General features: G+C 65.2%; 51 protein-coding genes and 3 tRNA genes (2 of these 54 only partly in view). 25 read left to right on the forward strand and 29 right to left on the reverse strand.

Features of this window, described 5'->3' with window-relative positions; genetic code table 11:
- The 6 genes from ACYJSS_RS14935 to ACYJSS_RS14960 all read right to left on the reverse strand — a co-directional run.
- A protein-coding gene (locus tag ACYJSS_RS14935) for an AMP-binding protein (protein ID WP_236204758.1) crosses the window boundary here: on the reverse strand, positions 1-10 show its 5' end (the start). Its footprint begins 2,432 nt before the window's first position; only the first 10 of its 2,442 coding nucleotides appear in the window; its start codon is at positions 8-10; its stop codon lies beyond the left edge, outside the window.
- A 55-nt stretch (positions 11-65) separates the two neighbouring features.
- The gene (locus ACYJSS_RS14940) at positions 66-863 is read right to left on the reverse strand and encodes a class I fructose-bisphosphate aldolase (RefSeq protein WP_236204759.1); all 798 of its coding nucleotides are present in this window, start codon (positions 861-863) and stop codon (positions 66-68) included.
- A gap of 9 nt (positions 864-872) precedes the next feature.
- Positions 873-2,198, reverse strand: a complete 1,326-nt coding sequence (locus tag ACYJSS_RS14945; RefSeq protein ID WP_111259765.1) for a 3-dehydroquinate synthase II — start codon at positions 2,196-2,198, stop codon at positions 873-875.
- A 584-nt stretch (positions 2,199-2,782) separates the two neighbouring features.
- Positions 2,783-2,858, reverse strand: a tRNA-Lys gene (locus ACYJSS_RS14950).
- 12 nt (positions 2,859-2,870) lie between these two features.
- A tRNA-Pro gene (locus ACYJSS_RS14955) sits at positions 2,871-2,947 on the reverse strand.
- Between the two features lie 9 nt (positions 2,948-2,956).
- Positions 2,957-3,032 (reverse strand) — tRNA-Asn (locus ACYJSS_RS14960).
- A gap of 201 nt (positions 3,033-3,233) precedes the next feature.
- Between ACYJSS_RS14960 and ACYJSS_RS14965 the strand changes: the two genes are divergently transcribed.
- Together ACYJSS_RS14965 and ACYJSS_RS14970 are read left to right on the forward strand one after the other, a co-directional pair.
- Positions 3,234-5,537, forward strand: a complete 2,304-nt coding sequence (locus tag ACYJSS_RS14965) for a DUF1631 domain-containing protein (RefSeq protein WP_236204760.1) — start codon at positions 3,234-3,236, stop codon at positions 5,535-5,537.
- Between the two features lie 9 nt (positions 5,538-5,546).
- Positions 5,547-5,879: a PilZ domain-containing protein gene (locus tag ACYJSS_RS14970; RefSeq protein WP_111259763.1), complete on the forward strand. Its 333-nt coding sequence runs from the start codon at positions 5,547-5,549 to the stop codon at positions 5,877-5,879.
- Between the two features lie 57 nt (positions 5,880-5,936).
- On the opposite strand, the gene clpB is transcribed toward ACYJSS_RS14970, so the two are convergent.
- From clpB to rluD, 3 genes are all read right to left on the reverse strand, one after another.
- Positions 5,937-8,501, reverse strand: a complete 2,565-nt coding sequence (clpB, locus tag ACYJSS_RS14975; protein ID WP_111259762.1) for an ATP-dependent chaperone ClpB — start codon at positions 8,499-8,501, stop codon at positions 5,937-5,939.
- Between the two features lie 168 nt (positions 8,502-8,669).
- The gene (gene pgeF, locus ACYJSS_RS14980) at positions 8,670-9,395 is read right to left on the reverse strand and encodes a peptidoglycan editing factor PgeF (RefSeq protein WP_111259761.1); all 726 of its coding nucleotides are present in this window, start codon (positions 9,393-9,395) and stop codon (positions 8,670-8,672) included.
- On the reverse strand, positions 9,395-10,366 hold the full coding sequence (gene rluD / locus ACYJSS_RS14985) for a 23S rRNA pseudouridine(1911/1915/1917) synthase RluD (protein ID WP_373874029.1): 972 nt from the start codon (positions 10,364-10,366) through the stop codon (positions 9,395-9,397). Before rluD ends, pgeF begins: the two co-directional genes overlap by 1 nt.
- 148 nt (positions 10,367-10,514) lie before the next feature.
- Between rluD and ACYJSS_RS14990 the strand changes: the two genes are divergently transcribed.
- The 4 genes from ACYJSS_RS14990 to ACYJSS_RS15005 all read left to right on the forward strand — a co-directional run bounded on the left by ACYJSS_RS14990 (position 10,515) and on the right by ACYJSS_RS15005 (position 14,867).
- Positions 10,515-11,534, forward strand: a complete 1,020-nt coding sequence (locus ACYJSS_RS14990; protein ID WP_111259759.1) for an outer membrane protein assembly factor BamD — start codon at positions 10,515-10,517, stop codon at positions 11,532-11,534.
- Positions 11,535-11,714: 180 nt separating this feature from the next.
- The gene (locus ACYJSS_RS14995; protein ID WP_111259758.1) at positions 11,715-11,951 is read left to right on the forward strand and encodes a PP0621 family protein; all 237 of its coding nucleotides are present in this window, start codon (positions 11,715-11,717) and stop codon (positions 11,949-11,951) included.
- Positions 11,941-13,533, forward strand: a complete 1,593-nt coding sequence (locus ACYJSS_RS15000) for a sensor histidine kinase (protein WP_236204761.1) — start codon at positions 11,941-11,943, stop codon at positions 13,531-13,533. The genes ACYJSS_RS14995 and ACYJSS_RS15000 overlap by 11 nt, the downstream gene beginning before the upstream one ends.
- 2 nt (positions 13,534-13,535) lie before the next feature.
- On the forward strand, positions 13,536-14,867 hold the full coding sequence (locus ACYJSS_RS15005; RefSeq protein WP_111259756.1) for a sigma-54-dependent transcriptional regulator: 1,332 nt from the start codon (positions 13,536-13,538) through the stop codon (positions 14,865-14,867).
- A gap of 12 nt (positions 14,868-14,879) precedes the next feature.
- Here ACYJSS_RS15005 and thiO read toward each other — a convergent pair whose 3' ends face one another.
- Positions 14,880-15,977, reverse strand: coding sequence for a glycine oxidase ThiO (gene thiO, locus ACYJSS_RS15010; protein WP_236204762.1), 1,098 nt, complete (start codon positions 15,975-15,977; stop codon positions 14,880-14,882).
- Positions 15,978-16,021: 44 nt separating this feature from the next.
- Between thiO and ACYJSS_RS15015 the strand changes: the two genes are divergently transcribed.
- The 8 genes from ACYJSS_RS15015 (at position 16,022) to ACYJSS_RS15050 (ending at position 24,201) form a co-directional block, all read left to right on the forward strand.
- Entirely contained in the window at positions 16,022-16,531 is a 510-nt protein-coding gene (locus ACYJSS_RS15015) for a GspH/FimT family pseudopilin (RefSeq protein WP_158545565.1), read from the forward strand.
- A 114-nt stretch (positions 16,532-16,645) separates the two neighbouring features.
- Positions 16,646-17,164, forward strand: coding sequence for a GspH/FimT family pseudopilin (locus ACYJSS_RS15020; protein WP_111259754.1), 519 nt, complete (start codon positions 16,646-16,648; stop codon positions 17,162-17,164).
- On the forward strand, positions 17,151-17,726 hold the full coding sequence (gene pilV / locus ACYJSS_RS15025; RefSeq protein ID WP_111259753.1) for a type IV pilus modification protein PilV: 576 nt from the start codon (positions 17,151-17,153) through the stop codon (positions 17,724-17,726). Before ACYJSS_RS15020 ends, pilV begins: the two co-directional genes overlap by 14 nt.
- Positions 17,723-18,532, forward strand: coding sequence for a PilW family protein (locus ACYJSS_RS15030; RefSeq protein WP_111259752.1), 810 nt, complete (start codon positions 17,723-17,725; stop codon positions 18,530-18,532). Before pilV ends, ACYJSS_RS15030 begins: the two co-directional genes overlap by 4 nt.
- A gap of 9 nt (positions 18,533-18,541) precedes the next feature.
- Positions 18,542-19,084, forward strand: coding sequence for a pilus assembly PilX family protein (locus tag ACYJSS_RS15035; RefSeq protein WP_111259751.1), 543 nt, complete (start codon positions 18,542-18,544; stop codon positions 19,082-19,084).
- Positions 19,085-19,099: 15 nt separating this feature from the next.
- Positions 19,100-19,444 carry a hypothetical protein gene (locus ACYJSS_RS15040; protein WP_111259750.1) on the forward strand — a complete coding sequence of 115 codons (345 nt, stop codon included), beginning with the start codon at positions 19,100-19,102 and terminating at the stop codon, positions 19,442-19,444.
- A gap of 15 nt (positions 19,445-19,459) precedes the next feature.
- Entirely contained in the window at positions 19,460-23,764 is a 4,305-nt protein-coding gene (locus ACYJSS_RS15045) for a pilus assembly protein PilY (RefSeq protein WP_146602980.1), read from the forward strand.
- A complete protein-coding gene (locus ACYJSS_RS15050; protein ID WP_111259748.1) occupies positions 23,764-24,201 on the forward strand; it encodes a type IV pilin protein in 438 nt (145 codons plus the stop codon). The genes ACYJSS_RS15045 and ACYJSS_RS15050 overlap by 1 nt, the downstream gene beginning before the upstream one ends.
- Before the next feature lie 56 nt (positions 24,202-24,257).
- Here the strand turns inward: ACYJSS_RS15050 and ispH are convergent, their stop codons facing one another.
- From ispH to murJ, 6 genes are all read right to left on the reverse strand, one after another.
- Positions 24,258-25,205 (reverse strand): 4-hydroxy-3-methylbut-2-enyl diphosphate reductase, encoded by a 948-nt coding sequence (gene ispH / locus ACYJSS_RS15055; RefSeq protein WP_236204763.1) that lies wholly within the window; start codon positions 25,203-25,205, stop codon positions 24,258-24,260.
- Positions 25,206-25,254: 49 nt separating this feature from the next.
- A complete protein-coding gene (locus tag ACYJSS_RS15060) occupies positions 25,255-25,707 on the reverse strand; it encodes an FKBP-type peptidyl-prolyl cis-trans isomerase (RefSeq protein ID WP_111259746.1) in 453 nt (150 codons plus the stop codon).
- Positions 25,700-26,206, reverse strand: a complete 507-nt coding sequence (gene lspA, locus ACYJSS_RS15065) for a signal peptidase II (protein WP_111259745.1) — start codon at positions 26,204-26,206, stop codon at positions 25,700-25,702. Before lspA ends, ACYJSS_RS15060 begins: the two co-directional genes overlap by 8 nt.
- On the reverse strand, positions 26,199-29,033 hold the full coding sequence (gene ileS / locus ACYJSS_RS15070; RefSeq protein ID WP_236204764.1) for an isoleucine--tRNA ligase: 2,835 nt from the start codon (positions 29,031-29,033) through the stop codon (positions 26,199-26,201). Before ileS ends, lspA begins: the two co-directional genes overlap by 8 nt.
- A gap of 15 nt (positions 29,034-29,048) precedes the next feature.
- Positions 29,049-29,987: a bifunctional riboflavin kinase/FAD synthetase gene (gene ribF, locus ACYJSS_RS15075; protein ID WP_111259743.1), complete on the reverse strand. Its 939-nt coding sequence runs from the start codon at positions 29,985-29,987 to the stop codon at positions 29,049-29,051.
- Between the two features lie 117 nt (positions 29,988-30,104).
- Positions 30,105-31,640 carry a murein biosynthesis integral membrane protein MurJ gene (gene murJ / locus ACYJSS_RS15080; protein WP_111259742.1) on the reverse strand — a complete coding sequence of 512 codons (1,536 nt, stop codon included), beginning with the start codon at positions 31,638-31,640 and terminating at the stop codon, positions 30,105-30,107.
- 251 nt (positions 31,641-31,891) lie between these two features.
- Here murJ and rpsT point away from each other — a divergent pair, with 251 nt between their 5' ends.
- Complete coding sequence (gene rpsT / locus ACYJSS_RS15085; RefSeq protein WP_111259741.1) at positions 31,892-32,167, forward strand: 30S ribosomal protein S20; 276 nt, start codon at positions 31,892-31,894, stop codon at positions 32,165-32,167.
- A 118-nt stretch (positions 32,168-32,285) separates the two neighbouring features.
- On the opposite strand, the gene ACYJSS_RS15090 is transcribed toward rpsT, so the two are convergent.
- The 5 genes from ACYJSS_RS15090 to rplU all read right to left on the reverse strand — a co-directional run bounded on the left by ACYJSS_RS15090 (position 32,286) and on the right by rplU (position 35,912).
- Positions 32,286-32,744 (reverse strand): CreA family protein, encoded by a 459-nt coding sequence (locus ACYJSS_RS15090; RefSeq protein WP_236204765.1) that lies wholly within the window; start codon positions 32,742-32,744, stop codon positions 32,286-32,288.
- Between the two features lie 12 nt (positions 32,745-32,756).
- A complete protein-coding gene (proB, locus tag ACYJSS_RS15095; protein ID WP_111259739.1) occupies positions 32,757-33,875 on the reverse strand; it encodes a glutamate 5-kinase in 1,119 nt (372 codons plus the stop codon).
- An 80-nt stretch (positions 33,876-33,955) separates the two neighbouring features.
- The gene (gene cgtA / locus ACYJSS_RS15100; RefSeq protein ID WP_111259738.1) at positions 33,956-35,176 is read right to left on the reverse strand and encodes an Obg family GTPase CgtA; all 1,221 of its coding nucleotides are present in this window, start codon (positions 35,174-35,176) and stop codon (positions 33,956-33,958) included.
- Positions 35,177-35,317: 141 nt separating this feature from the next.
- A complete protein-coding gene (rpmA, locus tag ACYJSS_RS15105; protein ID WP_111259737.1) occupies positions 35,318-35,575 on the reverse strand; it encodes a 50S ribosomal protein L27 in 258 nt (85 codons plus the stop codon).
- A 25-nt stretch (positions 35,576-35,600) separates the two neighbouring features.
- A complete protein-coding gene (gene rplU, locus ACYJSS_RS15110; RefSeq protein ID WP_021219380.1) occupies positions 35,601-35,912 on the reverse strand; it encodes a 50S ribosomal protein L21 in 312 nt (103 codons plus the stop codon).
- Between the two features lie 244 nt (positions 35,913-36,156).
- On the opposite strand from rplU, the gene ACYJSS_RS15115 reads away from it, so the two are divergent.
- The gene (locus ACYJSS_RS15115) at positions 36,157-37,125 is read left to right on the forward strand and encodes a polyprenyl synthetase family protein (RefSeq protein ID WP_111259736.1); all 969 of its coding nucleotides are present in this window, start codon (positions 36,157-36,159) and stop codon (positions 37,123-37,125) included.
- 207 nt (positions 37,126-37,332) lie between these two features.
- Complete coding sequence (locus ACYJSS_RS15120; RefSeq protein WP_111259735.1) at positions 37,333-37,581, forward strand: PA4570 family protein; 249 nt, start codon at positions 37,333-37,335, stop codon at positions 37,579-37,581.
- A gap of 136 nt (positions 37,582-37,717) precedes the next feature.
- On the opposite strand, the gene ACYJSS_RS15125 is transcribed toward ACYJSS_RS15120, so the two are convergent.
- The 5 genes from ACYJSS_RS15125 to ACYJSS_RS15145 form a co-directional block, all read right to left on the reverse strand.
- Positions 37,718-38,335: an FKBP-type peptidyl-prolyl cis-trans isomerase gene (locus tag ACYJSS_RS15125; protein ID WP_111259734.1), complete on the reverse strand. Its 618-nt coding sequence runs from the start codon at positions 38,333-38,335 to the stop codon at positions 37,718-37,720.
- Positions 38,336-38,409: 74 nt separating this feature from the next.
- Entirely contained in the window at positions 38,410-38,715 is a 306-nt protein-coding gene (locus tag ACYJSS_RS15130; RefSeq protein ID WP_111259733.1) for a DUF6482 family protein, read from the reverse strand.
- A gap of 132 nt (positions 38,716-38,847) precedes the next feature.
- On the reverse strand, positions 38,848-39,342 hold the full coding sequence (locus ACYJSS_RS15135) for a TIGR00645 family protein (RefSeq protein ID WP_111259732.1): 495 nt from the start codon (positions 39,340-39,342) through the stop codon (positions 38,848-38,850).
- Between the two features lie 195 nt (positions 39,343-39,537).
- Entirely contained in the window at positions 39,538-39,879 is a 342-nt protein-coding gene (locus ACYJSS_RS15140) for a PA4575 family protein (RefSeq protein ID WP_111259731.1), read from the reverse strand.
- Positions 39,880-40,090: 211 nt separating this feature from the next.
- Positions 40,091-42,604 (reverse strand): Lon protease family protein, encoded by a 2,514-nt coding sequence (locus ACYJSS_RS15145; protein WP_111259730.1) that lies wholly within the window; start codon positions 42,602-42,604, stop codon positions 40,091-40,093.
- A 265-nt stretch (positions 42,605-42,869) separates the two neighbouring features.
- On the opposite strand from ACYJSS_RS15145, the gene ACYJSS_RS15150 reads away from it, so the two are divergent.
- Positions 42,870-44,675 carry an Lnb N-terminal periplasmic domain-containing protein gene (locus ACYJSS_RS15150; protein ID WP_236204793.1) on the forward strand — a complete coding sequence of 602 codons (1,806 nt, stop codon included), beginning with the start codon at positions 42,870-42,872 and terminating at the stop codon, positions 44,673-44,675.
- Here the strand turns inward: ACYJSS_RS15150 and ACYJSS_RS15155 are convergent.
- From ACYJSS_RS15155 to ACYJSS_RS15165, 3 genes are all read right to left on the reverse strand, one after another.
- Positions 44,669-45,592 carry an SMI1/KNR4 family protein gene (locus tag ACYJSS_RS15155; RefSeq protein WP_236204766.1) on the reverse strand — a complete coding sequence of 308 codons (924 nt, stop codon included), beginning with the start codon at positions 45,590-45,592 and terminating at the stop codon, positions 44,669-44,671. The two genes, ACYJSS_RS15150 and ACYJSS_RS15155, sit on opposite strands and share 7 nt — an antisense overlap.
- Positions 45,593-45,903: 311 nt before the next feature.
- A complete protein-coding gene (rtcR, locus tag ACYJSS_RS15160; protein WP_111259727.1) occupies positions 45,904-47,508 on the reverse strand; it encodes an RNA repair transcriptional activator RtcR in 1,605 nt (534 codons plus the stop codon).
- Positions 47,509-47,510: 2 nt separating this feature from the next.
- Positions 47,511-48,119, reverse strand: coding sequence for a YiiX family permuted papain-like enzyme (locus tag ACYJSS_RS15165; protein ID WP_236204767.1), 609 nt, complete (start codon positions 48,117-48,119; stop codon positions 47,511-47,513).
- A gap of 241 nt (positions 48,120-48,360) precedes the next feature.
- On the opposite strand from ACYJSS_RS15165, the gene ACYJSS_RS15170 reads away from it, so the two are divergent.
- The 7 genes from ACYJSS_RS15170 to ACYJSS_RS15200 form a co-directional block, all read left to right on the forward strand.
- Positions 48,361-49,911, forward strand: a complete 1,551-nt coding sequence (locus ACYJSS_RS15170) for a vWA domain-containing protein (RefSeq protein WP_236204768.1) — start codon at positions 48,361-48,363, stop codon at positions 49,909-49,911.
- An 801-nt stretch (positions 49,912-50,712) separates the two neighbouring features.
- Entirely contained in the window at positions 50,713-51,936 is a 1,224-nt protein-coding gene (locus tag ACYJSS_RS15175) for an RtcB family protein (protein WP_236204769.1), read from the forward strand.
- A 55-nt stretch (positions 51,937-51,991) separates the two neighbouring features.
- Positions 51,992-52,570: a hypothetical protein gene (locus tag ACYJSS_RS15180; RefSeq protein WP_236204770.1), complete on the forward strand. Its 579-nt coding sequence runs from the start codon at positions 51,992-51,994 to the stop codon at positions 52,568-52,570.
- Positions 52,571-52,591: 21 nt separating this feature from the next.
- Entirely contained in the window at positions 52,592-53,389 is a 798-nt protein-coding gene (locus ACYJSS_RS15185; RefSeq protein WP_111259721.1) for a nucleotidyltransferase domain-containing protein, read from the forward strand.
- A gap of 29 nt (positions 53,390-53,418) precedes the next feature.
- The gene (locus tag ACYJSS_RS15190; RefSeq protein ID WP_236204771.1) at positions 53,419-54,330 is read left to right on the forward strand and encodes a hypothetical protein; all 912 of its coding nucleotides are present in this window, start codon (positions 53,419-53,421) and stop codon (positions 54,328-54,330) included.
- A gap of 47 nt (positions 54,331-54,377) precedes the next feature.
- On the forward strand, positions 54,378-55,757 hold the full coding sequence (locus ACYJSS_RS15195; RefSeq protein ID WP_236204772.1) for a hypothetical protein: 1,380 nt from the start codon (positions 54,378-54,380) through the stop codon (positions 55,755-55,757).
- Between the two features lie 29 nt (positions 55,758-55,786).
- Positions 55,787-56,621, forward strand: the 5' portion of a protein-coding gene (locus ACYJSS_RS15200) for a hypothetical protein (RefSeq protein WP_236204773.1). The gene runs 29 nt beyond the window's last position; only the first 835 of its 864 coding nucleotides appear in the window; it begins with the start codon at positions 55,787-55,789; the stop codon falls past the right edge of the window.

The following is a 56,621-nucleotide window of genomic DNA, read 5'->3' on the forward strand; positions in this document are numbered from 1 at the left end:
GGTAATCCATTGACCTTTCACCCTGGGTTGACCGCTTGTGGCGGTCGCGTGGAGTTGAGTTCCGTTCACACGGCGCGACTGAGGTATTCCGTCTCGCCCTTGATGCAGTCCGCCAGGCGCCTCAGCAGTTCGAGGGGGCGCGGGTGCTGGAAGACGTTGCGCCCGACGCACAGGCCGGCGGCGCCGCTGGCGAGGATGGAGCGGGTCAGCCCCAGCAGGCGTTCGTCTTCGGTGCGTTCGCCACCGGCGAAGAAGATGCGGATGTCGCGGCAGTGGGTTTCCACCAGCTCGGTGCAGTCGCTGGCGGATTCGGGCATGGCCAGCTTCACCGCGTCCGATCCGAGCTCGGCCACCACCCGTACCAGGTGGCTGAGGCGCTTCTGCCGGTCCGAGGCAGAGAGGCCCCGCGCCTTGTCGTAGAGCATGGTGAGGATGGGGAAGCCGGCACTGTGGGCGGCGTCGGTCATGGCACCGAGCAGGGCGACGTTGTGCTGGAAGTTGTCCTCGGTGAAGTTGATCTGGATCGACACCGCATCGGCACCCAGCTCCAGCGCCGTGTCGATGCTCGACACCATGATCTTGGTGTCGGGCTCGGGGGCGATGCTGGCCATGCCGTTGAGGTGCAGGATCACCCCGGTGGAGGGGTGCAGCATGTCGCGCAGGATCAGCCGCTCGATCAGGCCCTTGTGGCCGATCACCGCGCTGATGTGGTCGCTGGCGATCCATTTTTCGAAATCGGCGGTCTGGGTCATGCCGGCGATGGGCCCGAGGGTCAGGCCGTGGTCGATGGGCACGATCAATCCGCGCCGCGAGGACGGGAACAGCAGGCGCCGCTCCCTCAGTACTCTGCTGACGTAGCTCATGGCGCGCCCCTATTTCTCGATGATCGATTCGTTGATCTTGATGCCGACGTGGCGGCCGGGCTCGGTGACGTAGCCGAGGACCTTGTCGCCGGGCTTGAGCTCGGAGATGTTCAGCGGCTTGGCGGAGTCGGAGAAGATGCGCACGTGCCAGTCGTCCTGCATGAGGACGTTGACCCGCTCCTTGCCGGGGAACTCGACCTCGATCAGGCGCAGCGGGCGCTGCTCGATCTTCATCCGGCCGACGGCGGCGCGGCGCACGCGGCCCTTGGAGTTGACGATCATGATCGGCGAGCCGGCCTTCAGCTCGCTCATGTAGTCGGTGCGGTTGTCGGTGTTGAACACGTAGGAGTGCACGGCGCCGGCGTTGACGCGGAACGGGCGCAGCTCCATGTAGGGCAGGAAGTAGACCTCGGGGCAGCACAGCACACCGCCCTGGGAGGTGCTGCCGACCAGCATGCCCTCATCGGGCTCGAACAGGGTGGAGGCGTCGATGCAGGCGCGGTAGCCCATGCCCACCGGGCGGCTTTCGATCACGGTGCCGACCTGGATGTCGAGGTTGGCGTAGCTCTGCGCCTGGGACATGCGGGCGAGGAACTCGCTCATCACGCCGTGATCGCGCGGGGAGAAGATCACCCCTTCGGCGCCGTATTCCATCACCCCGTAGGAGACGATCGCGTCGTCGACGTCGGTCGGTGCCTTGATCTCCTTCATCAGCACGGTGGAAGTGGATTGCAGCGAGGCGATGACCAGCTCAAGGGGGATGTTGGTGGGGTCGCGGAAGAGGATCCACAGGTAGTTGAAGCGCAAACCCTGGTCGATGGAGGCCAGCAGGCTGTCGCGGTCGTCGACGTAGCTGGTGAAGCAGGTGAGCAGGCCGTCGCGGCCCAGGTCGGCCAGGACCTCGGCATCGTTGTAGGCGACGGAGCGGTTGCGGGCGGCGGCGCCTTTCTTGAATTCCTCGAACTGCGGGCTTTCGCGGAAGGCCTTGATCTCGGCCGCGTTGCGCAGGCGCAGCACGGCATGCATGCGCGAGGGGACGGCGGGGAGCAGTTCGGCGAGGTTGTCCATGTAGAGGACGATGCCGGTGTAGAGGGAGTTGATGACACGGACGAAGATGCCGTCGTCGGGGCGGCGCTTGGCCAGCTGGGCGCTGTCGAACCAGACCAGCTGGCTGTCGTTGGCGGTGCGCTTGTTCTCGCCGTTGCTGCGGATGTTGGCGAGTCGCACCGACGTTCGCTTGGATACCGTTTCGGGGGTCTCGAAGGCCTGGTCGGCGGCGTCCTCGCGGATCACCGGGACCTCCTTGCCTTTCACCCCTGCGCTTGCGTTGCTCATGTTCCCTCCAGGCTGCGAGCCATTCCATTCAGGTTGGTCATGTAGAGGCATCCAGAAACCCGCGACGCAGAGCATCTGCATCGCACTACCAGGGTCGGGAGGTCCTCTCCCGCTGGAGCCTTTCTCGTGCACCCGGCGCGGTAGTGCGTCTGGGTAACCGTGCGGAAAGCCGGCGGGGACGAACGGTTCGTAACCGCCTGCTTTTGCGTGGAGCGGAGTCTTTCCCAGGGGCAGTGGCGAGGAAAGACCATGTGGGCGCTGGGGTATTCGCTGAGGGGGATCGGCCGCAGGCAGACACAGGAGGTCCGTCCGTAGACCCGGCCGGGGCGGGCGGAAAACCGGGAAACGGGTCGCGGGACGGGCGGACAGCCAGTCCCGTGGAGTCGGACGCCAGACCCAAAAAGAATGCACCGACCTGCGACATCACGCCGCAGGCACAAGCGAGGCACGCGACCTCGGGACCCTGAAGGTCTGGAGCCAGTGCGCACAGGTAGAAGGGGGGAGCGGAAACGAAAAAGCCCACCTCGATGGGTGGGCTTCTCGTGGAAGCGGGTGGCCTGCTGACTACCGCGCATTCCTGAATATGGTGGGTCGTGTAGGACTCGAACCTACGACCAATTGGTTAAAAGCCAACTGCTCTACCGACTGAGCTAACGACCCATATGTAAGGAGTGGTCGGGGTAGAGAGATTCGAACTCCCGACATCCTGCTCCCAAAGCAGGCGCGCTACCGGACTGCGCTATACCCCGTTTGGAAGTTGGCTCCGCGACCTGGACTCGAACCAGGGACCCAATGATTAACAGTCATTTGCTCTACCGACTGAGCTATCGCGGAACTTCAGCTTTCCAATCTCATCCGCTGCAAACCGTGGTTCGCTGCATCTGAGGCGCGCCATTTTACGTTTCCAGAACGAGCTGTCAACCCCTGAAAAGCGAATTTATACAATGCTTTGCAGTTGCCGGGCCGGCTGCTATATCTGCCTTTCCCAGATCACTTACAGGACCCGCCGGCCAAACGGCCCCGGCAGGACAGTCCATGAGCACCCAGGACACCCCTCCTCCACCCCGCCCTCCAGCCATTCTCGCCAGTCGTGGCATCCAGCCGCGCTTTGGCGATCTGGTGCAGAGCTGCCGCAAGCTGGTGATGAATCGCCTGGCCGAGCACCTGACCGGCGTTTTCGCCCAGGTCGACGACACCCTGTTCGAATGTGCCGAGAAGGCCGAGAACAACCAGGTCCAGACGCTGTTCTTCGACAGCATGCGTGACGTGCGCAAGCAACGGCCGCAGATAGAACGTGCCTACCACCAGCGGATCGCCCAGCGGTTCGCCGAGTTCCTCGACGGCACCTTCAAGCCGGAGACGGCTGCCGAACTGGACGCCGATCACCTGGAGCTGGTGCAGAACGAGGTCTATGAAGAAAGCCTGCTGGTCACCAACATGGTCAGCCGGGTCAAGGCCCGCTGCGCGCAGTCGCTGTTCGCCCTCGACCAGCGCCTGGGCCTGCTCAACAACGGCAAGAAGCTCGGCGAGGACAGCAACCCTTTCGGCCCGCAGGCGATCGCCCAGGCGTTTCGCGATGCCCTGGAACCCACGCCTTTCCCGCTGCGGATCAAGACCATCCTCTACATGCTCTTCGACCAGCATGTGATGCAGAGCCTGGACACGCTTTATGACGCGCTCAACAAGCGTCTTGTAGAAGCCGGCGTGCTGCCCAACCTCAAGTACAGCGCCCAGCGCGCCCAGGGCGTCACCCGCAGCACGCCGGTGGACGGCCAGAGCGCAGCCACCCGCAGCAGCCAGAGCGCACCGACCGCGCCGCTGCCACCACCGCCGACCGACCTCGGTGCACCTCCGCCCCTGGACCCGGGCGCCCTGTTCAGTGGCCTGGCCGTACTGCTGGAGGAGCACCGTCAGCGCAACCTCGATACGCCGCTGCTCGGCGGCACCCCCAGCATCGCCAGCTACGCGCCGCGGGGCGCCACGCGCACCTACAGCGCGGCGGAGTTGCTGGAAGCGCTCAACCGCCTGCAGCAGCAGTCGGCCCACGAACTCGCCTCGCGCCTGCAGCAGCCGCAGCGGGTCGACGGGCTCAAGGCCGACCTGCAAGAGCAACTGGAAACCCACAGCAGCCTCCCGGGGCAGCAGAAGCTCTCGGACCAGGAAGCGGATGTCATCGACCTGGTGGGCATGCTCTTCGACTTCATCCTCGACGACGACAACCTGCCGGACAGCTGCAAGACCGCCCTTTCCCACCTGCACACGCCTTATCTGAAGGTGGCGCTGCAGGACAAGGCGCTGTTCACCCAGCACCACCACCCCGCCCGACGCCTGCTCAACACCATGGCCCAGGCCGGCGTGCTCTATGGCGGCGAAGGCGAGGAGCGCGGGCTGCTGGCGAAGATGCAGTGGGTGGTCGAGCGGATCATCCACGGCTTCATCGGCGACCTGCAGCTGTTCGACAGCCTGCTGGAGGAGTTCAACGAATACGTCGCCACCCTGCGCCACAAGGTGGAACTGCGCGAGCGCCGCGCAGTGGAAGCGGCCAAGGGTCGCGACAAGCTGCTCAGCGCCCGCCAGCAGGCGGTCGACGCCATCGCCCGGGTGCTGGCCGGGCGCGAGCCGCCGAGCATCATCCGCAACTTCCTCGAACAGACCTGGAGCGACGTGCTGGTCTTCGTCCTCCTGCGCCACGGCGACCGTGGCCCGGAATGGCAGCGCTCGCGGGAAGTGGCCGAGCAACTGGCCTGGAGCGGCACGCCACTGGATGCCAAGGGCCGCGAGCGCCTGCAGGGCCTGCGCGTGGCGCTGCTGGAGGACCTGCGCAAGGGCCTGGAGCTGCTCGGTGGCTACCACGAGGACGGCATCCGCCGCCTGTTGCAGGACCTGGTTGCCTGCCAGCACGCCGTGCAGGGCCAGCAGCCGCAACTGGCAGCCCAGATCAACCCGGACCTGCCCAAGAGCCCGCTCAGCGAGATGCTCGGCGAGGACGCCGGCCTGCTGGCCCCGACGCGCCCGTCGGGCCTGTCGCCTCGTGCCCAGTTGCTGGTCAAGGAGCTGGAGAGCCTGGAGTTCAACACCTGGTTCGAATTCGTCGAGGAGGGCCAGGGGCGCAAGCTCAAGCTCTCCTGGTACAGCCCGACCACGCGCAACTACATGTTCGTCGACCACAGCGGCCAGCGCGTCGCCATCAAGCCCATCACGCTGCTGGCCAGCGAGATGGAACAGGGGCTGGCCCGCATCATCGCCCCGGAACACAACGCACCGCTGGTGGACCGTGCGCTGGGCGCCATCTACCGCGTCCTGCAGCGCTTCACCGGCCGCAGTGCCGAGCCGAGCTAAGGAGTCCCCATGGAAGACCGCCGACATCACAGCCGCCACGCCACGGAACTCCAACTGGAGGTCTACGACCTGCATACCGCCCAGCGCCTGGGCCGGGTGGTGGACCTTTCCGCAGACGGGTTCATGCTGTTCAGCGAATCGCCGCTGGCCAGCGACTCGGTATGGGAATGCCGCATCGTCTCGGTCACGCCGGTGGAAGGCGTCACCGAGGTGCGCCTGGGCGCCGACTGCCTGTGGAGCCGCCCCGGTGCCGATGGGCAGCACAGCTGGGCCGGCTTCCACATCATCGACCTGGCGGAAGACCAGGCGGCCGCCCTGGAGGTGCTGCTGCGGCACATCTGATTCCCGCTCCAATGAAAAAGCCCCGCGATGCGGGGCTTTTCTTTACCGGCTCCTGGGTCAGTCGAAGACGATCTCCTCGCCTTCCACCTTGGCGTTGATGGCGATGCCCGGGGCGAACTTGCCGGCCAGGATCAGTTGCGCCAGGGGGTTCTCGATCCAGCGCTGGATGGCGCGCTTGAGCGGGCGAGCACCGTAGACCGGGTCGTAGCCGACGGCGATCAGCTTGTCCATCGCCTCGCTGGAAAGCTCCAGGTTCAGTTCCCGCTCGGCCAGGCGCTTGCGCAGGCGCTGCAGCTGGATCTCGGCAATGCCGGCGATCTGCTCGCGGGCCAGCGGCTCGAACACCACCACCTCGTCGATGCGGTTGATGAACTCGGGACGGAAGTGGTTGCCCACCGCATCCATCACCGCCGCGCGTTGGGCCTCGCGATCCCCCACCAGCTCCTGGATCTGCGCGGAGCCGAGGTTGGAGGTCATCACCACCACGGTGTTGCGGAAATCCACGGTACGCCCGTGGCTGTCGGTGAGGCGACCATCCTCCAACACCTGCAGGAGGATGTTGAAGACGTCCGGGTGGGCTTTCTCCACTTCGTCCAGCAGCACCACCGAGTAGGGTTTGCGGCGCACGGCCTCGGTCAGGTAGCCGCCCTCCTCGTAGCCGACGTAGCCGGGCGGCGCGCCGATGAGCCGGGCCACGGAGTGCTTCTCCATGAACTCGGACATGTCGATGCGCACCAGCGCCTCCTCGGTGTCGAAGAGGAACTCGGCCAGCGCCTTGCACAGCTCGGTCTTGCCGACGCCGGTCGGGCCGAGGAAGAGGAAGGAGCCGCTGGGCCGGTTCGGATCGGACAGCCCCGCACGCGAGCGGCGCACGGCATTGGATACGGCGACGACCGCCTCGTCCTGGCCGATCAGGCGCTTGTGCAGCACGGATTCCATCTTCAGCAGCTTCTCGCGCTCGCCTTCGAGCATCTTCGATACCGGGATGCCGGTCCACTTGGACACGACCTCGGCGATCTCCTCGTCGGTGACCTTGTTGCGCAGCAGCTGGTTCTCGGTCTTGCCGTGCTGGTCGACCATCTGCAGGCTGCGTTCGAGGTCGGGGATGATGCCGTACTGCAATTCGGCCATGCGCTGCAGGTCACCCTTGCGACGGGCGGCCTCCATGTCCAGACGGGCCTGTTCGATCTTCTGCTGGATCTGCGCCGAGCCCTGTACCTCGGCCTTCTCGGACTTCCAGATCTCCTCCAGATCGGCGTACTCGCGTTCCAGGCGGGCGATATCGTCCTTGAGCTTTTCGAGGCGCTTGAGGGCGGCGTCGTCGTCCTCCTTCTTCAGGGCCTCCTGCTCGATCTTCAGCTGGATCAGGCGGCGTTCCAGGCGGTCCAGGGCTTCGGGCTTGGAGTCGATCTCCATGCGGATGCGGCTCGCGGCCTCGTCGATCAGGTCGATGGCCTTGTCCGGCAGCTGGCGGTCGGTGATGTAGCGGTGCGACAGCTTGGCGGCGGCGACGATGGCGCCGTCGGTGATGGTCACGCCGTGGTGCACCTCGTAGCGCTCCTTGAGGCCTCGGAGGATGGCGATGGTGTCTTCCTCGCTGGGCTCGTCCACCAGGACCTTCTGGAAGCGGCGCTCGAGGGCGGCGTCCTTCTCGATGTACTGGCGGTATTCGTCCAGGGTGGTGGCGCCGACGCAGTGCAGCTCACCACGGGACAGCGCGGGCTTGAGCATGTTGCCGGCGTCCATCGCGCCCTCGGCCTTGCCGGCGCCGACCATGGTGTGCAGTTCGTCGATGAACAGGATGATGCGGCCTTCCTGCTTGGACAGCTCGTTGAGCACCGCCTTGAGGCGCTCCTCGAACTCGCCGCGGAACTTGGCGCCGGCGATCAGCGCGCCCATGTCCAGGGACAGCAGGCGCTTGTCCTTGAGGCCATCCGGCACCTCGCCATTGACGATGCGCTGGGCCAGGCCCTCGGCAATGGCGGTCTTGCCGACGCCGGGCTCGCCGATCAGCACGGGGTTGTTCTTGGTGCGGCGTTGCAGGACCTGGATGGTGCGACGGATCTCGTCGTCACGGCCGATCACCGGGTCGAGCTTGCCGTCCTCGGCGCGCTTGGTCAGGTCGACGGTGTACTTGTCCAGCGCCTGGCGGGATTCCTCGACATTGGGGTCGTTGACCGCCTGGCCACCGCGCAGGTTGGCGATGGCGTTCTCCAGCGCCTTGCGGGTCACGCCCTGGCCGAGCAGCAGCTTGCCGAGCTTGGTGTTCTCGTCCATGGCGGCGAGCAGCACGAGTTCGCTGGAGATGAACTGGTCACCCTTCTGCTGGGACAGGCGGTCGGCCTGGTTGAGCAGGCGCGCCAGGTCCTGGGACAGGTTCACGTCGCCGGTGGGGTTCTGGATCTTCGGCAACCCGTCCAGCTCCTTGGTCAGGGCGCTTCGCAGGGCAGCGATGTCGAAGCCCACCTGCATCAGCAGGGGCTTGATGGAGCCGCCCTGCTGGTCGAGCAGGGCGAGTATCAGGTGAAACGGTTCGATGGCCGGGTGATCGTGGCCCACGGCCTGGGACTGGGCATCGGATAGCGCCAGTTGCAGCTTGCTGGTCAAACGGTCGATTCGCATGAGGGCAGTCCTTCCTTTAAAGAGCGGGCTGGAGCGATGAAGGCCCCGAAGACGAGAAGCCCGCCGAGATGCAGTCTAGATAAGGACGATTCTGGGCGATTCAAGCCGGCGGACCTTGACTCGGGTCAGTCCGCGACGGCCGGCGGCGGGGAAATACGCCGGGGTGGGTCAGTCGGCGAGCCAGACGAGGCTGGCGAAACGGCCGGTGCGGGAGGCGCGGCGGTAGGAGAAGAAACGCGGGTCGCTGACGGTGCACAGGCCACCGCCGTAGACGGCGGTCACGCCACGCGCGGCCAGGCGGAGGCGCGCCAGGGCATAGATGTCGGCGATCAGCCGGCCTTCATTGTGGCTGGGTCGGAAAGCGGCTGCGGCCTGTGGATGCTGGGCGACGAAGGTGTCGCGCACTTCCGGGCCGACCTCGAAGGCGTCGACGCCGATGGCCGGTCCAAGCCAGACCAGTACCTGGTCCGCCGGGCGGTCGAGGGCATCCAGGGTCGCCTCGAGCACGCCGTTGGCCAACCCGCGCCAACCGGCATGGGCTGCGGCGACACGGGAGCCGGCGCGGTCGCAGAACAGGGCGGGCAGGCAATCGGCGGTCATCACCAGGCTGGCGATACCGGGCGTCGAACTCCAGCTGGCGTCGGCCACCTCGACACGCGAAGGATCGGCCTCGACCACGCGCACGCCGTGCACCTGGCTGAGCCAGGCGGGCTGGCAGCCGAGGGCGCTGACCAGCCGTGCGCGGTTGTGCGCCACGGCGGCGGGATCATCGTCGACGTGATCGCCGAGATTGAAACTGTCGAAGGGTGCCTGGCTGCAACCGCCGGCACGGGTGGTGACGCGGGCACGGACCCGCGCGGGGGCGGGCCAGTCGGGCGTCAGCCAGTCATCCATCAGGTGAAGGACTCGTGGTCCTGGCGCAACAGGGTCAGCAGCCAGACCATGTCGTCAGGCAGCGGCGATTCCCACTTCATGCGCGCGCCGGTCACCGGATGATCGAGTTCGAGGAAGCGGGCATGCAGGGCCTGGCGGGGGAAGTCCTTGAGGGTCTGGACCAGCGTGGGGCTGGCGGCCGGCGGGATGCGGAAGCGCCCCCCGTAGACGGGGTCGCCCACCAGCGGGAAGTTCACGTAGGACATGTGCACGCGGATCTGGTGCGTGCGGCCGGTTTCCAGCTTGACCCGTGCATGGGTGTGCGAGCGGAACCGCTCCAGCACGCGATAGTGGCTGACCGCAGGCTTGCCGCCGGCCACCACGCCCATGCGCTGGCGCTGCTGCGAACTGCGACCGATGGGAGCATCGACCTTGCCGCCAGCGGTGATCACGCCGACCACGATGGCCTCGTAGATGCGGCTGACGGTGCGGGCCTGGAGCTGCGCCACCAGCTTGGTGTGCGCTTCCAGGGTCTTGGCCACGACCATCAGGCCGGTGGTGTCCTTGTCCAGGCGATGCACGATGCCGGCACGCGGCACGTTGGCCAGGTCCGGAACATGGTGCAGCAGGGCGTTCAGCAAGGTGCCATCGGCATGCCCCGCAGCGGGGTGGACAACCAGCCCGGCAGGCTTGTCCAGCACCAGCAGTTGGTCGTCTTCGAAGACGATGTTCAGCGCGATGTCCTGAGCCACCCACTCGCCCTGGGATTCCTGCTCGGCATTGAGCTCCAGCAAGGAACCACCATGGACGGTGTCGCGCGGGCGCAGCACCTGGCCGTCGACCGTGAGCAGCCCGTCCTTTATCCAGGCGGACAGGCGCGAACGCGAATGCTCGTCGAAGAGCTGTGCAGCGACCTGATCGAGGCGTTGCCCGCCCAGTTCGGACGGCACCTCGGCGCTGAGTTGGATGACCTGCTTGATAATTGGGGACATGCTCGAAAACGGCGGGGGCGCAGCCTTTGGTTTCGGCCACGCGCTTGTGGTTAAATACGGCGTCTTTGTCCTGGGGGAGCCCAGGGCGCCCATCATAACAGGACGGCTCCGCCCAAGACAGCCAGCCGTCACAGGGACGCAAGCCGCTATGCAAGTGAAACACCTGCTGCTGATCGCCATTCTCGCCCTTACCGCCGCCTGCTCCTCCAAAGAAGTGGTGGACGAGAACCTGAGCGAGTCCGAGCTGTACCAGCAGGCTCAGGCCGACCTGGACAACAAGAGCTATACCAGCGCCGTATCCAAGCTCAAGGCCCTCGAGTCCCGCTATCCGTTCGGTCGTTATGCCGAGCAAGCCCAACTGGAACTGATCTACGCCTACTACAAGAACGTCGAGCCCGAGGCCGCCAAGTCCGCCGCCGAGCGTTTCATCCGCCTGCATCCGCAGCACGCCAACGTCGACTACGCCTATTACCTGAAGGGCCTGGCCTCCTTCGACCAGGACCGTGGCCTGCTCGCCCGCTTCCTGCCGCTGGACATGACCAAGCGCGACCCGGGTGCGGCCCGCGACTCCTACAACGAGTTCGCCCAGCTGACCACTCGCTACCCCCACAGCCGCTACGCGCCCGACGCCAAGCAGCGCATGATCTACCTGCGCAACCTGCTGGCCGCCTATGAAATCCATGTCGCCCACTACTACCTGACCCGCCAGGCCTACGTCGCCGCCGCCAACCGTGGTCGCTATGTGGTGGAGAACTTCCAGGAAACCCCGTCCGTCGGTGACGGCCTGGCCGTGATGGTCGAGGCCTACCAGCGCCTGAGCCTGAACGACCTGGCTGCAACCAGCCTGGAAACCCTGAAGCTCAACTACCCCGACCACCCGAACCTGGTCGATGGCCAGTTCGTGCCGCGCGAGGAAGAGGCCGACAACCGCTCCTGGCTGGCCAAGGCGACCCTCGGGCTGATCGAGAGCGAGCCGCCGCTGCCCCCGGGCGAGACCCGCGCCAACCAGGACGTGATCAAGCAGTACGAAGACGCCCAGGAAGAAATCCCGGATGAGCTCAAACCCGAGAACCAGCAGGAAGTGCAGGAAGAACAGCACGAAGCGGAAGCCAACAGCAGCGGCGACCGCTCCTGGTTCAGCTACATGACCTTCGGCGTTTTCGACTGAGAACGACCACGGCGATCGAAGAAGAGGCCTGCGGGCCTCTTTTTTTGTCCCGATGAAAGTGCCCCTCCCGCTCCAGGCATCGCCAGGGGACCTGACGCACAGCTCTCAGCCTCCCCGCTGTGCGCGGGCCACCGGCTTGGCTAAACTGCGCTCCTTTCAATGACAAGTGAGCTCGCCGGGATGATCCGCCTGCTGTTCTGGATTGTTGTGATCTTCGCCGCTGTCTGGGTCTGGCGCCGGATGAAGGCACCACCAGCCCCGCGCCCGCAGAAACCCACGGACGAGGCTGCCAGCCCGATGGTGCGATGCAGCCAGTGCGGCGTGCATGTGCCGCAGGCCCATGCGCTGGCCAATGGCGAGCGCTGGTACTGCAGCCGCGCCCACCTGGAACAGGACACCACCAGCGGTGAGCGGTGAGTCGACGGTCCTGGGCGGGCAGCCGGCGCGGCGCATCTTCCGCCTCTACAACCTCTACCGGCTGATCATCGGCCTCGCACTGGTCGGGCTGATCTCCAGCGAGCTGGACAGCGAACTGCTCGACCTCGCCCGTGCGCAACTGTTCCGCAACGCCTGCTGGTTCTACCTGCTGCTGAACATCCTGATCGCCCTGATGGTCCGCCATCCGAAACACATGCTGCAGGTGTTCAGCCTGGCACTCGTGGACGTGATCCTGCTGTCCTGCCTGTTCTATGCGGCCGGCGGTACGCCCAGCGGCATCGGCAACCTGGTGATAGTCGCGGTGGCCATCGCCAACATCCTGCTCCGGGGCCGGGTCGGCCTGCTGATCGCCGCCGTCGCCACCATCGGCATGATCTACCTGACCTTCTACCTCAGCCTCAGCCGCCCGGAAGTCGCCAACCAGTACGTACAGGCCGGTGCGCTCGGCGCCCTCTGCTTCGCCGCCGCCCTCTTCGTCCAGGGCATCAGCAAACGCCTGCAACTGAGCGAGACCCTGGCGGAAAAGCGCGCCGCCGACGTCGCCAACCTCGAGGCACTCAACGCCCTGATCCTGCAACGGATGCGCACCGGCATCCTGGTGCTCGACGCGCAACACCGCGTGCTCCTGGCCAACCAGGGCGCCCAGACCCTGCTGGGCCGCGATGACCTCGCCGGGCGCATCATCGACCCGCAGAGCCCGGAACTGGTCAAGCGCCTCCAGCAATGGATGGACAACCCGGCCCTGCGTCCGCAGAGCCTGCAGGCCACGCCCGAAGGCCCGGTGCTGCAACCCAGTTTCGTACCGCTGCAACGGGGCGAGCAACGCGACACCCTGATCTTCCTCGAAGACATCTCGCAGATCGCCCAGCAGGCGCAACAGCTCAAGCTCGCCTCCCTCGGCCGCCTGACCGCCGGCATCGCCCATGAGATACGCAACCCCCTGGGCGCCATCAGCCATGCGGCCCAGCTGCTGCAGGAATCGGAAGAGCTGACCGGGCCAGACCGACGCCTGGCGCAGATCATCCAGGACCAGTCGAGACGCATGAACCTGGTGATCGAGAACGTCCTGCAGCTGTCACGCCGCCGCCAGTCGGAACCCCAGCTGCTCGACCTGAAGTACTGGCTGCACCGTTTCGCCAGCGAATTCCGCAACGCATCCGGCCCCGGCCAGACGCTGCACATCGAGACCAACAGCGGCACCATCCAGACCCGCATGGACCCGCACCAGCTGACCCAGGTACTGACCAACCTGGTACAGAACGGTCTGCGCTACAGTTTTCAGAAGAACAAGGTCGGACAGGTCTGGCTTCGCCTATTCCGTGATCCGGAAAGCGACCTGCCCATCCTGGAGATCATGGATGATGGAGCCGGGGTGCCGCCCGAGCAGGTGCAGCACATCTTCGAACCCTTCTACACGACTGAAAGCAAGGGTACCGGGCTCGGCCTGTACATCTCGCGCGAGCTGTGCGAGAGCAACCAGGCCCGCCTCGACTACCGCCCACGCGAAACCGGCGGCAGCTGTTTTCGCATTACCTTTGCCCACCCGCGCAAATTGAGCTGACCATGACCAGACAGAGAGCACTCATCGTCGACGACGAGCCCGATATCCGCGAGCTGCTGGAGATCACCCTCGGCCGTATGAAGCTGGATACCCGCAGCGCCCGCAACGTCAAGGAAGCCCGTGAACTCCTCGCCGCCGAACCCTTCGACCTGTGCCTGACCGACATGCGCCTGCCGGACGGCACCGGCCTCGACCTCGTGCAGCACATCCAGCAGCGCCATCCGCAGGTCCCGGTGGCGATGATCACCGCCTATGGCAGCCTGGACACCGCCGTCAACGCACTGAAGGCCGGCGCTTTCGACTTCCTCACCAAGCCGGTGGACCTCGGCCGGCTTCGCGAGCTGGTCGCCGCGGCCCTGCGCCTGCGCACCAGCGGCAGCGGCGACACGCCGATGGACAACCGCCTGCTCGGCGACTCACCGCCGATGAAGGCACTGCGCAACCAGATCCAGAAGCTCGCGCGCAGCCAGGCCCCCGTCTACATCAGCGGTGAGTCCGGCAGCGGCAAGGAACTGGTGGCGCGCATGATCCACGAGCAGGGCCCGCGCCACGAAGACCCCTTCGTACCGGTCAACTGCGGCGCCATCCCCTCGGAACTGATGGAAAGCGAGTTCTTCGGCCACAAGAAAGGCAGCTTCACCGGCGCCATCGAAGACAAGATCGGCCTGTTCCAGGCAGCCCATGGCGGCACCCTGTTCCTGGACGAAGTGGCAGACCTGCCCCTGCCCATGCAGGTGAAACTGCTGCGTGCCATCCAGGAAAAGGCCATACGCACCATAGGCGGCCAGCAGGAAGTGGTGGTGGACGTGCGCATTCTCAGCGCCACCCACAAGGACCTGGCTGCCGAAGTGGCGGCCGGGCGCTTCCGCCAGGACCTCTACTACCGCCTGAACGTCATCGAACTCAGCGTCCCCCCGCTGCGCGAGCGCCGCGAGGACATCCCGCAACTGGCCGATGTGATGCTCAAGCGCCTGGCTGCGGACAGCGCTGCGGCCAGCATCACCCGCGATGCCATGGAAAAGCTCAAGAGCTATCGCTTCCCCGGCAACGTCCGCGAGCTGGAAAACATGCTCGAGCGGGCCTACACGCTGTGCGACAACGACCAGATCCAGCCGGAGGACCTGCGCCTGGCCGACGCGCCCGCACCGTCGGAAAGCGGCGAGGCCGACCTGGCGCATGTCAGCAACCTCGAGGATTACCTGGAAGAGATCGAGCGCAAGCTCATCATGCAGGCCCTGGAGGAAACCCGCTGGAACCGCACCGCCGCAGCCCAGCGCCTGGGCCTGACCTTCCGCTCGATGCGCTACCGCCTGAAGAAACTGGGGATCGACTGATCCCCAGCGGCATCAGGCCTGCGGTTTCAGGCGCGCTTCCGGGGCATAGGGCGCGGGGTCGACGATGGGCTCGCGCCCCAGCATCAGGTCGGTGAGCAGCCGGCAGGACGCGGGCGCCAGCACCAGTCCATTGCGGTAATGACCGCAGTTCAGCCAGAGCCCATCGAAACCGGGCACAGGCCCGATGAAGGGAATGCCGTCGGGCGACCCCGGCCGCAATCCGGCCCAATGGCCGACCACCTCGGCCTCCGCCAGCGCCGGCAGCATCTCGATGGCCGACGCCCTCAGGCTTTCCAGTGCGGCCTCGGTCGGCGTCTTGTCGAAGCCTTCATGCTCCAGGGTGCTGCCCACCAGGATGTGACCGTCGCGCCGCGGAATCGCATAGCGCCCCTTGGCCAGTACCATGCTCGGCAGGAAGTCCTCGGCGCATTTGAACAGGATCATCTGTCCCTTCACCGGCTCCACGGGCAAATCGAGCCCGAGCGTCGCCAGCAACTCCCCACTCCAGGCGCCGGCACAGAGCACCACGCGATCCGCACGGACCTCTCCCTGCGAGGTGCGAACCCCGACGACACGCCCGCCTTCCTGGATGAAACCATCCACGGCGCAATCTTCGCGGAGAGTGACATTGGGCAATTGAAGCAGGGCCTCGCGCAACGCACGGGTAAGGCGCGGATTGCGGACATTGGCGACGTCGGCCATGTGGATGGCCGTTGAATAAGCGTCGGCCAGTGGGGGAACCGCTGCCTTGACCGAGCCGATAGAGACGCGGGAAATCGGACGCTTGCGCCCTGCGGCCCACGCCAGGGCTTGCGCTTCATCCTCGAGGTCGAGCCAATACAGACCGGTTCTATGGACTTCGGGGTCGATCCCGGTTTGCCGCAGCAATGCCTGACCCAGGGGCGGGTAGAAATCCTGCGACCAATGAGCCAGAGCCGTCACTGCATCGCTGTAACGCCACGGATAAAGCGGCGATACAATTCCACCACCCGCCCAGGACGACTCCGTTCCGACCCGCTGACGCTCGATGAGCACGACGCTCTCTTGTTCAGCGAGCTCAAGGGCAGTCAACAGCCCTATGGCCCCACCACCAACGATCAGGACAGACACCACAGCCTCCTCTTAGAAGCTCCAGGGAAATGGAGAGTAAAAACATGGATGTACGCAAGCACCACGGACTCAGTCTGCTCGAACAACTCATCTGCCTGGCCAGCGCTGCCACCTTGCTCACCCTTGGCGTGCCAACACTGAATCGCATGCACCACCAGCACAAGCTGTATTCCTTCGCCAGCGAACTCGCCCACTCCATCCAGTTCGCTCGGCACCACGCTTTCGCGCATAACGTCCGCACCACCCTGTGCCCACTGGATGCCGGCAATCAATGCTCCAGGGACTGGAGCGGCACCCTGAGCATTTTCGAAGACGAAGCAGGCAAGCGAGAGTTGCGTAGCGAGGAGGACCTCATGCGGATTCTCGAGCTGCCGGAAGGGCTGGAACTCACCTGGCGAGGCATGGGCGGTGGCCATGCGCTTCACTTCAACGCCCAAGGACAGACCTACGTGAGCAACGGCACATTTCTCATGAAATCAATGACATTCGGCACGAGCAGGCGAATCGTCATTAACCGCCAAGGCCGTGTACTTCTTAAAGAGGCAGAAGAATAGTCTGAATGGTCGGCCAGGAATACCGCTCGTGCCCGACTCATAGCCGACCATCCCAGGATGTTTGAGCTTGCATCCCCGGCTCGCTAGCTTACAGGCTGAGCAGAGGGAGCTTTCATGGAACGTACACGCGGGTTCAGTTTGATCGAGTTGATGGTGACCGTCATCATCCTGGGGATAGTGGCCGCCATCGCCCTCCCCAACCTTACGGGCTTCATCATCCGCCAACGCGTAGGGGGGCAGGCGAGCGAATTGATGAACGCGCTGGTATTCGCTCGCGTGGAAGCCACCAAGCTGAATGCCAATGTGGTCGTTCTGCCAGCAGCGAACAATGAAGACGGCTGGACCAATGGCTGGTGTGTCGGCACGACCGCCATCAACAACTGCAGCGATTCTGCCGTGATCCGCAGCTTCCAGGGATCACCTAGCGACGTACAGATCAACGCGCCCTATCTCCAGGCCACCAACCGGCTGACATTCCGCCGCGACGGCACCCTGTTGTCCGGCATCAGCGCCCAGGCATTCAAGGTCACCTCCAGCAAACTCAAGGCCGACGACGCCACTGCACGCTGCGTCTACGTGAACGCCATGGGCAAAGCCTCCATCAAGAAGGTCAATCGCGATGCAGATTGCTAATTCCACCCGCCAGCAACTGGGTGCCTCACTGATCGAGGTGCTGATCGCTCTGGTAATCTTCGCCGTCGGCCTGCTCGGCTTCGCAGCCCTGCAGCTCAATGCACTGCAAAGCTCAGGCGATAGCAGCCAGCGCACCCAGGCCACCTGGGTGATACAGGAGCTCGCGGAGCGCATCCGTTCCAACCCGGAAGCCTCGCTGGCCAACTACACCTCAGCGCCAAATTGCAGCAACCTGCCCGCCCAGCGCTGTGCTGACTACTACGACCCCATCAGTGGTGCCAAGGTCAACGCAACCAACTGCACGGCTGCACAGATGGCAGCGTTCGACCGCTGGGAGGCGCAGTGCCCCTACAGCGGTAACAGCACCTATACGGCTAACGCTACGGCTCGAGAAGGCCGTTACAACAGCCGAGACTTCATGGCGCTCGCCGCGAGCGGCACCCCTCCCCTGGCCGTCGTCGCCTCTGGCACTCAGCTCACGATCACGGCGAACTGGCAGAGCAAGGCAGAGAAGAACTCCAGCGGACAGAACCTGTCCGGAAGCGTGCAGGTGCAACGATGAATAACAAGTCCTCCTATCACCTATCCAAGCGCCAGGCTGGCCTGAGCCTGGTCGAGCTGATGATCGGCCTGACCCTTGGGCTGATCCTGCTGCTCGGTGTGATCCAGGTATTCATCGCCAGCAAACAGACGTTCGCCACCAACGACGCCATGTCCAAGCTTCAGGAGAATGGACGCTTCGGGCTCGAGTTCATCAGCCAGAGCGCCAGACTGGGCGGTTACCTGTCTCCAGGCGCCCCGCTGGATCGCCCCCTGCCCATCGAGAAAGAGGGCTGCGGCGTCGGTAACTCCAGTAATAACCCTTGCGCTCTGAACGGTAGTGCAAGCGCATCGGACGTCGTCAGTTTCACGTTCGAGCCCCCGATCATCGAAGGGGTAAAACGCGACTGCACCGGCGCTACCGTGCCCGATAACAACCTGGTTACCAACACCTATTTCATTCTCGCCGCAGACGCCGATAACCCGCTGCCATCATTGGCTTGCAAGTCGTTCAACAGGACGACCAACGCCGTCCTCAGCCCGCAACAGCGGCTCATCGACGGCATTGATGCCCTGCAGGTGCAGTACGGTGTGGATAGCGCCGGGGACTCCAAGAGCGTCAATCAATTCGTGTCCTCGGACCGTGTAACCAACTGGACCAAGGTCATCGCCGTTCGCATCGCCCTGCTAGCCAACTCGGTCGATGTCCTGAACCCGGCACCGCCGCAGCGCAACTTCTACCTGCTGGATGCGGCTCCGCTCTCATTCAACGATGGGCGGGCGCGGCAAGTGTTCACCACCACCATCCAGTTCAAGAACAACTACTGAGGCCTGACGATGAAAGCAGTCTCCCCTCTCGCCTCCCAGGCCGGCGCCACCCTAATAGTGGCCCTGGTTTTCCTGGTGGTACTGACCGCTGCCGGAATCACGGCCGTTCGCTTTGCAACGAACGATGAACGCATGGCCAGCAGCAATCAGTTCCGCAATACGGCCTTCCAGGCAAGCCAGACGGAAATCCGCGCGCAACTCCTGCGCTTCAACGTCGTAGCCAATCGTCAACCCTTGATGTCCGCAATGGAGGCAACCGCCGTCACCAGCCCCTCCAGCTCGCCCAACGGCGAGTCGAATGCGACCATCATCGCGCGCTTCCCCAATCTTCGTGAACTGCAGACCCTGACGGCGCGGACCGCCACGAGCGCGATACCTCAAACGCCCAAGCTACGCAGCATGGGTGATCTGGATTGCGCCAGTTTCGGCCAGGGCTATTCCTTCGGTAACTACACCTGCCGCCAGTATGAAGTGAGAAACGTCGCGACCATCGGTACCAGCGGCGCCTATTCCGACCAGACCCAGGGCCTGGTTTTCTTCAACCTCAAATAAGCTTCGGGGCCAGATATGAACCTGTACGCAAAGCTGAGCGCCGTTGCCTTGTTGGCAGCCACTTTCGCTGCATCGACTTCAGCAGATGAAACCCAAGAAGCGCCTCCCAAGTATGTCGAAAGCGCCATCATCATCCTCAACCTGACCAACAAGGCTGATGAAGGAGCCACGGGATATCTCCTCGCCACTCCCTGCACCGGGTGCGAGCCGCTAAAGATGCAAGTGACAAGTCAGACCGCCCTCTACCTTCAAGGCGAGCCCAGCAGCTTTTCTCAATTGGGCATGAAAATCGACTGGCAAGGCTCCGTGTTCTATGAGCCGGGCACGCCACCGGTCGTCACCGAACTTTTCCTGAATTAAGTCCGAGGTACCACCATGAGCATCAAGCGACAACTCAGCATAGGCGCCTCGGCCTTTACCTATCTGGCTCTATCTCTTACTACGGCGATGGCGGATGACACCGAGATCTATACCACACGCGAATTGCCAGCGGATCAGCGTGTACGCCCCAATATTCTTTTCGTAATCGACACTTCCGGATCCATGCAAAGCGGCGTCCCCGGTACCAACTGCAACTCCCTGACGCCCCTCGATAGGACCGCTGACGGCATACCCCGCAACTGGTGCACCAGCACAGAGGCCAGGACAAACCGCGCGAACAATGGCCAGCTCACCCGCATTCAAGTGGTGAAGGAAGTCGTCAACCAACTCGTCGACGAGCTGGCTCTATCCAACGACTCAAATATCGGCTTGGTCCGCTTCAGCTCCGACAACGAAGGCGGCTTCGTCAATGTGCCGGTACAGCAAGCTGCGACTGTGGCCAACACATTCAAAACGCAACTGAATAGCTATTACGCCAGTGGCTCCACTCCGCTGCTCGAAAGCTACCATGAGGCAGCCCAGTACATGCGTGGTGCCGCCTTGATTTACGGCAACAGCTCCCGCGGCGTCATAGAAAACGCCAAGGGCTCCAGCACACGCAACCCCTGGAACAGCGCAACGACGTCCTACTCGGGCGGCAGCTACCTGTCACCGATCCAGAACTCTTGCCAGAAATCCAACATCATCGTACTGACCGACGGTTTGCCAAACGACGATAGCAGCAGCAACACGGCAATACGGGACCTTACCCGTACGGCAACAGCGAACACCAACTACACCTCCTGCAACCGAGGCTATCCAACCGACGGCGAAGCCAATGCCGGGTGCTGGATGCCAGGCCTGGCAGAATGGCTGGCCAACAACGACAACGGGCCGGCATCGGTCACTGGCAAACAGACCATTTCCACTTACACCATCGGCTTCGGCAATATCGCCGACACTCGATTGCTCAGCGATACTGCTGCCCTGGGCCAGGGCAAGTTCTTCACCACCAATGACACATCGGGCCTCGTGACCTCGTTGAAGTCGATCATCGTCGACATTCTTGCCGAAAACACCACCTTCACGACCCCAACGGTTTCGGTGAGCGCCTATAGCAACTTCGGCTATCGCAATGATCTTTACTATGCGCTGTTCCGCCCTGCCAAAGGTGCGCGCTGGCTGGGTAACATCAAGAAATACAAGGCCACTTCTGACAGCAGCGGCAATCTTGTCGTGACCGATGCCAACGGCAACAACGCCGTCGACTCCAGCACCGGCTTCTTCGCTGACAGCGCGCAGAGCTACTGGAGCGCATCGGCGGACGGCAAGAACGCAGGCCTGGGAGGTGCGGCCAGCCGTTTGACTGACCCGGCCAACCGCAAGCTCTACACCTATACCGGCAGCAACCTCGAGCCGCGCACCAATGCCAGTAGCACTTCGGTCAACCTGACCGGGTCCGCTCACCTGCTACTCAACAGCAACACAGCCTTGACCAAGACAATGCTGGGCGATGCGAGCATGACCGACGCCTACAAAGGCAACCTCCTCACCTGGGCACGCGGCACCAACCCAGCAGATAGCAGCATTCGCGCGCAGATCGCGGACGTACTGCACAACGCCCCCAAGGTCGTTGCATACACCAGCGATGAAGACATCGCGCGTATCTCCGCTGGCACGACACAGGACAAGCTCGCGCTGTTTTATGGCACCAACGAAGGCTTCATCGGCGCGATCAATCCCGCCAATGGCAACGAACTCTTTTCGTTCATCCCCAAGGAACTGCTAGGCAACCTGAAGTCCTACTACGACGATCCCCAGGGGAGCATCAACAAGAAGTACGGGATCGATGGCCAGTTCGACCTCAAGGTGACCTACGGCAATCGCGACACCACCACCAACCTTCGCGCCGTCAGCGGCGTCACGCTGTATGCGGGCATGGGGCGTGGCGGTCGCAACTACTATTCGCTGGATATGACGCCGACAACTGCCGGCGATCCGGCAACAATCCAGCCCAAGCTGAATTGGGTCATTCGCGGCGGCTCAGGCGGCAGCACCGGTTTCTCACGCCTTGGCCAGACCTGGTCGACCCCCAAGGTGGCCAAGGTCAAGTGGAACGGCACAGTAACCGACGTACTGATTTTCACCGGCGGCTACGATACCAACCAGGATAACGATGCGACGCCGGACAATCCAAAAACCGACTCCTATGGCAACGCCCTCTACGTGGTCAACGCGAATACGGGCCAAAAACTGTGGATGGCGGGCCCAAGTGGCGATACCGACGCCAACCTCACGCTTTCCAGCATGACCAACAGCATGCCGGCAGACCCGGCACTGGTCGACCTGGGCGGCGATGGCCTCATCGATACCATCTTCACCTCGGATACCCGCGGGCAGATCTTCCGTTTCGATATCAACCAGAGCAACACCAGCGCCAGCAACTTCGCGACCGGCAACCGTATCGCCAACATCGGCGGCACCGACGCGACAAACAACCGCCGCTTCTACAACCAACCCGACGTTGCACTGATCAAGGAGCGTGGCGGCCAGTCGTACTACACCATCAGCATCGGCTCCGGTTATCGCGGCCACCCGCTGAGCGAAGCCGCGCTGGACCGCTTCTATGTCATCCGGGACAAGAACGTATACTCGGCCCCCACTTACTGCTCCGCGACGGTCACCACCAACTGCACCGCGTCGATCACCGAAAGCAACCTGGTCGATGTGAGCAGCGTCAACCTGACCAGTGCGCAAGCCCAAGACATCCAGGACCAGATAAACACCAAGCGTGCGGAGATCGACGCACTCACGGCAGCGGAAACCAACGCGCGCAATGCATTGACCGCCTACCAGACCAGCATCGGCTATACGGCCAAGCTCAACACCCTGGTGGAAACCAATACGACGATCAACCAGAAGCAGAGCGCGATCGACACCATCCTGCGGAACGATCCCTATGTGAAGGATCATGCGTCTGAAACCGACAGCCGTACGCAGTCCCACAGCCTGGTGGTATCGGCTCAGAGCGCCCTGGTACAACTCAACGCACAAACCCCGACGACCGGCGCGGCCAGCAGCTTCAAGGCTGCGGAACTGGACAACGCACAGGGAACGGATGTCGGCGCGCTTCAGGCCAGGATCACCGCTGCACTGAACGACAGCGACCTATCCAGCCGATATGCAGCCATCATCGCCAAACAGAACCAGATCACGGCAACCAAGGCAGCAGGGGGCGACGCCAGTGCCCAGGAAAGCGACCTGAGTACCCTGACGGAGGCCTACGAATCTTCGGCCGCCTATCAGACTCGCCAGACCCTGCTGACCAACCTGAACGGCATCAACGACAAGATCACCCAGATCGCAGCACTGCAGGCTCAGATCATTGCCGCCTACAACCTGGGTACTCCTGCAGGAGATAGCGATGCCGCAAGCAAGCTGACACAGCTCGACGCAGCCAAAGCATCGCTCACGAGCCTCCTGCCCAGTGGGCTCCCGGCGACTCCTGCCGGCACCACCAACGGTGATCTGATCGCTCGTACCGAAACCCAGAACCAGACCAATCTCGAGGCTATCAGCTCCCCGCTCGTGACCCAGGCCAACCTCCTGACCAGCCTCGAGGGCGAACGCCTGACCCTGGCGGGCCAGGCATCGACCCTGCAATCCGAGTTGCAAGCACTGGCCAACCAGGCCTACAGCGCCAGCAGCAACCTGCTGAACGCAACCCAACTCGCAGAGGCCACGGCGCAGGATCCAACGCCACCACTCACCCAGTTCGACGCTTACAACTACTTGATCAGCAAGGCCCAGGCTGCAGCCGTTGCCGGTATCCCGACCAAGCGCCAGGAAATCAACACGCTGTATGCGCAACTGACCCCGGGTGACAGCTACACGCCCAACCCGACCCTGTTGGCGAACAGCAGCGGCTGGTTCATCCGATTCCCCTCGGGCGAGAAAGTCCTGTCCAGTTCGACCAGCTTTGCGGGGTCCGTGCTCTTCACCACGTTCCGCCCCAGCGGCCAGCAAACGACCACCTGTGGTCCGGACGTAGGCCGTGGCCGTTTCTACGCGCTGAACCTGATCGACGCCAGCGCGGTGTTCGCGCAGACGGTGAGTGGTACCAAAACACCGGTACGCAGCTTCGACCTGGCCCACGGCGGCATTCCCCCCAAGCCGGCGACGATCCTGCGCGACGACAATCGTGTAGGCTTGCTCTGCGGTGCCGAAGGCTGCACACCGCCTGACACAGCGTGCATGGATGGCGCTCAGATATGCGAAACCAACAAAGCGATACGCGACCTCTACTGGAGAGAGAACTGATGCTCAAGCAGAAGGGGTTCACCCTGATCGAATTGCTGCTAGTCGTGGCGATCATCGGCATCATTGCCGGGATTGCCTACCCCAGCTACCAGAACTACGTGATGCGCACGGGGCGCAGCGATGGCCAGGCCTGGCTGATGCAGATCATGCAGGCCCAGGAGCGCTACTACTCGCAGAACCAGACCTACACCGACAACCTGGGCACGGGAGGGCTTGCTTATCGCAACGCCGCAGGCAATGCCATCGCGGCGAATGGTGCGGTCATCTCGGAGAATGCTCGCTACAGCATCAACGCAGCAGCCTGCACCGGCACCACCATCGACAAATGCGTGATTCTCACAGCCACCCGCCAGGGAGCCCAAACTTCGGATTCCTGTGGAAACCTGACCCTGGATAGCCGTGGAAACAAAGGGGCCGCGACTGCCAACTGCTGGTAGCGCAGCTCCGATAAAAAAGCCCGGCATTAGCCGGGCTTTTTCTTGAGTGTCAGAAGCTACTTGATCTCGACGACCCGCAGCTCCTTCGGCATCGAGAACGTCACATTCTCCGGCCGGCCATCCAGCTCGACCGCGACCTCAGCGCCCCAGGCGCGGAGTTGTTCGATCACCCCCTGCACCAGCACTTCCGGTGCCGAGGCGCCGGCGGTGATGCCGATGCGAGCGACGCCTTCGAACCACGCTTGCTGCATGTCCTCGGCACCGTCGATGAGGTAGGCCGGGGTGCCGATGCGCTCGGCGAGTTCGCGCAGGCGGTTGGAGTTGGAGCTGTTGGGGCTGCCGACCACCAGGACCACGTCGCTCTCGTCGGCGAGCTGCTTGACCGCGTCCTGGCGATTCTGCGTGGCGTAGCAGATGTCGTCCTTGCGTGGGCCGCCAATGCTGGGGAACTTGCTGCGCAGGGCGTCGATGACACGGCTGGTGTCGTCCATGGACAGGGTGGTCTGGGTGACGAAGGACAGCGCCTCGGGGTTGCGCACCACCAGGCTCTCGACATCGGCCTCGTTCTCCACCAGGTAGATGGCGCCGCCATTGCTGGCGTCGTACTGGCCCATGGTGCCTTCCACCTCCGGGTGCCCGGCATGGCCGATGAGCACGCACTCGCGGCCGTCGCGGCTGTAGCGCGCGACTTCCATGTGCACCTTGGTCACCAGCGGGCAAGTGGCGTCGAAGACCTTCAGGCCACGGCGGTCGGCTTCCTGGCGCACGGCCTGGGAAACACCGTGGGCACTGAAGATGACGATGACGTTGTCCGGCACCTGGTCCAGTTCCTCGACGAAGACGGCGCCACGGGCGCGCAGGTCCTCGACCACGAACTTGTTGTGCACGACCTCGTGGCGCACGTAGATCGGCGGACCGAAGACTTCCAGCGCGCGGTTGACGATCTCGATGGCGCGATCGACGCCGGCACAGAAGCCGCGGGGGTTGGCGAGTTTGATTTGCATGCTGTCTACCTCTGGGCCTTGCGGCCGCCCTCCCCTGCGGGAGATGAAATCAGGCCGGCTTGACCGCCAGGATCTCCACCTCGAAGCGCAGCGACTTGCCGGACAGCGGGTGGTTGAAGTCGATGGTCACGTGGCTGTCGTCGAAGCTCTTCACCACGCCAGGCAACTCGGTGTTGGCAGCGTCGTTGAAGATGATCAGCAGGCCCTCGGAAAGCTCCATGTCCTGGAACTGGCTTCGCGGCATCACCTGCACGTTCTGCGAGTTGGGCTGGCCGAAGCCCTGCTCCGGCTCGATCGGCAGCACGCGCCTGTCACCGGCCTTGAGGCCGAACAGGGCGCCCTCGAAACCGGGCAGCAGGTTGCCATCGCCGACCTTGAAGGTAGCCGGTTGCTTGCCGAAGGTGCTGTCGACGACATCATCGTTCTCCAGCCGGATGGCGAAATGCAGGGTGACTTCCGTGTCCGGGCCGATACGCGAGACGCTGGCGAGAGACTCAGTCATGAGCGGGTTCTCCGGACTTCTTCGACTTGAACATATCCAGCGCCAGCATGATGGCGCCCAGGGTGATGGCGCTGTCGGCCAGGTTGAACGCCGGGAAGTACCAGCGATCCTGCCAATGCACCAGGATGAAATCGACCACGTGGCCGAGCACTACGCGGTCGTAGAGGTTGCCCAGTGCGCCGCCGAGCACCATGGCCAGCGCGATGGCCAGCCAGGTTTCGTCGGCCTTCAGGCGCTTGAGCCAGACCACCAGCACGCCGCTGACCACCAGGGCGATCAGGGCGAAGAACCAGCGCTGCCAGCCGGAGCTGTCGGCGAGGAAACTGAAGGCGGCGCCGGTGTTGTAGACGTGGATCCAGTCGAACCAGCCGGGGATGACGGTGATCCGCTCACGGAACGGGATCGACTCCAGCACCACCCATTTGGACGCCTGGTCCAGCAGGAACACCAGCACGCTCAGCAGCAACCAGCCGAGACGGCCAAAACGGGCCTCAGGCATAGTGACGGACCTCGCCGGCGCCTTCGATGTTCTCGACGCAACGGCCGCACAGCTCGGGGTGCGCGGCGTTCACGCCGACATCGGCACGGTGGTGCCAGCAACGGCCGCACTTGGCGTGGACGGACTTGAGGATCTTCAGCTTCAGGCCCGGCACTTCGGTTTCCACCGCATCGGCCGGCGCGGCCGCCAGCGGCTGCACGTCGGCGGTGGAGGTGATCAGCACGAAGCGCAGCTCATTGCCCAGCTTGGCCAGCTTGGCAGCCAGGGACTCCTCGGCGAAGACGGTGACCTCGGCCTGCAGGCTGCCGCCGATGGCCTTGGCGGTACGCAGGTTCTCCAGCTCCTTGTTCACCGATGCCTTGACCGCGACCACGTCTTCCCAGAAGGCGTTGCTCATCTCGAAACCTTCCGGCAGCTCGCTCAGGCCCTGGTACCAGGTGTTGAGCATCACCGACTCGTCGCGCTCGCCCGGCATGAACTGCCAGATTTCCTCGGCCGTGAAGGCCAGGATCGGGGCGATCCAGCGCACCAGCGCCTCGACGATGTGGAACAGCGCGGACTGGCAGGAGCGACGCGCCAGGCTGTCGGCCTGGGTGGTGTACTGGCGGTCCTTGATGATGTCGAGGTAGAAGCCGCCCAGTTCCTGCACGCAGAAATTGTGTACGCGGGAATAAACATTCCAGAAGCGGTACTCGCCGTAGGCCTCTTCCAGCTCGCGCTGCAACTGCAGGGTGCGGTCGACGGCCCAGCGGTCAAGCGCCAGCATGTCTTCCACCGGTACCAGGTGCTGCGCCGGGTCGAAGCCGGTGAGGTTGGAGAGCATGAAGCGCGTGGTATTGCGGATGCGGCGATAGGCATCGGCGCTGCGCTGCAGGATCTGCTGGGACACGGCGATCTCGCCGGAATAGTCGGTGGACGCGACCCACAGGCGCAGGATGTCGGCGCCCAGGGTGTCGATCACGGTCTGCGGCACCACGGTGTTGCCCAGGGACTTGGACATCTTGCGGCCGGACTCGTCGACGGTGAAGCCGTGGGTCAGCAACTGGCGATAAGGCGCATGGCCGTCGATGGCGCAACCGGTGAGCAGGGACGAGTGGAACCAGCCGCGATGCTGGTCGGAACCCTCCAGGTACAGGTCGGCAGCCGGACCGCTGGTGTGGGCCAGCTCCGCATGGGAGCCGCGCAGCACGTGCCAGTGGGTGGTGCCGGAGTCGAACCACACGTCCAGGGTGTCGCTGATCTTGTCGTATTGCGAAGCCTCGTCGCCCAGCAGCTCGGCGGCGTCCAGCCTGAACCAGGCCTCGATGCCCTCCTGCTCGACACGCTTGGCCACCTCTTCCATGAGCTCGACGGTGCGCGGGTGCAACTCGCCCGTGGCCTTGTGCAGGAAGAACGGGATCGGCACGCCCCAGTTGCGCTGGCGCGAGATGCACCAGTCCGGGCGACCGGCGATCATGTTGTGCAGGCGCGCCTGGCCCCACGCGGGAATGAACTCGGTCTGCTGGATGCCGGCCAGTGCGCGCTCGCGCAAGGTGGCACCTTCGTTGGGCTGCTTGTCCATGCCGACGAACCACTGCGCGGTGGCGCGGTAGATCAGCGGGGTCTTGTGACGCCAGCAGTGCATGTAGCTGTGGTTGATGCTTTCGTGCTTGAGCAGCGCGCCCACTTCTTCCAGCTTGGCGACGATGGCCGGGTTGGCCTTCCAGATGAACTGGCCGCCGAAGAACGGCAGGTCCTGGACATAGACGCCATTGCTCTGCACCGGGCTGAGGATATCGTCGTTGCTCATGCCGTAGTGCTTGCAGGAGCGGAAGTCATCCTCGCCATAGGCCGGCGCGGAGTGAACGACGCCCGTGCCGGCGCCCAGCTCGACGTACTCGGCCAGGTAGACGGGCGAGAGGCGCTCATAGAACGGATGGCGGAAGCGGATGTGCTCCAGCGCCTCGCCCTTGGCGGTGGCGATGACCTGGCCTTCGAGGCCGAAGCGCGCCAGGCAGGATTCCACCAGCTCCTCGGCCAGCAGCAGCAGGCGCGACCCGGTGTCGACCAGGGCGTAGGTGAACTCGGGGTGGACGTTCAGCGCCTGGTTGGCGGGGATGGTCCAGGGGGTGGTGGTCCAGATGACGATGGCGGCCGGCTTGGCCAGGCTCGACAGGCCGAAGGCGGCGGCGAGCTTGTCGGCATCCTCGACGAGGAAGGCGACGTCGATGGCATCGGACTTCTTGTCCTGGTACTCGACCTCGGCCTCAGCCAGGGCGGAGCCGCAATCGAAGCACCAGTTGACCGGCTTCAGGCCCTTGAACACGAAGCCCTGCTTGACCATCTCGGCCAGCGCGCGGATCTCGCCGGCCTCGTTGGCGAAGGCCATGGTCTTGTAGGGGTTGTCCCACTCGCCCAGCACGCCCAGGCGGATGAAGTCGGCCTTCTGCCCCTCGATCTGCTCGGCGGCGTAGGCGCGGCACAGCTCGCGGGTCTTGTCGGCAGGCAGGTTCTTGCCATGGGTGGTCTCGACCTTGTGTTCGATCGGCAGGCCGTGGCAATCCCAGCCCGGCACGTAGGGGGCGTCGAAGCCGGCCAGGGTCTTGGAACGGACGATGATGTCCTTGAGGATCTTGTTGACCGCGTGACCGATGTGGATGCTGCCGTTGGCGTAGGGCGGGCCGTCGTGCAGGACGAACTTCGGACGACCCTCACCGATCTGGCGCAGCTTCTGGTAGAGCCCGATGGAGTCCCAGCGCTGCAGGGTCTCCGGCTCACGCTGGGGAAGACCGGCCTTCATCGGAAATGCCGTTTCCGGCAGGTTGAGGGTCGCTTTGTAATCGGTCATGTCAGTCCAGGCTCATCATTGAATGGGGATGCCCTGCCAGTAGGCACGGGCGGCGGCGACGTCCGCGTCGATCGCCGACTTCAGCGCCTCCAGGGAAGCGAAACGCTGCTCTTCACGCAGCTTGTGGTGGAAGGTCACGCTGATGCGCCGGTCATACAGGTCGGCGGAATAATCCAGCAGGTGCACTTCCAGGTGGGCCTTGCCATCCCCCTTCACGGTGGGACGCACGCCGATGTTGGCAACGCCGGGACGACGCGCGCCATCCAGTTCGACGCTGACCAGGAAGACCCCCGAAAGGGGAACACGCCGACGCTTGAGCTGCACGTTGGCCGTGGGCGTGCCCAGCTGGCGCGCCAGCTTCTGCCCGTGCAGCACCCGGCCGGTGATGGAGAAGGGCCGACCAAGGAGGCGCTCGGCCAGCGGGAAGTCGGCGGCGGCCAGGGCCTGGCGCACCCGCGTGCTGCTCACCCGCACACCATCCAGCTCGACGGTGGCTGCCGCTTCGACACTGAAGCCCTCGGCCGCACCGGCCATCTGCAGGAAGGCGAAGTCACCGGCGCGATCGCAGCCGAAGCGGAAGTCATCACCGATCTCCAGATGCTTGACCCCAAGCCCCTCGACCAGCACGGCGTGCACGAACTCGGCGGCGCTGAGCTCGCGCAGGCGGCGATTGAAGGCCAGGCAGAGCACCCGGTCGACGCCCTCGGCTGCCAGCAGCTCGAGCTTGTCGCGCAGCCGGGTCAGGCGCACCGGCGCCGTGTCCGGGCCGAAGAATTCACGGGGCTGCGGCTCGAAGATCACCACGCAGCTGGGTACGCCCAACTCGCCTGCGCGCTCGCGCAGGCGTTTGAGAATGGCCTGATGGCCACGGTGTACGCCGTCGAAATTGCCGATAGTGGCAACGCAGCCCCCAAGTTGGGGCCGCAGGTTGTGGAGGCCTCGGACCAGCTGCATAGCACACGTCTTGTTCACAAAGTGGCCGATTATACGCACACCCGCGACCAGACAACAGGCGTCGCTGACGTGTCGCAGGCGGGCCGTGACGAGAGCCTTCCGGGTGCCCGGGCAGGCTCAGAGCGCGCGCCGGGCGAAGTGACGCAGGCGGAAGCCGAGCAAGGCCAGGGTGGCGAAATAGCCGAGGGCGCCGGCGGTGACCAGCGCCCCGAGACGCAGCAGGCGCAACAGCATGTCGCCCTGGTCCCAGGCAGGCAGCAGCCACATGCCCCCGACGAGAACCGCGGTCATCACCGCGACCGCCAGCAGCAGCTTGGCGAGGAACATCGGCCAGCCGGGCTGCGGCTCGAACAGTTTCTGCCGACGCAACTGCCAATACAGCAGCGCGGCATTGAGGCACGCCGCCAGGCCGATGGCCAGCGCCAGGCCAGCATGCTGCAGCGGGCCGATGAAGACGAGGTTCATCGCCTGGGTCGCGACCAGGGTGAACAGCGCAATACGCACCGGCGTGCGCAGGTTCTGCCGCGCATAGAAACCCGGCGCCAGCACCTTGACCAGGATGATCCCGAGCAGCCCCGCCGAATAGGCGATCAGCGCGCGCTGGGTCATCTCGGCGTCATGGGCACCGAACTTGCCGTACTGGAACAGCGAGACCGTCAGGGGCTCGGCGATCAGCGCCAGCGCCAGCGCACAGGGCAGCACCAGCAGGAAGCACAGGCGCAGCCCCCAGTCCAACAGTTGCGAATAGGCCTGGCGGTCGTCGCTGGCGTAGGTCTTGGCGAGCGACGGCAGGAGGATGGTGCCCAGGGCGACGCCGAGCACCCCGGACGGCAGCTCCATCAGGCGGTCGGCGTAGTACATCCAGGACACCGAACCGGCGGCCAGGAACGACGCGAAAATGGTGTTGATGATCAGCGAGATCTGGCTGACGGAGACGCCGAAGATCGCCGGCCCCATCTGCTTCAGCACCCGCCAGACGCCGCTGTCGCGCAGATTCAGGCGCGGCAGCACGAGCATGCCGATGCGTTTCAGGTGCGGCAGCTGGTAGAGCAGCTGGGCCAGGCCCCCCGCCAGCGTCGCCCAGCCCAGGGCCATCACCGGCGGGTCGAAGTAAGGAGTCAGGAACAGGGCGAAGACGATCATCGCCACGTTAAGCAGGGTCGGCACGAAGGCCGGCACGGCGAAGCGGTTCCAGGTGTTGAGTACAGCCCCGGCGAGGGAGGACAGGGAAATGAGGAAGATATAGGGGAAGGTCACCCGCAGCAGCGAGGTGGTCAGCTCGAATTTCTCCGGCGTATCGGCGAAGCCCGGCGCCGTGGCCCAGATCACCCAGGGCGCGGCGAGCACACCCAGGGCCGTGACCACCGCCAGCACCAGCGTCAGCAGGCCCGATACGTAGGCCAGGAAGGTACGGGTCGCCTCCTCCCCCTGCTGGGTCTTGTACTCGGCCAGGATCGGCACGAAGGCCTGGGAGAACGCGCCCTCGGCAAAGATCCGCCGCAGCAGGTTGGGCAGCTTGAAGGCCACGAAGAAGGCGTCGGTGGCCACGCCGGCGCCGAAGATGCGCGCCACGATGGTGTCGCGGACGAAGCCGAGAACCCGAGAAAGCAGGGTGATGGAACTGACGGCGGCCAGCGATTTGAGCAGATTCATGGAGGTCGGAGGCTTGTGCTCGTTGGAAGTCCCGCCAGGCGGGAACGCTGCCGCCGGGCCGAAAGCGCCCTGCTTTCGAAGGCGGCGAGTGTAGAGCCGGCACGAAAATAAATCACGCCGAGCTCCGGTATGAGGTACGCTCGTCGCCCCTTTGCAGGGAAGCCACGCCTGCCCTTGACATTGATTCATCGCATCGGCATGATTCGCGGCCTTATTTGTTTGTATCCCCCCAGTTTTCGAGGAGCTTGACGGTGGCCAATACACCTTCTGCCAAAAAACGCGCAAAACAGGCTGAGAAGCGTCGTAGCCATAACGCCAGCCTGCGCTCCATGGTCCGCACCTACATCAAGAACGTCGTCAAGGCGCTCGATGCCAAGGACCTGCCCAAGGCCCAGAACGCCTACACCCTGGCCGTTCCGGTAATCGACCGCATGGCCGACAAGGGCATCATCCACAAGAACAAAGCCGCTCGTCACAAGAGCCGCCTGAACGCCCACATCAAGGCGCTCGGCCAGGCTGCTGCCTAAGCTTTGCTTTTGATGAAAGACCGGCCCCAAGGGCCGGTTTTTTATTGCCTGCGAAAAGCCACATCAATCGACAGGCACAAAAAAGCCCGGCGAACCGGGCTTCGATGCTCGCCAGGGCTCACTTCTCCCAGGGCAGGATCGGGATCGCCGTGACCGCGTTCTGTGGGCTGCCTTCGATCACTCGATCGCTGTACACCAGGTACACCAGCGTGTTGCGCTTCTGATCGAAGAAACGCACCACCTGCATGGTCTTGAACACCAGCGAGGTGCGCTCCTTGAACACCTCCTCGCCATCCTTCAGCTCACCCTTGAAATGGATGGCACCCACCTGACGGCAGGCGATGGACGCCTCGGCACGATCCTCGGCCAGCCCGAGCCCACCCTTGACGCCGCCGGTCTTGGCCCGGGACAGGTAGCAGGTCACGCCCTCCACCTTGGGGTCATCGAAAGCCTCGACGACGATCTTGTCGTTCGGCCCCACCCACTTGAACACGGTGGAAACCGAGCCGATCTCCTCGGCAGAGGCCAGCAGAGGCGCGCACAGAGCCAACGCCACCCACCCCTTGATCATGCGCATTGGAACGCTCCTTCAGACCAGAACCAGGTTATCCCGATGCACCAGCTCGGGTTCGTCGACGTAGCCGAGCAGCTTCTCCACCTGTTCGGAGGACTGCCCGATGATCTTCTGCGCTTCCAGAGCGCTGTAGTTGACCAGCCCACGGGCGACTTCACGCCCATCCGGGCCGACACAGACCACCATCTCGCCACGACGGAAACTGCCCTGCACCGCCTTCACGCCGACCGGCAGCAGGCTCTTGCGATCGTCACGCAGCGCCTTGACCGCACCCGCATCCAGCACCAGGGTGCCACGGGTCTGCAGATGACCGGCCAGCCACTGCTTGCGCGCTGCCAGCATGCCGCGCTCCGGCGCCAGCAGCGTACCCAGGCGCTCGCCAGCCTTGAGGCGGTCCAGCACGCGCTCGATACGCCCGCCGACGATCACCGTGTGCGCACCCGAACGCGCAGCCAGGCGTGCCGCACGCAGCTTGGTCTGCATGCCGCCACGACCCAGAGCACCGCCAGTGCCGCCAGCGACCGCATCCAGGCTCGGATCATCCGCACGGGCTTCGAATATCAGTTGCGCATCGGGATTGTGGCGCGGGTCGGCATCGAACATGCCGTCGCGATCGGTGAGGATCACCAGCAGGTCGGCCTCGACCAGGTTGGCCACCAGGGCCGCCAGGGTGTCGTTGTCGCCGAAGCGGATCTCGTCGGTCACCACCGTGTCGTTCTCGTTGATCACCGGGATGGTGCCGAGCTCGACCAGGGTGCGTAGCGTGCTGCGCGCATTGAGGTAACGCTTGCGATCGGAGAGATCGTCATGGGTCAGGAGGATCTGCGCGGTATGCCGGCCATGCTCGCCGAAGCTCGACTCCCAGGCCTGCACCAACCCCATCTGCCCCACCGCAGCCGCAGCCTGCAGTTCATGCATGGCCTTCGGCCGGGCATTCCAGCCCAGGCGACTCATGCCCGCCGCCACGGCACCGGAAGACACCAGCACCAGCTCGACCCCCGCATTGCGCAGGGCGACCATCTGCTCGACCCAGACCGCCATGGCGTCGCGATCCAGGCCGCGACCATCCGCCGTCAGCAAGGCGCTGCCGATCTTCACCACCCAGCGCTGCGCGCCCGTCACCTTGTCCCGCATATCTTCCAACCTTAGCTAGAAAGCCGTGCGGCCCATGGCGCACAGCCTATGGCGATCATCTGCGCCGAGCGGCGCACTTGTCAGGGAACGTAGAAGATTTCCGGGCCGTCGCCGTCGTCTTCGTCATCCTCGAAGTCATCGTCGTCATCCTGCGCACCGGCGCTCTTCAGCCCGGCACGGCGCAGGGCCCGCTGATCGTCCAGCGCCTGCAGACGGGCACGCGCCTCGTCCTCGATACGCTGGTCGAGCTCCGCGAGCTCCTCGGCATAGGCCGGCTCCTCGCTGATGCGCAGGGCGCGCTCGTCGAGGTAGCGCATGATGTCCTGGGACAGCGCCTCGGTGCCCTCGCGCTCCAGCGCGGAGATCACGTAGACAGGCCCTTCCCAACCCAGGCGCTCGATCACCGCCTTCATGCGCGCCTCGCGATCCTCGTCGAGCAACTGGTCGGCCTTGTTCAGCACCAGCCAGCGATCACGCTCGGTGAGCGCCGGACTGAAGCGCCCCAGCTCCTCGATGATGGTGGCGGCCGCCTCGGCCGGATCACTCTCGTCCAGCGGCGCCATGTCGACGATGTGCAGCAGCAGGCGGGTCCGCGCCAGGTGCTTGAGGAAACGGATACCCAGGCCGGCACCTTCCGCAGCCCCCTCGATCAGGCCGGGGATGTCGGCCACGACGAAGCTCTTGTAGCGACCGACACTGACCACGCCCAGGTTCGGCACCAGCGTGGTGAAGGGGTAGTCGGCGACTTTCGGCTTGGCGGCGGAGACCGATCGGATGAACGTGCTCTTGCCGGCATTCGGCAGGCCCAGCAGGCCGACGTCGGCCAGCACCTTCAGCTCCAGCTTGAGATCGCGGGACTCGCCCGGCTTGCCATTGGTGGTCTGGCGCGGCGCGCGGTTGGTACTGGATTTGAAACGGGCGTTGCCCAGGCCGTGCCACCCACCCTGGGCAACCATCAGGCGCTGACCCGGCCTGGTCAGGTCACCGATGATCTCCTGGGTGCCGGCGTCGATGACGGTGGTTCCCACCGGCACGGGGAGAATCAGGTCCTCACCCTTGTGCCCGGTGCAATCCTTGCTGCCACCGTTCTGGCCACGCTGAGCATCGAAACGGCGGGTATAGCGATAGTCGACCAGGGTGTTCAGGTTCGGGTCGGCTTCCATGTACACGGAGCCGCCATCACCGCCGTCACCACCATTGGGGCCACCCTTCTCGATGAATTTCTCACGACGGAAACTCATCAGGCCGTTGCCACCATCACCCGCTTTTACAAAGATCGATACTTCATCGACGAATTTCATCAGGACGCCTCCCGCCACGCGGGACGGGTTGAAAGAAAAAAGAACACAAGGATACAGGGAAGCCCGCGCAAATCGGAGTTTCCATCTATCAGAAACAAAAAAGCCCCGTCGCAAGACAGGGCTTTTGCAGCGAGATCGCGATCAGGCCGCGACGACGCTCACGTACTTGCGACCGAAAGCGCCTTTGACCTCGAACTTGACCACGCCATCCACTTTCGCGAACAGGGTGTGGTCCTTGCCCAGGCCAACGCCGTAACCGGCGTGGAACTTGGTACCGCGCTGACGCACGATGATGTTGCCGGCCTTGATAGCCTGGCCGCCGTACAGTTTCACGCCAAGGCGTTTACTTTCTGAGTCGCGGCCGTTGCGGGTAGAACCGCCAGCTTTTTTGTGTGCCATGAGTCAAATCCTCCAAAAAAGGAAATTAGGCCTGGATGCCGGTGATCTTGATTTCAGTGAACCACTGGCGGTGGCCCTGGCGCTTCATGTGGTGCTTACGACGGCGGAACTTGATGATGCGCACTTTGTCGTGACGGCCTTGAGCGACCACTTCAGCGACTACTTTGGCGCCATCAACGACCGGAGCGCCGATTTTCACGTCGTCGCCATTGCCGATCAGCAGAACGCGATCGAAGGTCACGGATTCGCCGGTGGCGATCTCGAGTTTTTCGATCTTCAGGAATTCACCTTCAGCGACTTTGTATTGCTTGCCGCCGGTAACGATAACTGCGTACATGGATTTTCTCCGTTAAACCTGCTCACCCGACGCTTTATAGGAAGAAGAAGGGGTCGGCATGGCTGCATGGGGCCGGAACTGGAACCCGTGCAATTGCGTAAGGCAGGAAAATGCCCAAGGAAGTTCAGGGGCCGCGATTGTACGCAAGCCGTGATTGCCGCGCAAGCACCGTCGGCGCTTGCCTTGACAGCCCCCACCCTGCCCCCTAGCATGCCGCGCAACCTCAAAGGAGCACCCCTCGCTGATGCAACCCCAGGCCTTCTACCGCGTGGTGGCGGACGATTTTACCGCCGTCGACGACATCATCCGTCGGCAACTCACCTCCCGCGTTCCCCTGGTGGAAAAGATCGGCGACTACATCGTCTCCGCCGGCGGCAAGCGCCTGCGTCCGCTCCTGGTCCTGCTCAGCGGCAACGCCTTGGGTTTCGGTGGCGACCAACTGCGCCTGCTCGCCGCCACCATCGAATTCCTGCACACCTCCACCCTGCTGCATGACGACGTGGTCGACGCTTCCGGCCTGCGCCGCGGCCGCTCCACCGCCAACGCGCTGTGGGGCAACGCGCCGAGCGTGCTGGTCGGCGACTTCCTCTATGCCCGCTCCTTCGAAATGATGGTCGAGCTGGGCTCCATGCCGGTGATGCGCATCATTTCCCAGGCTACCCGCGTGATCGCAGAGGGTGAGGTGCTGCAGCTGTCGAAGATCCGCGACGCCAGCACCACCGAAGAGACCTATATGGAAGTCATCCGCGGCAAGACCGCGATGCTCTTCGAGGCCTCCACCCACAGCGCCGCCGAACTGGCCCAGGCACCGGCCGAGCAGGTCGAGGCCCTGCGCACCTTCGGTGACTGCCTGGGCATCGCCTTCCAGCTGGTGGACGACCTGCTCGACTACCGCGGTGACGCCACCACCTTGGGCAAGAACGTCGGCGATGACCTGGCCGAAGGCAAGCCCACCCTCCCGCTCATCGCCACCATGCGCGACGGCACCGCCGAGCAGGCCGCCCTGGTCCGCCAGGCCATCCAGCAGGGCGGGAGCCAGGACCTGGAAAGCGTCCGCGCCGCCGTGGAGGCCGCCGGTGCGCTGGACTACACCGCCCGCCTCGCCCGCGACTACGCCGAGCGCGCCATCGCCTGCCTGGACGTACTGCCGGACAACGAATACCGCGACGCATTGATCGAGCTCACCCGCTTCGCCGTCGCCCGCACGCACTGATCCACCCGCCGCATCCGGAAGCCCGTCCTCGCGACGGGCTTTTTCGTTGCGCGCCCGTCGAGGCAGGCCAGGAGCGGCCTCCTGCCCCGGTTCCAGACACGCAACGGCGTGACCTGGATCAAGCAGACGACGAAAGGCGGCGATTGCCTCTTGTTATTTTGATAATAGGAATTATTCTCATCTCACTGCTTTTCAAGGAGATGAGCCATGACCTACCTGATCGATGCCTGGCTGGATCGCCCGCACCCCTACCTGCGCATCCTCCACCGTGAAACCGGCGAAGTGTGCGCCATCCTCGAAGAAGACGCGCTCGACGAGTTGCGTGACCAGGGGGACCTCGACCTTGCCGGCCTGACATCCAGCGAGCCGGTGATACTCAAGGAACTGGTGCGCAGCTTGTTCCTCTTCTGCTATGCACGGGCCCTGCGTCCGCACAACGAGATCCAGCTGCACTGAAGGGTTCGGATGACGCAGGACGCGTCGTCCGCATGGCCAGCGCCCCGGGGCGCCAGCCGTGCGAGCGGAGGCAGAGGCGCCTCCGCCGGTTTCCGGGCCGTCAGGGATGACGCGCCCGGCGATCACTCCGAAAGGCTCAGAGGATTTCCAGCAGCTCCACGTCGAACACCAGCACGCTGTGCGGCGGGATGCTGCCGACGCCCTGGGCGCCATAGGCCAGCTCGCTGGGCACGTGCAGGCGCCACTTGCTGCCGGCGTTCATCAGCTGCAGGGCCTCGACCCAGCCGGCGATCACGCCGCCCACCGGGAATTCGGCCGGCTCGCCACGGTTGTAGGAGCTGTCGAACACGGTGCCGTCGATCAGGGTGCCGTGGTAATGGGTGCGCACGGTGTCTTCGGCGGAAGGCTTGGCACCCTCCCCCGCGACCAGCACTTCGTACTGCAGGCCGGACGGCAGCTGGGTGACGCCCTCGCGCTTGGCGTTCTCCACCAGGTAGGCACGACCTTCGCCGGCGGCAGCATCGGCCTTGGCCTGGGCTTCGGCATGCATGCGCTCGCGGATGACCTTGAAGGAGGCGGACAACGCGGCACCGTCGACACGGCTCTCGATGCCGGCGAAGGCATCGCGCAGGCCGGCGACGACAGCGTCGATGCTCACGCCGGGCGGGGGATTGTCACGGATCTGGTCGCCCAGTTGGCGGCCGATACCGTAGCTGACACGGGTTTCATCGGTGGAAAATTCGAGTTCGGACATGGCCGGGGCTCCGCTCCGGAAAAAAAGGCCGGCCAGACTAGCACAGCCCCCTTCCCGGCCCTATCCCCCCGCCGTCAGTGCCGGGCGCCCATCGACAACGGCACCCGCAGCGCACCGCGATCATCCGGTGCGATGCCGCACATCTCGTCATGCACCGAGGCGTGCACCAGGTAGAACGGCATGCGCGGCAACTCATGCAGCAGCCCCCGTGCGTGCTCCACCGAGCGCAGCTGCATCGCATGGCCACGGCCATCGTCCAGGGTGTGGCAACGCCCCTCGATATGGGCCTGCAACAGGTAGATGCCCCCCTCCATGGAGATCAGGTCGAGCCCATCCACATGCCCGGCGCGGGCTTCGCTGGAAAGTGTCTGCAGGTTCATGGCTTCACCTCGGCGGGGTCTGTACAGGGAAAAGTTAAATACAGTTTCCGTACAGGATCAAAACCGCCGGGCAGAAACACGACCGCCCGCGAGCGGGACGCTGACGGGCGGTCAGGTGCAACGGCGAGGCGATCAGTGATCGTGCTTGGTCATCTTGTCCAGGTAACCCATGGCGAACGCCGAAATCACGAAGGTCATGTGCAGGACCACGTACCACATGATCTTGGTGTTATCGATGTTCTGCGCATCCATGAACACCCGCAGCAGGTGGATCGAGGAGATCGCCACGATGGACGCGGCCACCTTCATCTTCAGCGAGCCGGAGTCCATCTTGCCCAGCCAGCTGAGCTTCTCCTTGCCCTCGTCTATGTCCAGCTGGGAGACGAAGTTCTCGTAGCCCGAGATCATCACCATCACCAGCAGGCCGCCCACCAGCGACATGTCGATCAGCGACAGGAGCACCAGGATCAACTCCGCCTCGGTCTTCTCGAAGACGTGCGGAAGGACGTGATAGACCTCCTGGAAGAACTTCAGCGACAGCGCCAGCAGCGCCAGGGACAGGCCGAAGTAGATGGGCGCCAGCAACCAGCGCGCCGCATACATCGAGTTTTCCAATAAGCGTTCCATGAAACCTCGCATCCAGAGTCAAAACTGGCGGCGAGTATAGCGAGCACATTCCTACAGAAAAACAGGCGCGCAATGCCTCGAAATATCCCCAGGATCTGTGGATAACCCTGTGAATTGTCTTGGGAAGGATGGCGCTGCCCAGCGTTCGCCGGGGCTCGCCGCAGGCTGCGCAAAAGCCGCTCGGCCAATGCCCGCTCAGGTCTCCGGCCGGGACAGGAACGAGCCCAGGCTGCGAGGGCGCTCACCGTTGAGCCGACGTAGCTCACCCTGTACATGGAGGCGCCAGATCAACGGATCCTCGCATGCGCAGTAGCCCAGCTCGGCCAGGCAGGAAGCAATCGCCGAGAGCACCGACTCCGCGACGAAAGGCCCGTGGAATGGGCCCTGCGCCTTGATCGCCGATGGCTGCGCGCCCGAAATCCCGGCAGCGCAGATAAGTGTCCAGAGTCCATTCCCTCCGGCCAGCGGCAGAATCACGCACTCGATGCGGGTGACCATGCCCAGGCATTGACGGGTGAGGCAGAGGTTGCGGGACATGACGACGTTCCTCGCGAAGACCTTGGGCCAGCCTACACCTGACAGGAGCCGTGGGAAAGCGAGGAAATCTTATCCACGCCGGCTGTGGATAAGCCTGTGGATGCCATGGTGAAAAGTCTGTCGGACCAGCGCCAGCGCTGAGCGGCTCTGCGCCGCTCAATGACTGACCAGCCACAGCGCCCGCGCGGCGCCGTGACCGGTCATCGCCTGGTCAGGCCGGGCCCTGGACCTTGTCGCCGGGCGGGGTCTTCTTGCCCGGCTCCTTCTTCGGTCCCTTGCGTGGCGGCTTGGCCGGTGCCGGCGCCTTCTCCAGGGCGGCGGCCACCTCCTTGGCGGCGTCGGGCTTCTCTTCCTCCTCCATGCCCATCTCGGCGATCTCGCGCAGGCGCTCGACCACCCGGGCGTTGACGCTGCCCTTGGGGAAACGGCCCTTCTCGTCCGGGCTGCCGGCATCCTCGCCCACCAGGAGGCTCAACGCCTCATCGGCCTGACGCACCGCGTAGACATGGAACTGGCCGTTGCGCACGGCCTGCAGCACGCGTTCGTCCAGCATCAGCGTGGCGACGTTGGCCTGCGGGATGATCACCCCCTGCTCACCGGTCAACCCGCGCGCTTCGCAGAGGCGGAAGAAGCCCTCGATCTTCTCGTTGACCCCACCGACCGCCTGCACCTCGCCGAACTGGTTGATCGAACCGGTGATGGCGAAGCACTGCTTGAGCGGCGTGCGCGACAGCGCGGAGATCAGGGTGCAGACCTCGCCCAGAGAGGCGCTGTCGCCGTCGACGTAGCCATAGGACTGCTCCAGCGCGATGCTCGCCGAGATCTCCAGCGGGAATTCCTGGGCATAGCGGCTGCCCAGGTAACCAGTGAGGATCATCACGCCCTTGGAGTGGATCGGCTGGCCGAGGTTGACCTCGCGCTCGATGTCGACGATGCCCGAGCCACCCGGGTACACGGTGGCGGAAATCCGCGCCGGCACGCCGAACGCCGAGTCGCCCACCTCCAGCACCGTAAGGCCGTTGCACTTGCCCACCGCTGCGCCGTCGGTGTCGATGAGGATGATCCCCGCCAGCATGTCGTCGAGGATGCGGGCCGACACCCGGCCGGTGCGCGTGGCCTTGGATTTCAGCGCACGCTCGATGTGCTCGGCGTCGGTCACCTTCTCGCCGGCCAGCTGGCGCACGAAATCCGCCTCGCTGAGCAGCTGGAACAGATCGCCGATCTTCGCCGAGAGGCGCTTCTGGTTTTCCGCCAGGCGCGCACTATAGGTGGCCAGGCGCGCCACGGCAGCAGCGGAGAGCGGCGCCATGCCCTCTTCCGAAGTGCGGGTCTTGAGCAACTGGGCGAACTGTTCGAGGGTCTCTTCCGACAGCGGGATCTCCTCGTCGAAGTCCACCAGCACGCGGAACATCTCCTGGAAGTCCGGATCCAGGTCCTGCAGCGTGTAATACAGCTGGCGCGAACCGATGATCACCACCTTCAGCTGCAACGGAATCACCTGCGGCGTCAGGGTCACGGTGGCCAGGCGCCCCAGCTCGGCCAGGGGCGACTCCATCTTCAGCTGGCGCGAATGCAGTGCGCGCTTGAGCGCGTCCCAGACGAAGGGCTCGCTCAGCAGCTTCTCCGCCTCCAGCACCAGGAAACCGCCGTTGGCGCGGTGCAGCGCCCCCGGGCGCAGCTGGCGGTAGCTGGTGTAGAGCGCGCCCTGGTCGGTGCCGTACTCGATGCGGCCGAACAGGTTGTCGTAGGTCGGGTGCGACTCGAAGACCACCGGCGCCCCACCGCTGGCCGGGTTGCCGACCACCAGGCTCGGGCAGTACTGCTCCTCGAGCATCTCGCGGCGCTGCAGGTCCGGCTTGTCGTCGAGCATCTGGTCGACCACGGTCTTCAGCAGGTTCACCTGCATGGCCTGCAGGTAGGCGATCACCCCGGCGTTCTCCGCGTACTTCTCGGAAAGCGGCGCCAGCAGCGGCTGCAGGGCCTGGGTGATGGTCTCCTCGTTGAGCTGGCGCAGCAGGTTGCTGGACTCGCGCTTCCACTGCGGCAGGCTGGCCAGCTCCTCGTTGAGGCGCTCCTCCAGGCTGGAGATGTCCTCGTGGAAACGCTCGCGCTCGGCTTCGGGCAACTGGGCGAAGTCGGCCTCGTCCAGCGCCTTGCCATCCTTCATCGGGGTGAAGGCGATGTTGGCGCTGTCCCGGTAGAGCGCGACGTCCTTCTCCAGCGCCAGGCGCTCGATCACATCCAGGGCGCGGTCGTAGCGCTGGTTGAAGCCACGGTCGATGGCGCTCTTCTTCTGCTGGAAGGTCGGCGTCTCGAACACCGCCGGGAAGGTCGCCAGGAGGTTATCCACAAGCTGGCCGATATCGGTACTGAAGGCGCTCGCCTCGCCGGGCGGCAATTGCAGGGCGCGCGGCTCGCGCGGCTCGTCGAAGTTGTTGACGTAGACCCAGTCCATCGGCGTGGCCAGGCGCTTGCCCTCGGCCTTGAGGTAGCGCTGCACGAAGGAGAAGCGACCGGTACCGGGCTCCCCCATCACGTAGACGTTGTAGCCCGGGCGCGGCATGGCGACGCCGAACTGCAGGGCCTCCACCGCGCGCTCCTGGCCGAGCACGCCACGGAAGGGTTCGAGATCGTCGGTGGTGGCAAAGGCGAACTGCGTGGAGTCGAAGGGGCGGGTCAGCGCATCGGGCGCCAGGCGCAGGGAGGCGACGAGAGGATCGGGCATCGGAAATCCTTATTGGCGACGCGGAAACATGGCCGCATTCTGGCGCCGCCTTCGTCCGCGTTGCAAGGCGTTCCGCCCTTGGCGGAGCGCGGCGCGAGGCGCTTCGCAAAAGCGTGCGAGGGCTTGCGCAATCGCCCTTTCTGACCTTGCTTGACACCTGTGGCGGGCATCGCCAAAGCTCGCCCATCCCACTCCAAGGCGAAAGCGAGCAGCGCTGTTGAAACGGACCTTCTCCCTCCTGGCCCTCTGTACCTGCACGCACCTGATGGCGGCCCCCGCCATCCCCCCGCAAACCCTGCAGCGCCTGGCCGAAGACCCGTACTGGATCGCCCTCGGCCACTACGAAACCGGCAAGCTCGGCGGCTGGCGCAGCTACGTCGACGACGAGCGCTTCTTCCTCGCCGAGACGGGCGACAGCGACCCGGCGGCCGAACTCACCGCCACGCTCGCGGCCCTGTACCAGGACGCCAGCCTCGGCGACCGCCACCCGCAATGCCGCTACCCGGCGCGCACCCGCTGGCTGCGCGAACGGCTGCAGCTCACCGACCTGCCGGCCCCTGCCTGCAGCGAATTCGCCAGCTGGTACCGCGACATCAACCCCCACAGCACGGTGCTGATCTTCCCCGCGGCCTACCTCAACAGCCCCTCGTCCATGTTCGGCCACACCCTGCTGCGCATCGACCAGCCCGACGTACAGGAGAACAACACCGCCCTGCTCAGCTACGCCCTCAACTTCGGCGCCTTCATCGAGGGCGCCGACAACAGCATCCTCTATGCCTGGAAGGGCCTGATGGGCGGCTACCCCGGGCTCTTCGCCCTGGTGCCCTACCGCGACAAGCTCAAGGAATACAGCCGCCTGGAGAACCGCGACCTCTGGGAGTACCGCCTCAACCTCAGCGCAGAGGAAACCGGGCGCATGGTCGAGCACGTATGGGAGCTGCGCCAGGTCCGCTTCGACTACTTCTTCTTCGACGAGAACTGCTCCTACCGCCTGCTGGAACTGCTGGAGATCGCCCGCCCCGGCATCGAGCTCACCGGGCAGTTCCCGCTGACCGCCATCCCCACCGACACCGTGCGTGCCATCAAGGATGCCGGGCTGGTGGAGCGGATCGACTACCGCCCCTCGCGGGAAAAGGAACTGATGGCCCGCGCGGCGCCGCTGGACAGCGACGAGCAGGATTGGGTCCTGCGCCTGGCCGACGACGAGAGCCTGCTGGACGACCCGGCCTTCCGCGCGCTACCCGCACCGCGCCGCGCGCAGGTCCAGGACGCCGCCTTCCGCCTGGAGCGCTACCGCTCCACCGGCGAGGAGCGCAGCGGCGCACGGGCGCAGCGCAGCTTCCAGCTGCTGCGGGCGATCAACCAGAACCCGCCGCCCGCCCTGCAGGCCGAGCGCCCGCCGCTGCCCGAGGAAGGCCACGAATCACGCACCTGGCAACTGGGGCTCGGCAGCCGCGAGGACCGCGCCTTCGCCGAGTACGGCCTGCGCATGGCCTACCACGACCTCAACGACAACCTCGCCGGCTTCCCCCTCGGCGCGCAGATCGAGATCCTCCAGCTCAAGCTGCGCCAGTACGAGCAGAACCACTGGCAACTGCAGCAGCTGGATTTCGCCACCATCCGCTCGCTGACCCCGCGCACCCAGCTGCTGCAGCCCTGGTCCTGGCAGGTGGCCGGAGGCCTGGAGCGGGTGCCTGGCAAGGATGGCGACGAGACGCTGGTGAGCCACCTCAACGGTGGCGTGGGCGGCAGCTGGCAATGGGGGGACGACACCCTCTACTACGCCCTGGCCACCGCCCGCGTGGAACACAACCCGGACTTCGGCGCCTTCGTCGCCGGGGCCGCCGGCTTCGACACCGGGCTGCTGTGGCGCAACGGCCTGGGCACCCTCAGCCTGGAGGCGGCCGGCGACTACTTCCACAACGGCGAGGTGCGCCGGCGCCTGTCACTCAACCAGCAATGGGAACTGAGCACCGACCTGGGCCTGCGCCTCTCTGCCGAACGCTCGTTCAGCCAGCTCGGCGGCAACGACAACCAGGTGATGCTGCAGCTACGCTGGTACCACTACTGATTGAGGTAGCGCTCAGCGATGCCGCGCCCGGCGAACCAGGCCACCACGGCCTCGCGCTTGAGCAGGCGGGCGTAGACCGGCGCATTCACCCCGCCACGGATAGGCTGCCCAAGCTCGACACCCGCGCCTTCCAGGCGCGCCAGCAACGCCTGGTCGTCGTGCTCGACCGCATGCTCCAGAGCCAGGCGCTGCAAGGCCGGCTCGGCCAATAGCCGGCCGTCTTCCAGCGCACCACGCCAGTCCTGCACCCGGGCGCTCATCCCCGCCCGCAGCCGCTGCGCCAGCCCGGCATCCTCGTCGGCCAGCGGGTCCAGCGCCTCGTCCAGCTCCAGGCCGGTGCCTTCGGCGCCCTCGGCAAAGGGGTCGCTGTAATACACCAGCTGGGCGAACAGCCCCTCCAGATCGTCCGCCACCCGGGCGAAGGAATCCTCGTGCAGGCGCATGGGCCAGGCCGGCGGCAGCCCCTGGCTCCAGGCATAGACAGCACCGAAATTGTCACCCGGCTCGATACGGACATAAATGCGCTCCAGGTACTCGAAGCCGCCCACGGGCAGGAACGCCAGGCGCCCGTCCCACTCACGGCCCTCCTCCTCGGCGAACGCCCGAGCGCCCTCCTCCTCGTGCTCGACCCAGCCCCACAGGTCGTGGTAGCCGTCACTGCCGGGGAAGAACAGCTCGCTCAGGGAAAAGGCATGCAGGTGCCCCTGATAGTCCACCTGGAAGTCGTAATCGAGGCGGCCGCCAAAGGCGACACGCCACAGCCGCACCAGGGTCGGCGGCAGCGGGCGACCCAGGCGCTGCTCCACCTCGGCCAGCTCGGCATCGGTGATCGGCGGCCGCGCCTGGTGGATGATGCGCCCGGCGAAGGGCGCCAGCCCGTGGTGGCGCAGGCGTTGCAGTTCGTCGTGGGTGAACATCAGCCCCGCCCTCCCGGCTGCATGCGCGCAACCAGAACCGGGCCGATGCCCCGCAACGGGTCCAATGCGCGCGAGGGGTAAACGCAGGGTTCTCCCACCGCGCAACAGGTGCGCAGCGGCTCGGAGGATTGGATAAGGCTCATGGGCGGTCCTTGCTCGGCAGGGTTGCGAAAGGCGCAAAGGATAGCCGAGCCCAACTGAAGTCGCGCCCGCACATGCATCCCCACCGAATGGGCATGACCGCTGCGTAGGGTGGAGGTCGCCTTTTACCTCCACCGAGCGGAGTCGAGCCCGTACGGCAACCCAGCCCCTCAGCCGCCCGCCAGGTCCTTCCACTCCAACCCGAACCGCCCCAGGTACTTGCGCAACCGGTCCGCATCATTGGGCTGCGCCTTGGCCCGGCGCGAGACGTCGTAGAGCAGCCGCCCCGCCTCGGACAGGCTGCTCGCCTCGCGGCACACCGCGACCACCGCCGCCAACTGCAGGCGGTCGAAGCGGTCCAGCTCCACCACCCGCTCGCCGAGCAGCCTCGCCAGGCCGTCATCCGCCTGCCCCTGGGCGCCCCAGGCGTAGCGCAGGCGGTCGATCTCCTCCTGCACCAGCGCCTCGTCGATGCGGCCGCTGTCGGCCAGGGTCGCCATGCGCGTGATCGAGGCCGACAGCTCGCGGAAGTTGCCCGCCCAGCGCGCCTCCCCCGAGCAGGCAAAGGCCAGGTAGCGGCGCCGCGCCTCGGCGTTGAAGCGCACCATGCGCCCCTGCTCGCGGGCGTGGCGCTCCAGTTCGAAATCGATGTTCGGCTCGATGTCCTCGCGGCGCCCGGCCAGGCCCGGCAGCTCGAAGGTCCAGAGGTTGATGCGGGCATAAAGGTCTTCGCGGAACAGCCCCTCGGCCACCCGCGTGCGCAGGTCGCGGTGGGTGCCGGCGATCAGCAGGAAGTCGCTTTCCACTTCGCGGTCCGCCCCCATGGGGAAGAAGCGCTTCTCCTCGATCGCCTTGAGCAGCATGGCCTGCTCGTCCAGGCCCAGCTCGCCGATCTCGTCGAGGAACAGCATGCCGCCGTCCGCCGCCCGCAGCAGGCCGTCGCGGGCGTTCTGCGCGCCGGTGAAGGCGCCCTTGATATGGCCGAACAGCGCCGACATCGCGCCGTCGCCGCGCAAGGTCGCGCAGTTCACCTCGACGAAGCGGCCCTTGATCTGGTGGCGCGCATCCTTCAGCTCGAAGATGCGCCGCGCCAGGAACGACTTGCCCGCCCCGGTCGGCCCCACCAGCAGCATCGGTGCGCGGGAGCGCAGCGCCACCCGCTCGATCTGCTCGATGCTGCGGTTGAACGCCATGTTGCGCGTGGCGATGCCGGACTTGAGCAACGCCAGGCTCTCCAGTTGCTCGCGCTGGAAACGCGAGGCGATACGGTCGTAGCGCGACAGGTCCAGGTCGATCAGCGAGTGGGTGCCGATGGCGTGGCGGTCCTCGTCGCGACGCCGGGCCGGCGAGGTCTGCACCAGGCGCGCCGGCAGGTAGCGCGCCTCGGTCAGCAGGAACCAGCAGATCTGCGCCACGTGGGTGCCCGTGGTGATGTGCACCAGGTAGTCCTCGCGCTCGGTGTCGAAGCGGTAGGCGCTGACGAAGTCATGCAGCGCGCCATACACCTCCTCGAAGTCCCAGGGGTTGCGCAGCGGCATCTCGTGCAACACCACCTCGGTCTGCGGCGAAACCTGCTCCACATCGCCCTTGATGCGCTGGGCCAGCCCCAGGTCGCGGGCGTCGCTGCCGTGGATCAGCTCCAGCCGGTCCACCAGCAGGTCCGGCTGCTGGCACAGGCCGACACTGGGGCGCCATTTGTTCCAGCGCTCGGCGCCCTTGCCCATGCGGTCCAGGGTCGCGCCGACGAAGCCGATGGCGACGGTCTTGCGGGCCATGCTCACTCCTGCGCCACGGTGACCAGCAGCGGCGACTCGAAGATCGCCACCGGCGAGATCACGGTCTCATCCAGCGGGACGGCCTGGCCGTAGCGCTCGCGCATCTTCGCCTTCACCACCGGCGAACTGAGGTCGAAATCGCGGATGCGCTGCAGCTCGCCCAGGCGCAGGCCGAGGGTGCGCTCGTAGAGCTTCCACACCAGCTCCGAGCAATACAGGCGCGCGTCGTTCCACTCGAAGGCCAGGTCATAGCGTCTTCCACGCATGCCCTCCGCCAGCTCGCGCATCTGCACCAGCGCATCGCGGGTCAGCAGCTCGTCGGCACGGGCCAGGCGCTTGATCACGTAATGGCCGCCCTCGCCCCGGGCGATCCAGTGCTGCAGCGGCACGTACTGCACCTTCGCCCCCGCCTCGAACACCTGCAGCGTGCCGTTGCGCGCCAGCACCAGCCCCATGTGGCTGTAGCGCGAGTGGGTGGCCTGCTGCACCGCCAGGCTCTGCGCCGAGCGCGACTGGTGGAAGATGATGTCGCCCTCCTGCACCTCGGGCAGCGGCACCGCCCGGGCCAGGCCGGCGAGCAGGCTGAAGATGAGAAATAGTGAAAAGCGCATGGCATGTCCTTGTCGAGGGCGCATCAGTGAAGGCAAGTTTATCCAAAAATATAAATTCGTATATCCATGAATATGAATATCCCTGAAGACTGCCACCATGAAAATCCCTGGATTCAACGGACATAAAAATTAATTACCTATAAATCAATCAGTTAAAAATTAATTTCGATCGAAAGAAGGAAACTGGCACGGCGCTCGCTATATCCCTGTCAACGAAAGGACAACAGAGCGAGACGCCACCATGGCCAACACCGCACTCTTCAACACCCAGGCAGCCAGCCTGCCGCAGGTGGATACGTACAACCGCAGCAAGGCCGGTGCCTACGCCCTGCAACCGAAGCACAAGCTGGCCCAGCTGGCGATGACCGGTTGCCTGAACCAGACCTTCTACGCCGACGCTCCAGAGCAACTGGCCGAGGTGCTGGAACTGGTGGCCCAGCTGGACGCGGCCTTCGTGGCCAAGACCGCCGTGTACGCCCGCCGTGCCGGCCACATGAAGGACATGCCGGCCCTGCTGGTGGCCGCCCTGGCGGCGCAACGTTCCTCCCTGCTGCCGGCGGTTTTCGGCCAGGTGGTGGACAACGGCAAGATGCTGCGCAACGTCGTGCAGATCCTGCGCAGCGGCGTGACTGGTCGCAAATCGCTCGGTACGCAGCCCAAGCGCCTGGTGCAGGCGTGGCTGAACACCGCCAGCGAGCGCCAGCTGCTGCAGGCCGCGATCGGCAACCAGCCGTCCCTGGCGGACGTGCTGAAGATGGTCCACCCGAAACCGAGCGAGGCCTGGCGTGAAGCCTTCTTCGCCTGGGTACTCGGCAAGCCGGCGGATGCCGACGCGCTGCCGCCGCTGACCCGCGCCCTGCTGGCCTTCCGCAGCGGCGCCAGCGACGAGCTGCCGGACGTGCCCTTCCAGTTGCTGGGCGACCGTCAGCTGAGCGCCGCGCAATGGCTGGAACAGGCACAGCGCATGGGCTGGCAGGCCCTGCGGATGAACCTCAACACCCTGGCGCGCCACGGTGTGTTCCAGTTGCCCGGCGCGGCCTATACGGTTGCCGCGCGGCTGGCGGACCGGGAAGCAGTGGCCAAGTCACGGGTCTACCCGTACCAGTCGCTGACCGCCTACACGATGGCCGGCAACGACGTACCGGGACCGGTGCGCGAGGCGCTGCAGGACGCCCTGGAACAGTCGCTGGCCAACGTGCCGGCGCTGAGCGGCAACGTGGTGGTGTGCCCGGACGTGTCCGGCTCCATGCAGAGCCCGGCCACCGGCTACCGCCCGGGCGCCACCAGCACGGTGCGCTGCATCGACGTAGCGGCCCTCATGGCTGCGGCGGTGCTGCGCAAGCAGCCGGCGGCGCGGGTGATGCCGTTCGAGAACCATGTGGTGGACGTGCGCCTCAACCCGCGTGACAGCGTGATGAGCAACGCACAGAAACTCGCGTCGATCGGCGGCGGTGGCACCAACTGCTCGGCACCGCTGGCGCAGTTGGTGAAGGAGAAGGCCAAGGTGGACACACTGATCCTGGTTTCGGACAACGAATCCTGGATCGACGCCAAACGGCGCGGCGCCACCGAAACCATGCTCCAGTGGCAGCAGCTGAAGCGGCTGAACCCGAAGGCGAAGATGGTCTGCATCGACATCCAGCCCTACGGCACCACCCAGGCGCAGGAGCAGCAGGACATCCTCAACGTCGGCGGTTTCGGCGATGCGGTATTCGATGTGATCGCCCAGTTCGCCAGTGGCGAATACGGCGCGCGGCACTGGGTCGAGCTGATCGAGGCGACCGAGCTGTAGCGATACGGAGTAATCAAGGGCCCCGCAATGGGGCGGGGCCCGCAATGCGTTGAAGCGCGAGACGGCGAATGCAGCCGGGACTCCATCACCGATGTCCCTGCACACCCTTGTCACCGTAGCGCGCGGCACGAATGCAGGTGGCTGTACATCGGTTGAGCCGGTTCGATTCCGGCCCGCGGCAACGCGGAACAGTCACCTTCCCTTGTCGTGCCACGTTGAGTTTTGCGACGAATGCCGGTGGAACTACACCCTTCCACGGTCGAGATGCGGGTTCGAATCCCGTCGGCTCCAATACTGCGGGGCCGTAGTTCAACGGTAGAACACGAAAACGTTTCACCACCTTTTGTCGTCGCACTGTTTCACCACGGCCCACACGGGCGCCTCAAAAACGTAGGCGAGGCCGCCAGCGCAAGGCAAAAACAGGCGAAAAAGCGCAGTTTACGCGGCGTAAATGAGCATTTTGAGCCTGTTTTTAACGCCGCGATGGCAACGCAGGTAGTTTTTGAGGTGTCCGCAAGGGTCGGCAGCGAATGCAATGGGCATTACATGTGTCGCGGGTTCGAGCCCCGCCCCGGCAACGGGTAGCTCAGTTGGTAGAGCAATTCATGTCCACATCCCTTGTCGCTGCACCACGGCCGCCCAGGCGGCCAACCGAATTTGCCCGGCGAATGCCGGTGGAACTACAGGACGTCGTGGTTGCGGGTTCGACTCCCGCCGGCTCTTCGGGGCCGTAGCTCAATCGGATAGAGCGCGATGCCGTTTCACCCGACTTGTCGCCGTTTTGAAAGGAAAGAAGGAACCATGGAAAAGCACTACAACCTGCTGGAAGTCACCAACGGCAAGCCGATCAAGCTCTGGACCCAGGGCGTACCGGTGGAGGAGGACGCGCGCAAGCAACTGATCAACACCGCGAAGATGCCCTTCATCTTCAAGCACCTGGCCGTGATGCCGGACGTGCACCTGGGCAAGGGGTCGACCATCGGCAGCGTGATCCCCACCGTCGGCGCCATCATCCCGGCCGCCGTGGGTGTGGACATCGGTTGCGGAATGATCGCCGCGCGCACCTCGCTGACCGCCTCCGACCTGCCGGATAACCTGGCGGGCCTGCGTAGCGCCATCGAGAAGGCCGTGCCCCACGGTCGTAGCCCCGCTCGCGGTGGTCGGGACAAGGGCGCCTGGGAAGACGTGCCGGAGCTGGCGGACCACGCCTGGTCGGCCCTGGCCGGGCGCTTCAAGGTGATCACCGACAAGTACCCGCGCCTGGAGAAGACCAACAACCGCAAGCACCTGGGAACCCTGGGAACCGGCAACCACTTCATCGAGGTCTGCCTGGACGAGGCCCAGCGCGTCTGGTTCATGCTCCACAGCGGATCGCGCGGTGTGGGTAACGCCATCGGCAGCCTGTTCATCGAACTGGCCCAGGCCGATATGCGCCAGCACATCGCCAACCTGCCGGACCGCGACCTGGCCTACTTCGAAGAAGGCAGCCAGCACTTCGACGACTACGTGGAGGCCGTGGGCTGGGCCCAGGACTTCGCCAAGCAGAACCGCGCATTGATGATGCACGCCGTGATCGCCGCGGCGCGCCAGGTGATCACCAAACCCTTCGAGGCCAACCTGGAGGCGGTGAACTGCCACCACAACTACGTGCAGAAGGAGCAGCACTTCGGCCAGGAGGTCCTGGTGACCCGCAAGGGTGCGGTATCGGCACAGAAGGGCCAGCTGGGGATCATCCCTGGCTCCATGGGCGCGCGCAGCTTCATCGTGCGCGGCCTGGGTAACGAGGAGGCGTTCTGCTCCTGCAGCCACGGCGCCGGCCGCACCATGAGCCGCACCAAGGCGAAGAAGCTGTTCACCGTGGACGACCAGATCCGCGCCACCGCCCATGTGGAATGCCGCAAGGACGAGGACGTGATCGACGAGATCCCCATGGCCTACAAGGACATCGACGCCGTGATGCATGCCCAGCGCGAGCTGGTGGAAGTGGTGCACACCCTGCGCCAGGTGGTCTGTGTCAAAGGATGAAGAACGATCGGCGTTGCCCTCGCCAACGCCTTTCGACCCTGATGGAGAGCGACTGATGCTGCAGAAACTGGAAAGCCGCCGGGTGACGGAACTCCAGGCCCGCCTCGACGAAGCCGGCAGCGTCTTCGACTTCGTCGTGCTGGGCCTGGATGTGACCGCCCGCCCCGGCGAGGCCGAGCACAAGGATGCGCTGCGGGTGCTGTTCGAAGGCATCCGCGAACGCTCCCAGGCATGGCGCCGCAAACTGGTGGAACAACACCCGCAATACGCCAACCAACCCTGGCCGGAGCTGATCCCGGACCTGGCGCGGGCCCACCCGCAGGCCCTGGATGCCGCGCGCATCGAGGACCTGGCCCGGGACGACGGGCCGCTGTACCGGGCCCTGGTCGGCCCGCCCTACGGCACCACGCTGCAGGTGGAGGACTTCCGCGAATGGCGCAAGGTCCTGCGCCTGCACGCCGATGAGGGGATGCAGGTGCTGGACTGGGTCGGCAACGCCGACCGCGAGCCCCAGCGCAGCACCTGGAGCCGCTACTTCGATGACGGCAAGGAATGGTGGGGCATCTGGTGCCTCACCCTGTACAACCCGAGACGACGAACACTCAGCGCGCTGGCCGCCAGCGCCACCGATTGAAGCAGTAAGGGAACAAACGCAATGACCAGCGACCACCGCCATCCCCTCCCCGCCGCCATGCGCGAGCGGGTGCTGGAGGAACTGCAACGGGTCGAGCGCGAGCGCAACGTCACCGTGCTCTACGCCTGCGAATCCGGCAGCCGCGCCTGGGGCTTCGCCTCCAGCGACAGCGACTACGACGTGCGCTTCGTCTACGTCGAGCAGCCCGACTGGTACCTGCAGGTACGCGAGCCGCGCGACGTGATCGAGCGCCCGCTGGACGACGAGCTGGATGTGAGCGGCTGGGAGCTGCGCAAGGCCCTGCGCCTGCTGCGCAACTCCAACCCCACGCTGCTGGAGTGGCTCGACTCGCCCCTGGTCTACCGCCAGGACGACGCCGCCACCGCCCGCCTGCGCGAACTGGCCGAAGCCTTCTGGTCGCCCCGGGCCGTGCGCCATCACTACCTGTCCATGGCCAAGAAGAACTTCCGTGGTTACCTGCAAGGCGACGAGGTGCGTTTCAAGAAGTACCTCTACGTCCTGCGCCCGCTGTTGGCGGTACGCTGGCTCGACCAGGGCCGTGGCCGCCCGCCGATGCCCTTCGAGGACCTGCTGGTGACCCTGGATGACCCGACGCTGCTGGCGGAGATCGACGAGCTGCTGCAGCTCAAGCGTGCCGCCACCGAAGCCACCCACGGCCCGCGCCGCGAGGTGCTGCACGCCTTCATCGAGGCCCAGCTGGCCAGCGCCGGCGACGCCCCGCAACTGCCGCGCGGCCAGGGGGACGACGCCCTGCTGGATGAATTCATGCGTCACTGCGTGCACACCCACGCCACCTGAGGCCATCGCATCAATGGAGAACCGCTGAAATGGACTTCAAACCCTTCACCGGCCTGCTGCTCCTGGGCCTGACCAGCGGCCTCGCCGCCCAGGAGCGCCAGGTGCTGGACACCCTGCCCCTGGACTCGGCGACGGCCTACGAGCTGTCACTGCCCGCCTGCACCACCGCGCCCTGCACGTTCGAGCTGCGCCTGTTGCAAGACGGCCGCCCACTCGGCGCCACGGTGGCGCTGCCCTGGGCAGCGACAGTGGCACCAGCCAGCCAGGCAGCGCCCGATCCCCTGTACGGCGCCGGCACGCCCCTGGGGGCTGGCACAGCGCCCAGGGTGTGGATAACCGGCGAGGAAGAGGGGCAGGTCAGCGCAGCCGCTCGCCTGCTGCGGCTGGCGGATGGCACACCCGCGTTGCTGGTCAGCCAGATGGGCGGCTTCGAACACACCAAGCGCCACCACGCCCTGTACCTCGCCACGCCCCAGGGCCCGCACCTGGCCTGGTCCCACGACGAAGCCCAAGGGCCGAACCAGAGCTGGGTGCTGGCACCCACGGGCGACGGCCCGGTGCTGCTGGTGCACGAGGGTGCCGCCGCGATCGACGCAGCGGACCGCCTGGAGACGCGCAGCCTGACCTGGCACCCGGATCGCACGGCCTTCACCGAGGCGATGGCACCGCCCTCACCGGCCCTGCGCGCCGTGGTCGCCGAACGCCACTCCAGCGCCATGGCCGCCCAGGCCGCCCGGGACCAGCAGGATGGCTGCCTGGCAGCCTACGCAGTCATCGATACCGGCGCGCCGGCAGCGGCCCGCTACGCCCTGGCACAGGTGGCGGAAAGCGACGCCGAAGCCCAGGCGGAAACCACTCGCCTACACACGTGCGCAGCGACCCTGCGCCCGGAGACCGTGCCGCTGGCACAGCTATCGACCACGCCCGCACCGACGCAGTAAGCCGGCGGGAAGCGGATGGGGCCTGATCCCCCTCCAAGGAGAACCCAATGAACACCACACAGTGGCTCGCCCATTGGCGGGACCAACTCCGCGTGAAGCAGGCAGCCGGCGAATACACCGACTGGCTGCGCTACCGGCTGGACGAGGCCGAAACCGTACTGGCCAATGGGACCGTCATCACGGCCCGCGAATTGCCGCTGCAACGCAACGGCTTCATCCGCGAGGGCGTGCTGCGTCGCCAGCTGGAGCGCGAGGATGAATCCGCCCTCGCCTACTGCCTCGTCTGCCTGAACGACCCGGTGGCGACCCTGCGCGAACTGGCCCGGGCCGAACTGGAGCGCCGGCAACCCAACGCCACGGCCGAAAGCCTGCTGGACAACCTCGACCTGCTGCTGGACCTGCAGCGCAAGCAGCGCGCCGACCACAGCGTGGCCCTCGAGCGCATCCGCGCGCGCCTGCGCGAGCCCGCCCTGCGAGGCAACGTGCGGGCGGCATTGCCAGGCCTGCGCGGCCAGGAAGCCCGCTTCGTCTTCGACGCCCTGGCAAACGAAGAACAGCCGGATGCCGAGCTGATCGACAAGGCCCTGGTGCACTCCGATCCGGCATTGCGTGCCCGGGTCATGGACAGGCTAGGCCGCCTGCCGGCGGAATCCGCCGCACCGCTCTGGCGGCTGGCCCTCTCGGACCGCAACGGCCGCCTGCGCGCCAGGGCGCTGTACGCGCTGATCAAGGCCGAGCCCAATGCACCGGAACTGCACGGCTGGCTGGAGGCGGCCCTGCTGGACGTCTCGCCATCGGTGCGCGACCTGGCCCGCTGGGCCGCGCCGCGCCACGGCGTCGATGCGGCGGCCGTGGTACGCCGGGCGCTGGTGCTGGTCCCGGAGGACAGGGCGCGCTGGCACGGCGTGCTCGGCCAGGCCGCCGAGCTGCGTATGGATGAGGCCGTGCCCCTGGCCCGCCAGGCGCTCGCCTCGCCCTTGCCGTCGGTCCGCCGCAGAGGCTTGCAGGTGCTGGTGGAACGGGTTCCGGAGCAGGCCGGCGATGCCTGCCTCGCCTTGCTGGATGACAGCGCGCCGGGTGTGGTCGTCGAAGCGCTGCAGGCCCTGGAGCGCCTGTGCCACCCGGCGTTCGAACCGGCACTCCGGGCCGCGATGACACGCCTTGCCGCAACCGACATGGCGGGCAGTCTTCGCCTCAGCCGGATGCTCCCTGCCCACACCCAGCTGGAGGCACTGCTGGACGGGCTCTGCGAGACGCCGCACGCATCGCGCGAACCCTGGTTGCAGGCGCTGCGCGCCTGGCGCCACGGGCAGAGAAGGCGCGTCAACTGGACCAGCACGACCCTCCTCAAGGCCCGACTGGAGAGCCTGCGCGGCAAGCAGTTGATGCCGGAGGAAGAACTGTCGGCGCTGATGAGGGCGCTGTAGCGAACCATGAACAAGGACGACCAGGACACATGACCAACAAGACCAAGGGCCCGGCAAGAACCCCCGCCAGGTGCAGCCTGCAGGCCTGGTTCGCCCGCCGCGCGCCGGTAGCGGTGCTGCTGCGCCGTGGCCCCAGCGATTGGGTGCGGATGATCCGCTGGGATCTGAGGGACGACAGCTTCGAGGCTGGCCAGTGGTTCCGCGGCGCCATCGCCACGGAGCAATGCGACCTGTCGGAAGATGGCGAGCTGTTCCTTTACCTCGCTCGGCGCGAGGGACGACGCTACTGGCCCGAGGATTACGGCCCTGTCTGGACAGCTATCGGCCGACCACCCCACTTCACCGCACTGGCGCTGTGGACTCACTCCGGATACGAGGGCGGTGGCGTTTTCAAAGATGTTCGCCAGGTAACGCTGAACATTGCCCAGCCTCGTGAGCGTCGAGCAGGCTCCGAACTGCCGTTGCTGGTGGAATCGAGCGGACGCTTTTCCAGTTGGGCACAGGCCTGTCTGCGCAGAGGCTGGCAGGCTCCAGATCGACCAGACGGAGCGGAAGCCAACCACAATTGGCAGGCCCAAACGCGCCTGATCAAGCAGCAGGACGAACTCATGCTGGTCTGGCAGAAACACCGGGCGCCTCGGTATCAGTGGCGGAATCACTTCACCTTGTGGAGAAACGGCGATCCCACCGCGCTCGGGGATGCCGACTTCGTCGACTTCGACAGCAGCGGCCGCCTGGTGATGGGGCGACAAGGTCAGGTACTGGTATGTCCACGCCCCATAGAAAGCCTCGAATGGACGCAACTGGCTGACTTCTCCGGCGAGCACCCGGAACCCGTACAACCGACTGAAATGGCCATGACCT

It is taken from the genome of Pseudomonas sp. No.21, assembly GCF_054558415.1.

What these genes read in the sequence shown, in the direction of transcription:
- ACYJSS_RS15115 (WP_111259736.1), top strand. Translation starts at nt 36,157, where the DNA reads ATGCAACCCCAGGCCTTCTACCGCGTGGTGGCGGACGATTTTACCGCC.
- pgeF (WP_111259761.1), bottom strand. Translation starts at nt 9,395, where the DNA reads ATGGATGACTGGCTGACGCCCGACTGGCCCGCCCCCGCGCGGGTCCGT.
- ACYJSS_RS15020 (WP_111259754.1), top strand. Translation starts at nt 16,646, where the DNA reads ATGGAACGTACACGCGGGTTCAGTTTGATCGAGTTGATGGTGACCGTC.
- rtcR (WP_111259727.1), bottom strand. Translation starts at nt 47,508, where the DNA reads ATGGCCCGCAAGACCGTCGCCATCGGCTTCGTCGGCGCGACCCTGGAC.
- ACYJSS_RS15040 (WP_111259750.1), top strand. Translation starts at nt 19,100, where the DNA reads ATGAACCTGTACGCAAAGCTGAGCGCCGTTGCCTTGTTGGCAGCCACT.
- ACYJSS_RS15120 (WP_111259735.1), top strand. Translation starts at nt 37,333, where the DNA reads ATGACCTACCTGATCGATGCCTGGCTGGATCGCCCGCACCCCTACCTG.
- ACYJSS_RS15150 (WP_236204793.1), top strand. Translation starts at nt 42,870, where the DNA reads ATGGCGGCCCCCGCCATCCCCCCGCAAACCCTGCAGCGCCTGGCCGAA.
- lspA (WP_111259745.1), bottom strand. Translation starts at nt 26,206, where the DNA reads ATGCCTGAGGCCCGTTTTGGCCGTCTCGGCTGGTTGCTGCTGAGCGTG.
- ACYJSS_RS15195 (WP_236204772.1), top strand. Translation starts at nt 54,378, where the DNA reads ATGAACACCACACAGTGGCTCGCCCATTGGCGGGACCAACTCCGCGTG.
- cgtA (WP_111259738.1), bottom strand. Translation starts at nt 35,176, where the DNA reads ATGAAATTCGTCGATGAAGTATCGATCTTTGTAAAAGCGGGTGATGGT.
- ACYJSS_RS15140 (WP_111259731.1), bottom strand. Translation starts at nt 39,879, where the DNA reads ATGTCCCGCAACCTCTGCCTCACCCGTCAATGCCTGGGCATGGTCACC.
- ACYJSS_RS15170 (WP_236204768.1), top strand. Translation starts at nt 48,361, where the DNA reads ATGGCCAACACCGCACTCTTCAACACCCAGGCAGCCAGCCTGCCGCAG.
- ACYJSS_RS14995 (WP_111259758.1), top strand. Translation starts at nt 11,715, where the DNA reads ATGATCCGCCTGCTGTTCTGGATTGTTGTGATCTTCGCCGCTGTCTGG.
- ACYJSS_RS15165 (WP_236204767.1), bottom strand. Translation starts at nt 48,119, where the DNA reads ATGCGCTTTTCACTATTTCTCATCTTCAGCCTGCTCGCCGGCCTGGCC.
- ribF (WP_111259743.1), bottom strand. Translation starts at nt 29,987, where the DNA reads ATGCAGCTGGTCCGAGGCCTCCACAACCTGCGGCCCCAACTTGGGGGC.
- ACYJSS_RS15175 (WP_236204769.1), top strand. Translation starts at nt 50,713, where the DNA reads ATGGAAAAGCACTACAACCTGCTGGAAGTCACCAACGGCAAGCCGATC.
- ACYJSS_RS15050 (WP_111259748.1), top strand. Translation starts at nt 23,764, where the DNA reads ATGCTCAAGCAGAAGGGGTTCACCCTGATCGAATTGCTGCTAGTCGTG.
- ACYJSS_RS14970 (WP_111259763.1), top strand. Translation starts at nt 5,547, where the DNA reads ATGGAAGACCGCCGACATCACAGCCGCCACGCCACGGAACTCCAACTG.
- ACYJSS_RS15090 (WP_236204765.1), bottom strand. Translation starts at nt 32,744, where the DNA reads ATGCGCATGATCAAGGGGTGGGTGGCGTTGGCTCTGTGCGCGCCTCTG.
- ACYJSS_RS15015 (WP_158545565.1), top strand. Translation starts at nt 16,022, where the DNA reads ATGGATGTACGCAAGCACCACGGACTCAGTCTGCTCGAACAACTCATC.
- ACYJSS_RS14940 (WP_236204759.1), bottom strand. Translation starts at nt 863, where the DNA reads ATGAGCTACGTCAGCAGAGTACTGAGGGAGCGGCGCCTGCTGTTCCCG.
- rpmA (WP_111259737.1), bottom strand. Translation starts at nt 35,575, where the DNA reads ATGGCACACAAAAAAGCTGGCGGTTCTACCCGCAACGGCCGCGACTCA.
- clpB (WP_111259762.1), bottom strand. Translation starts at nt 8,501, where the DNA reads ATGCGAATCGACCGTTTGACCAGCAAGCTGCAACTGGCGCTATCCGAT.
- ACYJSS_RS14990 (WP_111259759.1), top strand. Translation starts at nt 10,515, where the DNA reads ATGCAAGTGAAACACCTGCTGCTGATCGCCATTCTCGCCCTTACCGCC.
- ileS (WP_236204764.1), bottom strand. Translation starts at nt 29,033, where the DNA reads ATGACCGATTACAAAGCGACCCTCAACCTGCCGGAAACGGCATTTCCG.
- ACYJSS_RS15190 (WP_236204771.1), top strand. Translation starts at nt 53,419, where the DNA reads ATGGACTTCAAACCCTTCACCGGCCTGCTGCTCCTGGGCCTGACCAGC.
- ACYJSS_RS15130 (WP_111259733.1), bottom strand. Translation starts at nt 38,715, where the DNA reads ATGAACCTGCAGACACTTTCCAGCGAAGCCCGCGCCGGGCATGTGGAT.
- proB (WP_111259739.1), bottom strand. Translation starts at nt 33,875, where the DNA reads ATGCGGGACAAGGTGACGGGCGCGCAGCGCTGGGTGGTGAAGATCGGC.
- rplU (WP_021219380.1), bottom strand. Translation starts at nt 35,912, where the DNA reads ATGTACGCAGTTATCGTTACCGGCGGCAAGCAATACAAAGTCGCTGAA.
- rluD (WP_373874029.1), bottom strand. Translation starts at nt 10,366, where the DNA reads ATGTCCCCAATTATCAAGCAGGTCATCCAACTCAGCGCCGAGGTGCCG.
- ACYJSS_RS14945 (WP_111259765.1), bottom strand. Translation starts at nt 2,198, where the DNA reads ATGAGCAACGCAAGCGCAGGGGTGAAAGGCAAGGAGGTCCCGGTGATC.
- ACYJSS_RS15005 (WP_111259756.1), top strand. Translation starts at nt 13,536, where the DNA reads ATGACCAGACAGAGAGCACTCATCGTCGACGACGAGCCCGATATCCGC.
- ACYJSS_RS15060 (WP_111259746.1), bottom strand. Translation starts at nt 25,707, where the DNA reads ATGACTGAGTCTCTCGCCAGCGTCTCGCGTATCGGCCCGGACACGGAA.
- ACYJSS_RS15180 (WP_236204770.1), top strand. Translation starts at nt 51,992, where the DNA reads ATGCTGCAGAAACTGGAAAGCCGCCGGGTGACGGAACTCCAGGCCCGC.
- ACYJSS_RS15030 (WP_111259752.1), top strand. Translation starts at nt 17,723, where the DNA reads ATGAATAACAAGTCCTCCTATCACCTATCCAAGCGCCAGGCTGGCCTG.
- ACYJSS_RS15135 (WP_111259732.1), bottom strand. Translation starts at nt 39,342, where the DNA reads ATGGAACGCTTATTGGAAAACTCGATGTATGCGGCGCGCTGGTTGCTG.
- ACYJSS_RS15145 (WP_111259730.1), bottom strand. Translation starts at nt 42,604, where the DNA reads ATGCCCGATCCTCTCGTCGCCTCCCTGCGCCTGGCGCCCGATGCGCTG.
- ACYJSS_RS15185 (WP_111259721.1), top strand. Translation starts at nt 52,592, where the DNA reads ATGACCAGCGACCACCGCCATCCCCTCCCCGCCGCCATGCGCGAGCGG.
- ACYJSS_RS15125 (WP_111259734.1), bottom strand. Translation starts at nt 38,335, where the DNA reads ATGTCCGAACTCGAATTTTCCACCGATGAAACCCGTGTCAGCTACGGT.
- ACYJSS_RS14965 (WP_236204760.1), top strand. Translation starts at nt 3,234, where the DNA reads ATGAGCACCCAGGACACCCCTCCTCCACCCCGCCCTCCAGCCATTCTC.
- ACYJSS_RS15035 (WP_111259751.1), top strand. Translation starts at nt 18,542, where the DNA reads ATGAAAGCAGTCTCCCCTCTCGCCTCCCAGGCCGGCGCCACCCTAATA.
- pilV (WP_111259753.1), top strand. Translation starts at nt 17,151, where the DNA reads ATGCAGATTGCTAATTCCACCCGCCAGCAACTGGGTGCCTCACTGATC.
- murJ (WP_111259742.1), bottom strand. Translation starts at nt 31,640, where the DNA reads ATGAATCTGCTCAAATCGCTGGCCGCCGTCAGTTCCATCACCCTGCTT.
- ACYJSS_RS15045 (WP_146602980.1), top strand. Translation starts at nt 19,460, where the DNA reads ATGAGCATCAAGCGACAACTCAGCATAGGCGCCTCGGCCTTTACCTAT.
- ACYJSS_RS15155 (WP_236204766.1), bottom strand. Translation starts at nt 45,592, where the DNA reads ATGTTCACCCACGACGAACTGCAACGCCTGCGCCACCACGGGCTGGCG.
- ispH (WP_236204763.1), bottom strand. Translation starts at nt 25,205, where the DNA reads ATGCAAATCAAACTCGCCAACCCCCGCGGCTTCTGTGCCGGCGTCGAT.